The sequence below is a fragment of the Anaeromicrobium sediminis genome (assembly GCF_002270055.1).
Lineage (GTDB): Bacteria > Bacillota > Clostridia > Peptostreptococcales > Thermotaleaceae > Anaeromicrobium > Anaeromicrobium sediminis.
The window spans coordinates 415-58,085 of the sequence record NZ_NIBG01000024.1; the positions used below are offsets into that span (position 1 = coordinate 415).

The 57,671-nt window shown below is 32.3% G+C and carries 49 protein-coding genes and 1 riboswitch (1 of these 50 running past the window's edge); of the genes, 4 read left to right on the forward strand and 45 right to left on the reverse strand.

The annotated features are described in order from the left end of the window. Positions 1 to 180: 180 nt before the first annotated feature. From lysS to CCE28_RS18465, 39 genes are all read right to left on the reverse strand, one after another. The gene (lysS, locus tag CCE28_RS18270; protein ID WP_095135174.1) at positions 181 to 1,653 is read right to left on the reverse strand and encodes a lysine--tRNA ligase; all 1,473 of its coding nucleotides are present in this window, start codon (positions 1,651 to 1,653) and stop codon (positions 181 to 183) included. Between the two features lie 18 nt (positions 1,654 to 1,671). Beyond that, positions 1,672 to 2,151 (reverse strand): transcription elongation factor GreA, encoded by a 480-nt coding sequence (gene greA, locus CCE28_RS18275; protein WP_095135175.1) that lies wholly within the window; start codon positions 2,149 to 2,151, stop codon positions 1,672 to 1,674. 246 nt (positions 2,152 to 2,397) lie between these two features. Continuing rightward, positions 2,398 to 3,327, reverse strand: coding sequence for a tRNA dihydrouridine synthase DusB (dusB, locus tag CCE28_RS18280; protein ID WP_408607045.1), 930 nt, complete (start codon positions 3,325 to 3,327; stop codon positions 2,398 to 2,400). A 365-nt stretch (positions 3,328 to 3,692) separates the two neighbouring features. Next, positions 3,693 to 4,682, reverse strand: a complete 990-nt coding sequence (locus CCE28_RS18285; RefSeq protein ID WP_095135177.1) for a biotin--[acetyl-CoA-carboxylase] ligase — start codon at positions 4,680 to 4,682, stop codon at positions 3,693 to 3,695. A gap of 141 nt (positions 4,683 to 4,823) precedes the next feature. Then, a complete protein-coding gene (locus CCE28_RS18290) occupies positions 4,824 to 5,975 on the reverse strand; it encodes a sodium ion-translocating decarboxylase subunit beta (RefSeq protein WP_095135178.1) in 1,152 nt (383 codons plus the stop codon). Between the two features lie 37 nt (positions 5,976 to 6,012). Further along, positions 6,013 to 6,405, reverse strand: a complete 393-nt coding sequence (locus CCE28_RS18295; RefSeq protein WP_095135179.1) for a biotin/lipoyl-containing protein — start codon at positions 6,403 to 6,405, stop codon at positions 6,013 to 6,015. Positions 6,406 to 6,440: 35 nt separating this feature from the next. Further along, on the reverse strand, positions 6,441 to 6,845 hold the full coding sequence (locus tag CCE28_RS18300; RefSeq protein WP_095135180.1) for an OadG family protein: 405 nt from the start codon (positions 6,843 to 6,845) through the stop codon (positions 6,441 to 6,443). Positions 6,846 to 6,860: 15 nt separating this feature from the next. Further along, a complete protein-coding gene (locus CCE28_RS18305) occupies positions 6,861 to 8,408 on the reverse strand; it encodes a carboxyl transferase domain-containing protein (protein WP_095135181.1) in 1,548 nt (515 codons plus the stop codon). A gap of 58 nt (positions 8,409 to 8,466) precedes the next feature. After that, the gene (mce, locus tag CCE28_RS18310; RefSeq protein WP_095135182.1) at positions 8,467 to 8,868 is read right to left on the reverse strand and encodes a methylmalonyl-CoA epimerase; all 402 of its coding nucleotides are present in this window, start codon (positions 8,866 to 8,868) and stop codon (positions 8,467 to 8,469) included. Between the two features lie 25 nt (positions 8,869 to 8,893). Continuing rightward, on the reverse strand, positions 8,894 to 9,826 hold the full coding sequence (gene meaB / locus CCE28_RS18315) for a methylmalonyl Co-A mutase-associated GTPase MeaB (RefSeq protein WP_095135183.1): 933 nt from the start codon (positions 9,824 to 9,826) through the stop codon (positions 8,894 to 8,896). A gap of 77 nt (positions 9,827 to 9,903) precedes the next feature. Next, positions 9,904 to 10,299, reverse strand: a complete 396-nt coding sequence (locus tag CCE28_RS18320; RefSeq protein WP_095135184.1) for a cobalamin B12-binding domain-containing protein — start codon at positions 10,297 to 10,299, stop codon at positions 9,904 to 9,906. A 28-nt stretch (positions 10,300 to 10,327) separates the two neighbouring features. Then, positions 10,328 to 12,004, reverse strand: coding sequence for an acyl-CoA mutase large subunit family protein (locus CCE28_RS18325; protein ID WP_095135185.1), 1,677 nt, complete (start codon positions 12,002 to 12,004; stop codon positions 10,328 to 10,330). Positions 12,005 to 12,135: 131 nt separating this feature from the next. Next, positions 12,136 to 13,653 carry an acetyl-CoA hydrolase/transferase family protein gene (locus tag CCE28_RS18330; protein WP_095135186.1) on the reverse strand — a complete coding sequence of 506 codons (1,518 nt, stop codon included), beginning with the start codon at positions 13,651 to 13,653 and terminating at the stop codon, positions 12,136 to 12,138. Positions 13,654 to 13,844: 191 nt separating this feature from the next. Beyond that, positions 13,845 to 15,230: an aspartate-alanine antiporter-like transporter gene (locus CCE28_RS18335; protein ID WP_095135187.1), complete on the reverse strand. Its 1,386-nt coding sequence runs from the start codon at positions 15,228 to 15,230 to the stop codon at positions 13,845 to 13,847. Positions 15,231 to 15,510: 280 nt separating this feature from the next. Next, positions 15,511 to 16,845, reverse strand: a complete 1,335-nt coding sequence (locus CCE28_RS18345) for a sigma-54-dependent transcriptional regulator (RefSeq protein WP_095135189.1) — start codon at positions 16,843 to 16,845, stop codon at positions 15,511 to 15,513. A gap of 4 nt (positions 16,846 to 16,849) precedes the next feature. Continuing rightward, on the reverse strand, positions 16,850 to 19,039 hold the full coding sequence (locus CCE28_RS18350; RefSeq protein ID WP_095135190.1) for an ATP-binding protein: 2,190 nt from the start codon (positions 19,037 to 19,039) through the stop codon (positions 16,850 to 16,852). A 105-nt stretch (positions 19,040 to 19,144) separates the two neighbouring features. Then, positions 19,145 to 21,094, reverse strand: a complete 1,950-nt coding sequence (gene ftsH / locus CCE28_RS18355) for an ATP-dependent zinc metalloprotease FtsH (protein ID WP_095135191.1) — start codon at positions 21,092 to 21,094, stop codon at positions 19,145 to 19,147. A gap of 106 nt (positions 21,095 to 21,200) precedes the next feature. After that, entirely contained in the window at positions 21,201 to 22,580 is a 1,380-nt protein-coding gene (gene tilS, locus CCE28_RS18360; protein WP_095135192.1) for a tRNA lysidine(34) synthetase TilS, read from the reverse strand. 43 nt (positions 22,581 to 22,623) lie between these two features. Next, entirely contained in the window at positions 22,624 to 23,502 is an 879-nt protein-coding gene (locus CCE28_RS18365; RefSeq protein ID WP_095135193.1) for a protein kinase domain-containing protein, read from the reverse strand. A 95-nt stretch (positions 23,503 to 23,597) separates the two neighbouring features. After that, on the reverse strand, positions 23,598 to 24,317 hold the full coding sequence (locus CCE28_RS18370) for a vWA domain-containing protein (protein WP_095135194.1): 720 nt from the start codon (positions 24,315 to 24,317) through the stop codon (positions 23,598 to 23,600). A gap of 394 nt (positions 24,318 to 24,711) precedes the next feature. Beyond that, entirely contained in the window at positions 24,712 to 27,093 is a 2,382-nt protein-coding gene (spoIIE, locus tag CCE28_RS18375) for a stage II sporulation protein E (protein ID WP_095135195.1), read from the reverse strand. Between the two features lie 301 nt (positions 27,094 to 27,394). Further along, entirely contained in the window at positions 27,395 to 28,375 is a 981-nt protein-coding gene (locus tag CCE28_RS18380; RefSeq protein ID WP_095135196.1) for an asparaginase, read from the reverse strand. 300 nt (positions 28,376 to 28,675) lie between these two features. After that, entirely contained in the window at positions 28,676 to 29,599 is a 924-nt protein-coding gene (locus CCE28_RS18385; RefSeq protein ID WP_095135197.1) for a Ppx/GppA phosphatase family protein, read from the reverse strand. A gap of 100 nt (positions 29,600 to 29,699) precedes the next feature. Further along, positions 29,700 to 30,158, reverse strand: coding sequence for a S1 RNA-binding domain-containing protein (locus tag CCE28_RS18390; protein ID WP_095135198.1), 459 nt, complete (start codon positions 30,156 to 30,158; stop codon positions 29,700 to 29,702). An 86-nt stretch (positions 30,159 to 30,244) separates the two neighbouring features. Next, positions 30,245 to 30,541, reverse strand: coding sequence for an FtsB family cell division protein (locus tag CCE28_RS18395; RefSeq protein WP_095135199.1), 297 nt, complete (start codon positions 30,539 to 30,541; stop codon positions 30,245 to 30,247). A gap of 71 nt (positions 30,542 to 30,612) precedes the next feature. Further along, entirely contained in the window at positions 30,613 to 31,113 is a 501-nt protein-coding gene (yabQ, locus tag CCE28_RS18400; RefSeq protein ID WP_095135200.1) for a spore cortex biosynthesis protein YabQ, read from the reverse strand. Between the two features lie 92 nt (positions 31,114 to 31,205). Further along, positions 31,206 to 31,496: a sporulation protein YabP gene (yabP, locus tag CCE28_RS18405; RefSeq protein ID WP_095135201.1), complete on the reverse strand. Its 291-nt coding sequence runs from the start codon at positions 31,494 to 31,496 to the stop codon at positions 31,206 to 31,208. A gap of 273 nt (positions 31,497 to 31,769) precedes the next feature. Beyond that, positions 31,770 to 32,012, reverse strand: coding sequence for an RNA-binding S4 domain-containing protein (locus tag CCE28_RS18410; RefSeq protein ID WP_095135202.1), 243 nt, complete (start codon positions 32,010 to 32,012; stop codon positions 31,770 to 31,772). 120 nt (positions 32,013 to 32,132) lie between these two features. Beyond that, positions 32,133 to 32,411, reverse strand: coding sequence for an HU family DNA-binding protein (locus CCE28_RS18415; protein ID WP_095135203.1), 279 nt, complete (start codon positions 32,409 to 32,411; stop codon positions 32,133 to 32,135). Between the two features lie 98 nt (positions 32,412 to 32,509). Further along, a complete protein-coding gene (gene yabN, locus CCE28_RS18420; RefSeq protein WP_095135204.1) occupies positions 32,510 to 33,967 on the reverse strand; it encodes a bifunctional methyltransferase/pyrophosphohydrolase YabN in 1,458 nt (485 codons plus the stop codon). Positions 33,968 to 33,999: 32 nt separating this feature from the next. Beyond that, a complete protein-coding gene (locus CCE28_RS18425) occupies positions 34,000 to 35,607 on the reverse strand; it encodes a putative polysaccharide biosynthesis protein (RefSeq protein ID WP_095135205.1) in 1,608 nt (535 codons plus the stop codon). Between the two features lie 339 nt (positions 35,608 to 35,946). Next, entirely contained in the window at positions 35,947 to 36,498 is a 552-nt protein-coding gene (gene spoVT / locus CCE28_RS18430; protein WP_095135206.1) for a stage V sporulation protein T, read from the reverse strand. Between the two features lie 406 nt (positions 36,499 to 36,904). Next, on the reverse strand, positions 36,905 to 37,891 hold the full coding sequence (locus CCE28_RS22345) for a peptidylprolyl isomerase (RefSeq protein ID WP_095135207.1): 987 nt from the start codon (positions 37,889 to 37,891) through the stop codon (positions 36,905 to 36,907). A 95-nt stretch (positions 37,892 to 37,986) separates the two neighbouring features. Then, positions 37,987 to 41,490, reverse strand: a complete 3,504-nt coding sequence (gene mfd / locus CCE28_RS18440) for a transcription-repair coupling factor (RefSeq protein ID WP_095135208.1) — start codon at positions 41,488 to 41,490, stop codon at positions 37,987 to 37,989. Between the two features lie 65 nt (positions 41,491 to 41,555). After that, positions 41,556 to 42,113, reverse strand: a complete 558-nt coding sequence (pth, locus tag CCE28_RS18445; protein WP_095135209.1) for an aminoacyl-tRNA hydrolase — start codon at positions 42,111 to 42,113, stop codon at positions 41,556 to 41,558. 171 nt (positions 42,114 to 42,284) lie between these two features. After that, positions 42,285 to 43,232, reverse strand: a complete 948-nt coding sequence (locus CCE28_RS18450) for a ribose-phosphate diphosphokinase (RefSeq protein WP_095135210.1) — start codon at positions 43,230 to 43,232, stop codon at positions 42,285 to 42,287. A 17-nt stretch (positions 43,233 to 43,249) separates the two neighbouring features. Then, positions 43,250 to 44,626 carry a bifunctional UDP-N-acetylglucosamine diphosphorylase/glucosamine-1-phosphate N-acetyltransferase GlmU gene (glmU, locus tag CCE28_RS18455; protein WP_095135211.1) on the reverse strand — a complete coding sequence of 459 codons (1,377 nt, stop codon included), beginning with the start codon at positions 44,624 to 44,626 and terminating at the stop codon, positions 43,250 to 43,252. Positions 44,627 to 44,915: 289 nt separating this feature from the next. Then, a complete protein-coding gene (spoVG, locus tag CCE28_RS18460; RefSeq protein ID WP_095135212.1) occupies positions 44,916 to 45,185 on the reverse strand; it encodes a septation regulator SpoVG in 270 nt (89 codons plus the stop codon). A 390-nt stretch (positions 45,186 to 45,575) separates the two neighbouring features. Next, the gene (locus CCE28_RS18465; RefSeq protein ID WP_095135213.1) at positions 45,576 to 45,929 is read right to left on the reverse strand and encodes a winged helix-turn-helix transcriptional regulator; all 354 of its coding nucleotides are present in this window, start codon (positions 45,927 to 45,929) and stop codon (positions 45,576 to 45,578) included. A gap of 265 nt (positions 45,930 to 46,194) precedes the next feature. On the opposite strand from CCE28_RS18465, the gene CCE28_RS18470 reads away from it, so the two are divergent. Both CCE28_RS18470 and CCE28_RS18475 read left to right on the forward strand, forming a co-directional pair. Continuing rightward, positions 46,195 to 47,361, forward strand: a complete 1,167-nt coding sequence (locus CCE28_RS18470) for an iron-containing alcohol dehydrogenase (RefSeq protein WP_095135214.1) — start codon at positions 46,195 to 46,197, stop codon at positions 47,359 to 47,361. Positions 47,362 to 47,592: 231 nt separating this feature from the next. Continuing rightward, positions 47,593 to 48,531: an EamA family transporter gene (locus CCE28_RS18475; protein WP_242973026.1), complete on the forward strand. Its 939-nt coding sequence runs from the start codon at positions 47,593 to 47,595 to the stop codon at positions 48,529 to 48,531. A 67-nt stretch (positions 48,532 to 48,598) separates the two neighbouring features. On the opposite strand, the gene purR is transcribed toward CCE28_RS18475, so the two are convergent. Beyond that, complete coding sequence (gene purR / locus CCE28_RS18480) at positions 48,599 to 49,414, reverse strand: pur operon repressor (RefSeq protein WP_095135215.1); 816 nt, start codon at positions 49,412 to 49,414, stop codon at positions 48,599 to 48,601. A gap of 218 nt (positions 49,415 to 49,632) precedes the next feature. On the opposite strand from purR, the gene murC reads away from it, so the two are divergent. Beyond that, positions 49,633 to 51,024: a UDP-N-acetylmuramate--L-alanine ligase gene (murC, locus tag CCE28_RS18485; protein ID WP_095135216.1), complete on the forward strand. Its 1,392-nt coding sequence runs from the start codon at positions 49,633 to 49,635 to the stop codon at positions 51,022 to 51,024. A gap of 20 nt (positions 51,025 to 51,044) precedes the next feature. Here murC and CCE28_RS18490 read toward each other — a convergent pair whose 3' ends face one another. Both CCE28_RS18490 and CCE28_RS18495 read right to left on the reverse strand, forming a co-directional pair. Continuing rightward, entirely contained in the window at positions 51,045 to 52,187 is a 1,143-nt protein-coding gene (locus CCE28_RS18490) for a hypothetical protein (protein WP_095135217.1), read from the reverse strand. Between the two features lie 208 nt (positions 52,188 to 52,395). Then, complete coding sequence (locus CCE28_RS18495; protein ID WP_095135218.1) at positions 52,396 to 53,337, reverse strand: LCP family protein; 942 nt, start codon at positions 53,335 to 53,337, stop codon at positions 52,396 to 52,398. Positions 53,338 to 53,520: 183 nt separating this feature from the next. Between CCE28_RS18495 and CCE28_RS18500 the strand changes: the two genes are divergently transcribed. Then, complete coding sequence (locus tag CCE28_RS18500) at positions 53,521 to 54,252, forward strand: SIMPL domain-containing protein (protein ID WP_095135219.1); 732 nt, start codon at positions 53,521 to 53,523, stop codon at positions 54,250 to 54,252. A gap of 40 nt (positions 54,253 to 54,292) precedes the next feature. Here CCE28_RS18500 and CCE28_RS18505 read toward each other — a convergent pair whose 3' ends face one another. The 3 genes from CCE28_RS18505 to CCE28_RS18515 all read right to left on the reverse strand — a co-directional run bounded on the left by CCE28_RS18505 (position 54,293) and on the right by CCE28_RS18515 (position 57,407). Continuing rightward, the gene (locus CCE28_RS18505; RefSeq protein ID WP_095135220.1) at positions 54,293 to 55,141 is read right to left on the reverse strand and encodes a 3-hydroxybutyryl-CoA dehydrogenase; all 849 of its coding nucleotides are present in this window, start codon (positions 55,139 to 55,141) and stop codon (positions 54,293 to 54,295) included. An 18-nt stretch (positions 55,142 to 55,159) separates the two neighbouring features. Further along, a complete protein-coding gene (locus tag CCE28_RS18510; RefSeq protein WP_095135221.1) occupies positions 55,160 to 55,939 on the reverse strand; it encodes a short-chain-enoyl-CoA hydratase in 780 nt (259 codons plus the stop codon). A 262-nt stretch (positions 55,940 to 56,201) separates the two neighbouring features. After that, positions 56,202 to 57,407, reverse strand: coding sequence for an aspartate kinase (locus CCE28_RS18515; protein ID WP_095135222.1), 1,206 nt, complete (start codon positions 57,405 to 57,407; stop codon positions 56,202 to 56,204). Between the two features lie 161 nt (positions 57,408 to 57,568). Next, a riboswitch (Lysine riboswitch) is annotated at positions 57,569 to 57,671 on the reverse strand (it continues 88 nt past the right edge of the window).

The following is a 57,671-nucleotide window of genomic DNA, read 5'->3' on the forward strand; positions in this document are numbered from 1 at the left end:
CAACTGTGAACCTTCTACCCTAATCATAAGATTTGCACTATTTAGTCTGATAGTTACTTACCTTATAAACATTTTCATTTATATGACCGAAGTAAGTTTGTATACATTTTGTTTGAACATAGTTTGTGTATGGATAACAAAAGATGAAACGATAATTATCGTTTCATCTTCATATAAAAATTATTTAATTGGCTTCATTGTAGGGAAGAATAGTACGTCTCTTATAGATGGAGAGTCAGTAAGTAACATTACTAATCTATCTATACCAATACCGATTCCGCCTGTTGGAGGTAAACCAATTTCTAATGCATTTAAGAAATCTTCATCCATCATGGCAATCTCATCTTCACCTAAGTCTTTTCTTCTTACTTGTTCTTCAAATCTTTCTCTTTGATCGATTGGATCATTTAACTCAGAGAATGCATTTGCAATTTCCCAAGTGTTAGCAAAAGCCTCAAATCTATGAGTGTATGCAGGATTTTCTGGATCTTTCTTAGCAAAAGGAGATACTTCAACAGGGTGATGAGTTACAAAAGTAGGTTGGATTAAAGTATGCTCACAGAATTCTTCGAAGAATAGGTTTATAATATCACCCTTCTTAAAATCTTTTCTAACTTCTAATCCTTTTTCCTTAGCTATCTTAATAGCTTCTTCATCAGTTGCAACTTCTTCTAAATTTATTCCTGTCATCTCTGTTACTAAGTCTACCATTCTGATACGCTTCCAAGGAGGGGCTAAATCAATTTCCTTTCCTTGATATGTAAGTTTAGTAGTTCCAGCAGCAGCCATAGCCATTGCAGACACTACTTCTTCACACATTTGCATCATAACTTCATAATCTGCATAGGCCATATACCATTCTATAGTAGTAAACTCTGGGTTATGCTTTGGAGACATACCTTCGTTTCTAAATAGTCTTCCTATTTCATAAACTCTATCTATACCACCAACTACTAATCTCTTTAAGTGAAGTTCTGTAGCAATTCTCATGTACATGTCTATATCAAGAGCATTGTGATGAGTAATGAAAGGACTCGCATTAGCTCCAGATGCAACCGTATCTAGGATAGGCGTCTCCACCTCTAAGAAGTCCTTATCATCTAAATATTTTCTTAAAGCCTTAATAGCTCTAGTTCTCTTAATAAATGTATCTTTAACTTCAGGATTTACTATAAGGTCTACATATCTTTGTCTGTATCTTAATTCCTTATCTTTAAGACCATGCCACTTTTCAGGAAGAGGCTTTAAAGACTTTGATAATAAACTTACTTCACTGGCTCTAACTGATACTTCTCCATTCTTAGTTTTGAAAACAGTACCTTTAACTCCAATAATATCCCCAATATCATAAGTAAGAGTTATATCGTACTCTTCTTCTCCTATAGCATCCTTTCTTACATAAGATTGGATTCTACCTTGTTTGTCCTGCATGTCTAGGAAAGAAGCTTTCCCCATTCCTCTTTTGGCCATTATTCTTCCAGCCACAGAGACTTCTTTTCCTTCCATTTCTTCAAAGTTACCCTTAATGTCCCCACTAAAATGAGTTTGATCATACTTTTCTACCTTGTATGGATCTCTTCCCATTTTTCTTAAGGTATTTAACTTATCTCTTCTTACTTGCAGGACCTCACTTAATTGCATTTCCTCGCTCATCCTTAGTCACCTCACAATTTATCTTCTACTAATTTCTAAAACTTTATATTGCATTAATCCTTGAGGAGCGTGTACTTCTACAGTTTCCCCAACTTTACTTCCTATTAAAGCCATTCCAACAGGAGATTCATTTGAAATCTTTAATTCATATGGATCAGCCTCAGCAGATCCTACTATTGTATATTCTATTTCCTCATCGAATTCCACATCAAATACCTTTACAGTTGATCCTATATTAACCACATCTAAAGATATTTCATCTTCAGATATTATTCTTGCTTTTCTCAATGTTGCTTCAAGTTTTGCAATTCTTTCCTCTAATTTTGCTTGTTCATTTTTAGCTTCGTCATATTCAGAGTTTTCACTAATATCTCCAAAAGCTATAGCTTCCTTAATTCTTGCTGCCACCTCTTGTCTTTTAACCGTTTTTAAAAGCTCTAATTCTTCTTCAGTTTTCCTATGTCCTTCTACCGTCAAGAGAATCTCTTTCTCACTCATTATGCTCCCTCTCCTTTTTATTTTATTTTAAGTTCAATTATTAAATAATTATATTCTTTATGAACTAATTTATTCTTGTTAATAAGTGGTAAATCTTTTTGTCTACGACAATAAGCACTGCTTTTACAGTGCTTTTTTCCTATGTATTCACTTTTACTTTTCCACTATATGGATTTAATTATAGAGTACCTCCCATAGGGTTGTCAAGCGGCATATTTCCCATACACTTTAAGGCACATTATTCTTTTATTCACCATGTTGGTAGTAGCTCTCCATAAATCTATTTAGTATGTCTAATATCTCTTCTTTTGAATTTAAATTATTAGTTTCTCCCCTTAATTTGTTGGAGTTTCTCACGCCCTTAAAATACCAGGCAATATGCTTTCTAATTTCCCTTACCGCCACATACTCAGTCTTATTTTCTATAAGAAGGTCTAAATGTTTCTTTATGAGTTCCACCTTTTCTTCTATAGTAGGTTTCGGAATGATCTGTCCTGTTTTCAAGTAATGGGCTACCCTTTTGAATATCCAAGGATTCCCTTGGGCTCCCCTTGCAATCATAACACCATCACACCCTGTTAATTCTACCATATTTTTTGCATCTTCCACAGAAAAAACATCTCCATTGCCTATAACAGGAATACTTACAGCTTCTTTTACTTCTTTAATAATATTCCAATCAGCTTTACCCGTATAAAACTCTTCTCTAGTTCTTCCATGGACAGCAACTAAACTAGCTCCACTGTCTTCTATAATTTTAGCCATTTCTACCGCATTTATACTAGAATCATCCCAACCCTTCCTTATTTTCACAGTTACAGGTTTTATAGATTCCCTTACAACGGCTTTTATAACTTCTCCTGCTAATTTAGGGTTCTTCATTAAAGCTGATCCATCACCATTTTTTATTATCTTAGGTGTAGGACAACCCATATTAATATCTAATACTGCATTTTCTAAATTATTAAGCTTAGCAGCAGCTCTACCCATAAAATCCGGGTCAGAACCAAATATCTGAAGTGCCACAGGTTTTTCTACATCTTCTATCTTAGTAAGCATATGGGTCTTCTTATCCTCATAACAAAGGCCCTTTGCACTAACCATCTCCGTATAAACCATACCAGCACCGCATTCCTTACACAATATCCTAAAAGAAAGGTCTGTCACTCCAGCCATTGGTCCTAAAAATACATTATTATCTATATTAACATCTCCTATATATATGATACTCCTCTCCCTTCTTTTAAAAGTTCACGGTTAAGCTTTCATATATAAACATACCACTTCCAAATCCAATAAACTCTAGCTACTTACAAGGGAATATAACTGAAAAATTTTTAGAAGGTGGAACATCAGAACATCATATACTGCAAACAATTATGAATCTTCTACCGTAAGTATACTATTCACACTTTATAGTCTGATAGCGACTTACCTTATAAAATATTTTTCAGTTATATGACCGAAGTAAGTTCACATCCCTTTAGATTAGAAGCGGTTTATCAATATATACAAGTCCACTCAACCTTATTATTCACATTTTACACATACTCATACAATCCTCTTACAGAAACTTCTCCTGAAAAGACTTTCTCAACTCGTCCATCTTCATATTCTACTACAAGTTCCCCTTCTTCACTAAGGTCAATGGCACGAGCTTTAACTTCACTATCTCTACTTATAATCCTCACAGTATTATTTAATGTAGCAGAATATTGTCTGCATATATCTATACTCTTTTCTATGGACCTACTCTCTATAAAATCCATATAAAGCTTTTCAAACTCATATAGTATTTCCTTCACTATTTCTTTTCTAGAAATATCATCATCCATATATTTAGCCAATGATACAGCCTTATCTGCCACATCTTCAGGAAGTAGAGTCTCATCCATATTAGCATTAACTCCAATACCCACTATGACAAAGTTAACCTTATCAATCTCTGCACTCATCTCTGTTAAAATGCCACATACCTTCTTCTTATGGAGAACTATATCATTAGGCCACTTTATAAGTACATCATCCTTAGTAAACTTTCTTAAAGCTTCAGTTATGGCAGCTGCCACAATTTGAGTTATCTTCATGGCATGGGTAGGTATTATATCCGGTCTTAATATGATAGACATCCAGATACCTTGCCCCTTTGGAGATACCCAACTTCGCCCAAGTCTCCCACGACCCTTAGTCTGCTCTTCTGCTATTACTACAGTACCTTCTTCTGCACCTTCTAAGGCTATGGCCTTAGCATGATTACTTGTAGAATCTATACTATCAAAATGTATTATTTCTTTCCCTATCACTTTATTCTTCATGTCTATGGATAAAAGCTTAGAATCTAATTTATCCCCTTCTTTTATTAACATGTACCCTCGTTTAGGTACTGATTCTATCTTATATCCTTCTTCCTTTAACTTCTTTATATGTTTCCATACAGCAGTTCTGCTCACTCCTATGCTCTTGCTAAGCTCTTCTCCCGATATGAATTTATCCTTACTGTTTATTAGAACTTCTAATATTCTTTTTCTCATAATATATTCCCCCTAATACCTAGTGGAATTAACTAGATTCTTATAATAACCTATCAAATTAAAGTATATCAAAAGAATAAAAAAAGACAAAGAAAAAGATGTGAAAAAGGCTCCGTCCCTTTTCCACATCTTTATTATTCTTTAGCCAAATAGAGATAACATAACCCCTGCTGCTACGGCAGAACCTATAACTCCCGATACGTTAGGTCCCATAGCATGCATTAGTAGGAAGTTTGAAGGATTTTCCTTTTGTCCTACTACTTGAGATACTCTAGCTGCCATAGGTACGGCAGATACTCCTGCAGAACCTATAAGTGGGTTTATCTTTCCACCAGATAATTTGTTCATTATCTTAGCTAAGATAAGTCCTGCTGCAGTTCCCACTGCGAAAGCTAATACTCCTAAAACAATAATCTTAATTGTAGTTGCTCTTAAGAATTGCTCAGCAGTAGCTGTAGCTCCTACTGATAATCCTAGGAATATAGTTACTATATTCATTAAAGCATTTGTAGCTGTGTCAGTAAGTCTTCCCACAACTCCAGATTCTTTAAATAAGTTACCAAGCATAAGCATACCTACTAGAGTAGCTGCTGGTGGTAATATTAAAGATACTACCACTGTAACCGTTATAGGGAATATAATCTTTTCCACTTTAGTTACAGGTCTTAATTGATCCATCTTAATCATACGCTCTTCCTTAGTAGTTAAGGCCTTCATAATAGGTGGCTGAATGATTGGAACTAATGCCATATACGAGTAAGCCGCAACTGCTATAGGTCCTAAAAGATGTGGAGCTAACTTAGAAGTTAAGAATATAGCCGTTGGACCATCTGCTCCTCCAATTATTCCTATAGCTCCTGCTTCTTGTCCTGTAAATCCAAGAAGTATAGCTCCTAAGAAAGTGGTAAATATACCAAATTGTGCTGCTGCTCCTAAAAGTAGAGCTCTTGGATTAGCTATAAGTGGACCGAAGTCTGTCATAGCTCCAACTCCCATGAATATAATAGGAGGGAATATTCCAAGTTCATCTCCTTGGAAGAAGTAATATAGTAATCCACCTGGTTGTACATGATGACCTACCATTTCTGGAAGTGCCATCATTCCTGCCTTAGGTAAGTTAGTAAGTAACATACCAAAAGCAATAGGTACTAATAGTAATGGTTCGAATTCTTTCTTAATAGCTAAATATAACAATACGAAAGATATAAAAAGCATTAGTACATGGCCTAAGCTAATGCCATCAGGTCCAAAGAATGCAGTACTTTCTATAAATTTTACGATAGTCTGTCCCATAGTAAATCTCCTTTCTTATGAAATTAGGATTCCTAGACTATCCTAATGTAATTAATACGTCTCCAGCATTAACTGATGCACCCTTAGATGCACTTACAGATACTACTTTACCTGCTGCTGGTGCCATAATTTCATTTTCCATCTTCATAGCTTCTAGAATTAATAATACTTGACCTTGCTCTACAGTATCTCCTTCATTTACCTTAACGTCTAATACAGTTCCTGGCATTGGAGCTGATACAGTACTTCCTCCCGCTGGTGCTGGAGCTGCTGCCTTTGGAGCTGCTTTAGGTGCTGGAGCTGCTTTAGGTGCTGCTGGTCTTGGTGCAGCTGCTGGTCTTGCAACTGGTGCTGGAGCCTGAACTCCTCCAATTTCTTCTACTTCAACTTCATATGTATTTCCATTAACACTTATATTGAATTTTCTCATTTCGATAATCCTCCTTATGATACTTTAAGTTTTAACTATAATCTATTTCCTAATTGTTCTGCTCTTCCTGCTTGACCCCATGCTGGAGTTTCATCAATTACTCTTACAATGTTTCTAACTACTAAGTTATGAGTTGATGTATTTAAACTAGCTGCTATAGCTGCAGTTATAACAGCAACTAATTCCTCATCGTTTTCTTCATCACAAGCTGGTTCTAACACTGGCTGAGGTGCAGCTTGTGGTGCAACAGTAACTACTTCTTTCTTTTCTTCTTTAACTAGCATCTTAGTCATAGTTACTATAAGACCCCAAAGAAGCATTAGTACAGCAAAAGTGATCCCCATACCAAGTACAGTTACCATTAAGGAAGCAGTAAGCTTTTCTCCCATTGATAGAGTTTTAATCATCTCAGGGTTTGCAAATTTATCTAATAAAGTCATATTATCACCTTCCTTCTATAGAGGGATATTACCATGTTTTTTAGCTGGTCTTGTTTCTCTCTTAGACATTAACATATTAAACGCATCCACAAGTCTCGGTCTTGATGCATTTGGCTCAATCACGTCATCCACATAACCTCTCTCAGCTGCTTTGTATGGAGTAGCAAACTCTTCTGTGTACTCAGCAATCTTTTGAGCTCTAGTTTCTTGTGGGTTTTCAGAATTCTTAATATCATTTCTAAATATGATATTTGCAGCCCCTTGAGGTCCCATAACTGCAATCTCAGCACTTGGCCAAGCTAATACCATGTCAGCTCCTAATTCTTTACAGCACATTGCAATATAAGATCCACCATAAGCTTTTCTTACGATCATAGTTACTTTTGGTACAGTAGCTTCACTGTATGCATAAAGCATCTTAGCACCGTGTCTAATGATTCCACCATACTCTTGAGTAGTTCCTGGTAAGAAACCTGGTACGTCTACAATGTTTAAAAGTGGAATATTAAATGCATCACAAGTTCTTATGAATCTTGCAGCCTTGTCAGAAGCATTAATTTCTAAACATCCTGCTAAGAACTTAGGTTGGTTAGCTATAATACCAACACTTCTTCCGTTAATTCTAGCAAAACATGTGATAATATTCTTTGCAAAATGAGGAAGAACTTCGAAGTAGTCTCCATCATCTACAACATTTCTTATTATGTCAAACATATCATAGGCTTTATTTGGATTATCTGGTAATAATGTATCTAATTCAGGTATAATTTTGTTAATATCGTCTTCCGTTTCAAATACAGGAGCCGTCTCCATATTATTAGATGGTAAGTAGCTTAATAATCTTCTTACTTCAGCTATACACTCTTCGTCAGTAGCTGCCATTTGATGTGCAACACCACTTACAGAGTTATGAGTCATAGCTCCACCTAATTGTTCTGCAGAAACTTCTTCACCTGTAACCGTCTTGATTACTTGTGGTCCTGTAATAAACATTTTACTAGTTTGATCAACCATGAATATAAAGTCAGTGATACCTGGTGAATAAACTGCTCCACCTGCACAAGGTCCCATAATAACAGAAATTTGTGGGATTACTCCTGATGCTATAGTATTTCTATAGAAAATTTTTGCATATCCTGATAATGCATCTACTGCTTCTTGGATTCTAGCTCCACCAGAGTCATTAAGACCAACAACTGGCGCTCCAACCTTCATAGCATTATCTAATGTTTTGCAAATCTTAGCTGCATGCATTTCTCCTAAAGATCCACCAATTACAGTGAAATCTTGTGCAAATGCATAAACTATTCTTCCATCTACCATTCCATATCCAGTAACAACACCTTCACCTGGTGCTTCTGTCTTTTCCATTCCAAAGTTAGTGCATCTATGCTTAACGAATGCATCTATCTCAACAAATGTACCTTCATCGAACAGTAAGTTTATTCTCTCCCTAGCAGTTAACTTTCCTGATGCGTGTTGCTTATCTATTCTTTTAGCTCCCCCACCCATCATGATTGTTTCTTTTCTTTTACGCAGATCTTCTATCTTGTTTACTGCCATTTGTCTAAACCTCCTACTTTATAATTAGACTACACTAAGCCGTTACTTTTACGACTTATTATCTCTCACTTAGTTCAACTAATACACCGTTTGTACTCTTTGGATGACAGAATGCAATTTTTGCTCCACCTGCTCCATATCTTGGCGTTTCATCGATCATTCTAACACCCTTTGCTTTCATATCAGCAATGGCTTCTTCAATATTACTAACTCTAAAAGCTATATGTTGCATTCCTTCGCCTTTTTTCTCAATATATCTAGCGATAGGACCATCCTTATCAGTTGACTCTAGAAGTTCTACTTCAGTGTCTCCAACTGGTAAAAATGCTACTTTAACCTTTTGCTCTTCAACAACTTCTGTTCCTTCTAATTCTAATCCTAAAACTTCTTGATAGAACTTCAAAGTTGCCTCTAAGTCTTTTACAGCTATACCTATATGGTCTACTTTTAATGCCTTCATTTCATTACCCTCTTCCCTAAAAATATTATTTAATATTGTTTAGTATTTCTTCTGCAGACGTGTATGGGTCCACCTCTCTATTTGCCACCTTCTTTGAAAGTTCATCTACTAGTTTTTCTTTACTTGACTTATCTAGGATCATTCCCATTAGATTATCCTTTACTAAATCAATAATTTCAAGTTTTGAGTTTTGAACTCTTCTTTCTTCATAAAGACCACTTTCCTTTAAGAATTCCAGATGTTTTTTAATATCATTTAACAAATCATCTATACCTTCATTTTTAATAGCTATTGCCATATTAACTGGTGGTCTCCACTTAGCTTCCTTGTTAAAATCTAGCATCATTTCAATTTCAGTAGCAGTTCTTTTAGCCCCATCCCTATCTGCTTTATTTATTGCAAATACATCTCCAATTTCCATGATTCCCGCCTTAATAGCTTGAATATCATCTCCAAGACCTGGAACCATAACCATTAGAGTTGTATCTGCATTTTTAGCTATATCTACTTCTGATTGGCCAACACCTACAGTTTCAATAAATATATAATCTACACCATAGATGTCAAGAACCTTAACAGCAGCACGAGTAGCTTTTGATAATCCTCCTAGGTGACCACGAGCTCCCATACTCCTGATAAAAACACCAGGGTCAGTATTTAATTCACTCATTCTTACCCTATCACCTAGTATAGATCCACCTGTAAAAGGACTTGTCGGGTCAACTGCAATTACACCAACCGTTTTCCCTTCTCTTCTCAATGCCTTCACAAGTTTGTCTGTCAATGTACTCTTTCCTGCTCCTGGTGGTCCTGTAATACCTATCACATGAGCATTTCCAGTTTTATTATACAACTTTTTCAGAATTTTAAAAGCCTCTTTTTCACCATTTTCGGCTAAAGTTATCAGTCTAGCTACAGCTCTTTTTTCTTTATTCAATATTCTTTGTTCTAAATCCATGGGCTGCACCACCTAAATACATAGATTTCGAATGCAGGCCCCACCAAAAGACCCACATTCGAATTATAAGTTTTATATTATCTCTTTAAGTTGTTTTTTATAAATTCAATAGTTGTAGATGTAGGAGTTCCTGGAGTAAATACTTCAACAATTCCCTTTTCCTTTAAGAAAGGTATATCCTCATCAGGAATTACACCACCACCAACAACTAATATGTCGTCAGCGTTTTCAGCATTTAAAAGTTCAACTACCTTTGGAAGTAATGTGTTATGTGCACCTGATAATATACTAAGTGCAACTACATCAACATCTTCCTGAATAGCTGCATTAACTATTTGCTCAGGAGTTTGTCTAAGTCCTGTATATATAACTTCCATTCCAGCATCTCTTAATGCTCTTGAAATAACCTTTGCTCCTCTATCATGTCCATCAAGTCCTGGTTTTGCCACTAGTACTCTAATAGGTCTATCCATTTTTACTTCCTCCTTCTTTTACTCTTATCTATAATTGTACACTTTGTTGATATTCACCAAATACTTCTCTCATTACACCGCAGATTTCTCCTAATGTACCATATGCTCTAACAGCATCTAAGATATATGGCATTAAGTTTTCATCAGTTGAGCAAGCTTTTCTTAAAGCTTCTAGAGTTTCTTCAACCTTAGCGTTATCTCTCTTAGACTTTAAGTCAGCAATTTGACCCTTTTGCTTTTCTCCAACTGAAGGGTCAACTCTTAATAATCCCTTAGGAGCTTCTTCTTCAATTTGGAACTTATTCATACCAACGATAATACGCTTTCCAGTTTCAATATCCTTTTGGTAGTTATAAGCAGCATCCATGATTTCTTGTTGGATGTATCCAGCATCGATTGCTCTTGGAGCTCCACCAATTTCATCAATCTTCTTAATGTATTCCATAGCCTTTTCTTCAATATCTTTAGTCTTAGCTTCCATGAAGTAAGAACCAGCAAATGGATCGATAGTATCAGCAGCACCACTTTCGTATGCTACGATTTGTTGAGTTCTTAAAGCAACACGTACAGAATCTTCTGTAGGTAATGCTAATGCCTCATCCTTAGAGTTAGTGTGTAATGATTGAGTTCCACCAAGTACAGCTGCTAATGTTTGAATAGCAACACGTACAATGTTGTTTTCTGGTTGTTGCGCAGTTAATGTAGATCCACCTGTTTGAGTATGGAACTTAAGCTTCATAGATTTTTCATTCTTAGCTCCAAATCTATCCTTCATAATTCTTGCCCATAATCTTCTAGCAGCTCTATACTTAGCAACTTCTTCTAAAATATCATTGTGTGCATTAAAGAAGAAAGAAAGTCTTGGTGCAAAAGTATCTACGTCAAGACCAGCTTCTATAGCAGCATTAACGTAAGCAATACCATCAGCAATAGTGAATCCTACTTCTTGAGCAGCAGTAGATCCAGCTTCTCTTATATGGTATCCAGAGATACTTATTGTGTTCCATAGTGGAACTTCTTTAGAACAGTATTCAAAGATATTAGTTATAAGTCTCATAGATGGCTCAGTTGGGAATATGTATGTTCCACGAGCAATGTACTCTTTTAAGATGTCATTTTGAATAGTTCCTCTTAATTTATCAGCAGATACACCTTGCTTTTCAGCAACTGCTATATACATAGCTAATAATACAGATGCAGGTGCATTGATTGTCATAGATGTAGAAACCTTATCTAGTGGAATTCCATCAAATAATTTTTCCATATCAGCAAGAGAGTCAATAGCAACTCCAACTTTTCCAACTTCACCTTCAGATAAAGCATGGTCTGAGTCATATCCAATTTGAGTTGGTAAGTCAAATGCAACTGATAATCCCATAGAACCTTGCTCTATAAGATACTTATATCTCTTGTTTGATTCTTCTGCAGTAGCGAAACCTGCATACATTCTCATTGTCCAAAGCTTTCCACGGTACATAGTGTTTTGAACACCTCTAGTAAACGGATAGCTTCCTGGCATTCCTAAATCTTCCTCATAATCAAAACCTTTAATATCTAGAGGAGTATATAATCTATTTACTACTTCCCCTGACCCACTTTCAAATATATCTTTTCTCTCAGGTCTTTTTTCTAGTGTCTTATTAACACCAGCTTGGAATTTTTCAAAGCTTTGTCCTATTTTGTCTAGTTTTTCATCCTTAAACATAGTTTTTCCTCCTTGTCTATTTTCATTTAAAACAATATAACCACACTAATATTTCTACATGTCTTTTTAAAATCCTTTTAAAAATTTTAAATGGTTGACATTTTTTGACACGGTTCATTCATCTGAATTTTCTAACAACAACTCTTCGCCTCTAAGTTCTTCATAGAACCTGTTTTTAAGAACGTTTCATGCCACGATAATGCTTCACCAATGTTATGCGGCTCATGGTTTAAACCCTTCTCTAGAGCTCTATCTAGATAATCATTTAACTGATCTCTATAATCTGGATGAGCACAATTATTAATTATTAATCTTGCTCGCTCCACAGGAGATGTTCCTCTTAAATCTGCAAGACCTTGTTCAGTTACTACTACCATAACATCATGTTCTGTATGATCCACATGGGATACCATAGGAACTATAGAAGATATATCTCCACCTTTAGCTGTAGATACAGTAGTATAAATTGATAAATAAGCATTTCTAGTAAAGTCTCCAGACCCACCAAGACCATTCATCATTCTAGATCCCATTATATTTGTAGAATTAACGTGACCATACATATCGATTTCGATAGCTGTATTCATGGATATAACACCAAGTCTTCTTGCCACTTCTGGATTATTACTAATTTCTTGTGGTCTCAATACAATATGATTAGCATATCTCTCTATATTATCAAGGAATCTTTCAAGTCCTGATTCTGATGGAGTTACAGCTGTAGTAGATATTACACTGGCTTTACCAGAGTCAATTAAGTCAAGCATTGAATCTTGAAGCACTTCTGTATAACAAGTTAAATTCTCAAATGGAGATTCAACTAGCCCTCCTAGAACCGCATTAGCCACTGAACCTACTCCAGATTGAAGCGGTAATAAGTTCTCTGGAAGCCTTCCTGCCTCAACTTCTTTCTTTAAGAATTCTATAATATGTCTAGAAATTGCCTTTGAATTTTCATCAATAGCACCAAGAGGTCTAACCTTATCTGTAATGTCTGTAACAACAATTGCAGCAATCTTATCCATATCACAAGGAATATATGTAGTTCCTATTCTGTCCCCTGCCTTTTCAATAGGAATAGGTTTTCTAAAAGGAGGTTTTTCTGGCAGGTATATATCATGCATACCTTCTAATGCCAATGGTTGAGAAGTATTAACCTCTATGATTACTTTTTTAGCTAACTTTACAGCATTTGATGCTATACCTACAGACGTAGAAGGTACTATTCCCCCTTCTTCAGTTATAGCTACAGCTTCCACTATAGCCACATCTATATCACCATACACTCCAGCTTCCATATATTGTGGAAGATGACTTAGATGCATATCTTGGTATGCGATCGACCCTCCATTAATACCATTTCTAATATCCTTGTGAGTTTGATATGGGAATCTTCTCTTTATAACTCCAGCTCTACCTAAAGCTCCATCTAATTCATCACCAACAGAAGCTCCAGTTAGTAGAGTAATTCCTATTTCTTCTCCTGCCTCTGCTCTTTTAGCTAAAGCTAGTGGCACAGCCTTTGGATATCCAGATGGTGTAAAGCCACTAGTGGCAACTACCATTCCATCCTCAATAAGTTTAGCTGCTTCCTCAGCCGATACTACCTTACTCTTTAGATCTTCTCTTCTAATTCTTTTTTCTAGCATTATATCACTCCCTAGTTTTTTTTAATGATTTATGCTAAAGCAACCTTGACTTAAAATATCTACTCGGCTACTTTATTATGCAATTTACATGCCATAATTATACATTTTTTGACTTTTAAATGTTTTTTTGGTTTTATACGTGTTTAATCAATTAATTCCACATAGGTTTAACCTATGTGGAATTAATTATATTACATCGGTAAGTTGTGTAAAATGATAGTGAATATAACCATTCCTAACAGAGCAAATGGATACGTTGCTCCATATCCTGCTGCTGGATCATCACTTCCAACTGCATCTATGGCAGCTCCAAGACCTGGAGTAGAAGTCATACCACCACAAATAGCTCCTGATAACATAACCCAGTTAATCTTAAATATATATCTTCCTATGAAGAAACCAATACACATAGCCACAACACCTACAACTAAAGATACTGCTGCTAAGAATGCTCCACCATGAGTAAGGGCATAGAATACTTTAAATCCATATCTAAGTCCTACTATAGCTAGGAAGAATGCAAGAGCCACTTGTCTTACAACACCTAATATTTTATTGTTCATTCTAAAGTTGATAAATCCGATTTTTCCAATATGTCCTAACACTAAGGCACCTACTAGTACTCCACCAGTTGAACCTAGAGAGAACCATCCTAACGGTCCTAAGAACACTTTTATTTTACCTATTGTATATCCCACAAAGCAAGCTAGAGCAAAACCGATTAAATCAAAAGGTACTTCCTCAACCTCTTTACCAGAAGCAACCTCAGCCTTTGCCTTTGCAAATTCTTCTCTAAGTTGTTTTTGTTCTTCATTCACATTAATACCAAAGATCTTAGGGAAGAAGTTAACTGCTAATATAACTATGATAACACCAAATGGATATCCAATGGCATGACCAACACCTATACCTGCTTCTGCACTAGTTATAAACTGTTCTGTTAATTCAGGTGTTAATGCTGGAGTGTTTTGTGCATTTAATTCTCCAGATGGGTCTATAATTTTTAACACCTTATCTTTTTCTGCATCTGAAAGTTCTGAGTATATTTCTGCCTTATGAGTTGCATGTCCCTTAGCCGTTTCTATAGCTGCGGCTAAACCTGGTGATGAAGTTAATGCACCAGTGTATACTCCAGATATTTCATATGGAGTTGAACTAGAACCTAAGCTCGATCCTACTAAAGTCATTCCATAAGTTGCAGCTGCACCTAATAGAGTAATTATAAATCCTAACATAACGAACTTAGCACCATATTTCTTAAGAACTGTACCCATGTCCTTAGCAGCTAAAAGTCCTACTGCCGCAACGAATAAAATTAAGAATAAAAAGAAGAAATCCTTACTTACAACACCAGCTTTAATAAGCTTTTGAGCCGCTTTAAAACCTGCTTCTCCTTCACCTATATTCTTAGCATAACCAAGGGCCCATGACCCTATTAAAAGACCTGAAAATAATGTTCCTGAAACTCCAAAATTAAATTTTCCAAACTTGATTTTACCAAACATTAATCCAGTAAATACTGATATAAACATCAGGATAAATGGATTTGTTAACCAGGCAATTACATCAAATTTCATTATGACTTCCCCCTTTAATTTTTGTTAAATATTTGTTAATCACTTTCCAGCACTCTTACATAAATATGTAAATGCAAGTTCCATTCCAAAACTTGCACAGTTTTAACCCTATTTTTAACTATTTTTATGAAATATATGGTAAAAAGCGCTATTAAAGGATGGTGAATATATTTTTTATATTCACCATCCTTCGTTAATATTATAACAGCCTCTTTTGAGATTGTCAAAAATGTATCATTATTTACCACTTACCAGTGGTAACTGGTAAATAATTTACCACCTATTTTGTTATACTATACTTTTCTATTTTCCTCCTTAAAGTTATTCTAGATATGCCTAAGGCTTGCGCCGTCTTGGTTATATTCCATTTATTTTCCCTCAACACCCTACTTATAGTTTCCATTTCCACATGTTCTAAATTCATTTCCTTAATAGCAGGGGTATTTTGAACACTATAATGACTTATCACATTTTGTGGCAAGTCGTCCACTTCTACGAAGTCATTTTCCTGAAAAATCATAATTCTCTCAATAAAATTCTTTAATTCACGTACATTTCCTTTCCATTCATAGTTTATACATATATCTAAAGCTTCTGGACACATGCCTAATACATTTTTATCCAGTTTATTATTATAACTTTCTATAAAATACTCTATTAAATCTTTTACATCTTCTTTTCTTTCCCTAAGGGGTTTTAAATTTATAGGAATAATATTTAATCTATAATATAAATCTTCCCTGAAGTTTCCCTTTTCAATTTCCTCTAATAAATTTTTATTAGTTGCAGCTATAATATTAGCTGCAAAGCATTTTTCTTTAGTACTACCCAATCTCCTAAACTTCTTTTCTTGTAATACTCTTAAAAGCTTAGCTTGTAATAATATATCCATATCTCCAATTTCATCTAAGAATAGAGTTCCACCATTAGATTCCTCTATAAGTCCACTTTTATGGACCTTAGCATCAGAAAAGGCACCTTTTTCATAACCAAATAATTCACTTTCTTGAAGACTTTTAGGTATTGCCGCACAATTTAAAGCAATATATGGCTTGTCCTTTCTAATTCCATTAAAATGAATAGATTTAGCCACCACCTCTTTTCCCGTACCACTTTCTCCTTGTATTAATATGAAAGTGTCGTGGGGAATATTAGATACCTTTTTAATCACTTCCTTAACCTTTAAGGTATACTTACTGTTTCCCACTAGATTTATCTTATTTTTATTATCCCCCTTGGATAACTCACGGGATTTTTTTATATATTTTATATTATCTTCTATAGTTTTCTTTATTTCTTGAATGTTAAATGGCTTTGTAAAATAATCATTAGCACCTAATTTCATAGCTTCTACTGCTAATTTCACTTCACTTATATAGGTAATCATTATTATGATACATTTTTTGTTTTTACTTCTGACTTTTTCCAGGACTTTCAATCCACTTATACCACCTAAGTTTATATCCACTATTAATATATCCGGTTTATGCTTTTCAAATAGCTTTATACCTTCTTCCCCAGATGAAGCTGTATACATTTTATCTGTGAAGGTTTTTAACCCAAGGCTTAGGGATAATCTAATACTTTTCTCATCATCAATTATTAATATTTTCATGAACTTACTCCCCTTTAAAATTAAGTACAAACTCCGTATATTTTCCTTCTTCACTATTTACAGTTATACTTCCTCCGTTTTCTATGACTATATTGTGAACCACATATAACCCTAGCCCGTTCCCTTCTTCTTTAGTGGTAAACAGAGGGTTAAATATTTTATCTATCATTTCTTTTTTTATGCCATTTCCATTGTCTCTTATTCTTATCTCCACATGGTTATTTTCTGTAGGACCTACCTTCACATGGATAATTCCATATTCACCTACTGCCTGTATACTATTTTTTAGTATATTTACAATAACTTGTCTCATTCCCATAGGATCTATTCTTATAGTAGGAATATTAGGTGATATTTCCTCTATTATGCGTATCATTTTATATTTAATTTGAGAGTTTAATATACTAAGGGCACTATTTATAATATGATATACATTAGCATCTACCCTCTCAGTTTTACTAAGTCTAGTAAAATCCAAAAAGTTAATAACCATATTATTTAAAACATCAACTTCATCATTTAAGGCACTAATTATATCTTCCCTCACATTTTCTTCCTCTATATTATCCTTTAAAACCTCTAATAAATTGGTCATTCCAGCTAAAGGATTTCCTATCTCATGAATTATGGCAGAGGATAATTGCCCCATAGTCTCTAATCTATCTTTTATTTTAAGTTCCTTTTCTAACAGTTTTATTCTAGTTAAATCTCTTAATATACATACTATACTTACAATTTCCTTATCCTCATCTAACACAGGAGATATGACTATATCCACAGGAATTTCTTTATTTTGTATATTATTTATTACAAACTCCCCTTCTATGGACTTTTTATTTTTTAAGCTTATCATTCCCTCAGATAATCCCAATAATTTTAACAACTGATCACTAGACTTGTTCACTATTTCTTTACTTTTTATACCCGTAATATTTTGAGCAGCCTTATTAAAAATAGCAACCTTTCCATGATAGTTTATAACAATCACTCCACTCCCTGCACTTTTTAATATGTTATCTAAATATTTTCTCAAGTTTTTTTCCCTTTTGTGCATAAGCTTAAAGGCTACTATTTTCTTATAGAGTTCAATAGCCATATTCCTAAAAGATATTTCTAGTTCTCTTATTTCACTATTATTATTCAATTTAATATCCTTAGTGTTAAGAACATCTTTATCTATATTATCACTAATTTTTCTAGTATAATTTACAAGATCTTTTATGGGCCTTACAATGCTATTAGCAAGAGAAATACTAAGGATTAATATTAAGCTTAAAATAATTAATAAATAGGAGAGAAATTTACTTTTAATAACATTTATTTCATCCAATATGGACTTTTCATCCTTTTCAACTATAATCATTCCATCGTAATTTTTTATTTTATTAAAGGATATATATACATTACTAAAATCTTTTTTATAGTCTCCCGTGCCTCGTTCATAGGTTTGAGCCAATTCCTTTAAATCCATAGTTTTTCCATCTATATTTACATTTCTCTTTAAATACATTTTTTCATATACATTATCGTGGGGACTTACTAGAGCCTTAGTGTTCGTATCTATTACATATATATCTCCATCATATATTTCATAAGCCTTATTAACAATTTTTTTAATAGCCCTTAAGGGTACTCCCCCTCCTATTATTCCTTCCACCTCATTAGTTATAGGATCAATTATAGGTACAGCTATCATAATATGGGGTTGCTTTACGATGCTACCTACAAACACTTTACTTATATAACTACTTTTTTCTTTCATTACATAATTATAATAATCCCTATCTAAATAACTTCTTTCATAAATTATATCGTTATGAGGCTTACTGTATACAATCTTCCCTTCTGGAGACATGAAAAATACCACATCAATCCAATGATACCCTATATAGGCCTTATCTATTTCTCTTTTTACCTTGTCCATATCCTTAACATTTATATTCCTAGCCAAATACTCTATAACACCCTTTGCATCAGATAAATACTGAGATACCTGATCAGATGTGGTATTACTTATGGTTTCATTTTTATCTATTATTTGCTGTCTAATCTTCTTCGTAAACAAATCATAAGATACAAAAGCCGTTAGTAATATGGATATTAATGCTAAAATTATTATTATTGCTGGTATCTTTACCTTTAAACTTCTAATAAAAACCACATCCCCTCCACATACTATTTTACACCACTTCATCACTATATTCTATATAATCACATTATATAGAATTTTCAATCCTTTATTGACCCATTTTTTCCTAGTAAGTAAAAAGGTCTCCTTTTAAAAGGAGACCTTAATTACTTATTGTTCTTCACTGTTTTTATCTTCGTCTATCATTTTCATTTCATCAATTTTTATTTCATCATCAATCTTAATCTCTTCAACGTCTAATTTCATTTCATCTGCCACTACTTCTCTGTCTACTTTTTGCAAACTTATTTTATTGTCATCAAAAAGTTTATCAAACTCTTCAGCATTTAACGTTTCAACTTCAAGTAAAGTTTCTGCTATTAAATACAGTTTATCCATATTGTCAGTTAAAATTTGTTCAGCTCTTTCATATCCCTTATCTATAATGTTTCTTATTTCAGCATCAATCTTAGAAGCCACTTCTTCAGAGTAATTGCTCTTTGAAGAAAAATCTCGTCCTAAGAACACTTCTTCATCACTACTGTAACTAATTGGGCCTAGTGCATCACTCATACCATACTTAGTTACCATGGCTCTAGCTATAGAAGTAGCCCTTTCTATATCATTGCTAGCTCCCGTACTGATATCATCTAAGACTAATTTTTCAGCCATTCTACCACCAAGCAAACTTACAATTCTTTCTTCCATCTCACTCTTAGTAGTATAAGATTTTTCTTCCTTAGGTAGGTACATGGTAAATCCGCCAGCTCTACCTCTTGGAATTATAGTTACTTGATGTACTGGATCAGAATTCGGAAGCATCTTAGATACTACAGCATGACCTGCTTCATGGAATGCTGTAAGCTTCTTATCCTTTTCCGTAATAACTTTACTCTTTTTCTCTGGTCCTGCAATAACCTTAGTTATAGCTTCTTCCACAATAGGCATTTCAATTGTCTTTTTATTAGCTCTAGCAGATAAAAGAGCCGCTTCATTCATTAGATTTTCTATATCTGCTGGAGTAAATCCAGGAGTTCTTTTCGCTAATACTTTTAAATCCACATCATCTGCAAGAGGTTTGTTTCTAGCATGAACTTTTAGTATAGCCTCTCTACCTTTAACATCAGGTACTCCAACCATTACTTGACGGTCAAATCTACCTGGTCTTAAAAGTGCTGGGTCTAATATGTCTGGTCTATTTGTAGCCGCAATTATTATTATTCCCTCGTTTACACCAAATCCATCCATTTCTACTAGTAATTGATTTAATGTTTGCTCCCTTTCATCGTGTCCACCGCCAAGACCGGCTCCCCTTTTTCTACCTACAGCATCTATCTCATCAATAAATACTATACAAGGAGATTCTTTTTTAGCTTGTTCAAATAAATCTCTAACACGAGAAGCACCAACACCTACAAACATTTCAACGAAATCAGAACCACTTATACTGAAAAATGGAACTCCAGCTTCTCCTGCCGTTGCACGAGAAAGATAAGTTTTCCCAGTTCCTGGAGGTCCAACCATAAGGATACCCTTTGGTATTCTAGCTCCTAGTTCTATATATTTTCTTGGATTCTTAAGAAAATCTACAACTTCTTGTAATTCTTCCTTTTCTTCTTCTAAACCTGCCACATCATCAAACGTAACTTTCTTATGTTCATCTTCCTTGTGCAGTTTTGCACGACTTTTACCAAATGACATAACACGACTTCCGCCCCCTTGGGACTGTTGCATAAATATGAACCAGAATGCCCCGAATATTAAAATCATAAATATGGTCGGAAGTATTTCAAAGAACCATGGAGTTTTTGCTGGAGGTTGTGCAGTCACCTTTAGCTTTCCTGCTTTTATTTGAGGAAATATATATTCTTGCACCAATGCTTCTGATTTTATTACAGAAGGTATATATGTTTCAAAAGGCTTATTACCTTTTAGTGTTCCAGTTACCTTATTTTCCACAATATCTATCTCAGATATATTTCCCTTTTGAAGCTCTACTATAAAGTCTGATATCCCTATTTCTAATCTTTCTTGTGTTGGCTGACCATAAAACTGCACAATCAAGATTATTACTACGAATATTAGTATGTAAAAGCTAGCTCCCCTAAAAAACTTCTTCAACAGAAGCCCTCCCTTCTATTATTTCACTATACATCTTTTAATTTTATCATATTTTTAAATTTTTAAAAAGGATTCCTTTAGTAAACATGAATTATATGCAATTCTATTATTCCTGTATATAACTCACCCTCAAAATTCTTTCAGAATTTTTTTTCACTTTACCCAAACTACTTCTTCTATAACCTACTACCCATAATATTTCATCATCACTTACTAATATGGGTATTTCACTTCTTTCATCCTTTGGAATTTTTTCATCTATGAAATAATCCTTTAACTTTTTCGTACCATTAAGACCTAATGGTTTGAATTTATCTCCATTACGCCTATTTCTAATAAACAATTCTTTAGTTTCATTAAAATCAAAGTACATATTATATTTACCATTATTAGAAGAATTATATTCATCCATACTTACAATTTCTCCATAAATATATCCATTTAATTCTTCTATATAGATTTTCTTTCCTATTTCCACAGGATATAAGAAATCTTTATTCTTTGAATTTTCTCTTTTTTTAATAACTACTTTTTCATACTTTACTAGGGATATGAGATTTTTAGGTAAATCTATAGTACTTCCACTCCTAGCCATTCCTATAAACTTTATTAGTTCTTCCACATGTTTTTTTTCTATATTTTTCAAATCACTACATATGTATAATATACATTCCCTTATTATTCTTCTCTGAATTGCTTTATGACATTTATTAAATTCTAGTCTATCTATTATTACTTTGCCCACTTCTTCTTTTATTACCCTATTATAAGATTCTTTCACACATTCATCTAAAAATTTTTTGTCTTCTCTTATTAATTCTGATGTTCTAAAGAGTGTTTCTTTTATATTTCTATTAAAATGCTCACTTATATAGGGAATTAATTCTAGTCTTATTCTATTTCTTGTGTATATGGACTCTAAATTAGTTTTATCTATTCGTGGGTTCAAACCATGTCTTTCACAGTATTTTTCTATTTCTTTTCTTCTAATATTTAAAATTGGTCTAATTATTTCATCTCTTTTATAATCCATAGCACAAAGACCTTCTATTCCACTACCACGCATAAATCTCATAAGCATAGTCTCTGCTTGGTCATCCAGATTCTGTGCTACAGCAATTTTCTTTGCCCCTACTTTTCTTAAAACCTCATAAAAATATTTGTATCTTAACTCTCTGCCTCCCTCTTCAAAACTTCTACCCTTCTTTTTACTATATTCCTCTACATTTTCACTATATACATAGCAGGGAATTTTTAATTTAGTACAAAATTCATGAACATATTGAGCATCTTCATCTGCTTCCTTTCCTCTATATTTGTGATTTAAATGAACTCCATATATTTGAATATTATACTTTTCTTTAATTGTAAAAAGTAAGTGTAACAAAGAAATAGAGTCAGGACCTCCTGATACTCCAACTACTATTTTTTCATTAACTTCTATTAAATTATATTCTTCAATGGTTTGCAAAAACTTCTCTAGCATATTTTTAGCCTCACTCTGTATATATTGTAGTACTTCTATACAATTAGTCCAAAATCCTCTTTAAATTCAGGATTAATACACTTAAAAAAAATACGATACTAGATACTAACATATAATTAGCCACCTTGTCTATTTTAAATTTTATTTTTGCCATTCTTATGATTTCATGGCTTTTTTCTAAGGATTTTACTCTCCTCAAAAAACCTTTAAGAGTAATATTTCCATTTAATCCATCCTTTAATAATTTCAATTCTCTAAAATCCATACCAAAGTCTTGGCATTTTCTAATTAAGAGATCTGCATTTCCCTTTCCCTTTATGAAATCATTTTTTAAAATCATATTAATAACTAGCATGGTCAAGCTAAATAGATCATAACTTTCCTCAGCCCGCCTAATTCCTTTGTTAAATTTACTTCTGTCGTACAAGAGGGTAAACTCTCTTAAACTTTCCCCTTTTTTACTCACACCGCCCATATCTATAATCTTTATTTCATTATCATTCATAAGCATTACATTTTCAGCTTTTAAATCTCCATATATATATGCTTTCTTATGGATATACTCAAGAAAAGAACCTATTTCTCCAGCTATTTTCCATATATCCACTTGGTTCAATTCATTTTCTTTTATATATCTCCCTATATTTTTACCATTAAAAAAATCCATTACTATGAAATAATAAACCTTACCTCCCATTTGAAAATCATCCATGTCATAAACATTTGGAGTATAAGAACTTTTTAATTCATTTAAAAACTTATGTTCCCTAGTTATTGAATTTATATCATCCGCCATCTTTAAGGCTTTTATGTTTTTATTATTGTCCATAACCTTATAAACAGCTCCAATTCCTCCTTGGCCTATTTTTTCTATTATTTCATATGTATTTTTATTCCACTTTCCTCTTATAACTTTAATCATAATTTCACCTACATAAAAACTAAACTCTCAATTGATAATTTGAGAGTTTAAATATTTTAGTCTATTGAATATATAAAATGTATTTTTCAGATTACCTACACTATGTTATCTCGAAGGAAACCTTCTTCCAATATTTCTTCCTTTTCATTCTCTATAAGTCTTACTGCACCTTTTATAGCCATGGCCGTAGGAGTAGTTCCTCCGCATTTTAATTCATTTACTTTCACTTTTATTAAATCTAAATCATTAGTAAAATCACATATAACTTTATAATATTCCTCCTCATGAGGAAATCCTATTAGAGCAACTTGACTTTCTCCAACTCTACCTATTAGACTATCTATCAAATCTATGATACTTTCCTTTGCCTTATCCATTCTGTGGACCATACTTGAACTACAATCCATTAAAATACAGCATTTCAAGGATATATTCTCAGATAATTTATCTACATACTCTACAATTTTACTTCTATCCTTAGGACTTATGCCATTCATATTAGTCCCTAATAGTTCTTGTAACTCCTCGTTAACCACATTATGTATAGTCATATTCACAGTCTTTTGAGTCATAACACACATGGTTTGCCCTAATTTTTCCATAGTAGATTTTTCCCACACGCCACCACCTGCATTGGCTATGTTCTCAATCTCCAATAGACACTTCTCATTAGATTCATTTTCCTTTACTATTCCAATAGCATTAACCACTATTCCCTTTTCCTTAGCCAACTTAGATTCATACACAGGATCTCCACCTATATTAGACTTCCCATCCGTAGCTATTATAATTTGTTTTATCCATGTATCATTCATAAATACACCTCCCCTTTATCATAAGTATTTTCCATTTTTTTCATATATTATACTCCCAATTAAGCATCTCATACTTATCTGTCCATATATGAAAAAATATGACCTCTAAAGGTGAGTAGTTTTATTTGATTCACCTACTCTTTTAAAAACCAACAAACTACCGCTATCTACAAGTTTCTATAAATGAAAAATTTTTATAAGATGGAACATCAGTATACATTCCGCTGCAAACAATTATGAACTTTCTACAGTAACTATAATATTTACACTCCATAATCTGATAGTGACTTACCTTATAAAGTATTTTTCATTTATATAAACGCCGTAGATTCACACAAATCTAATTTAAACAAAACAAAACCTTTAGATTAAAAATCTAAAGGTTTTACATACACTATGCACATTGATTAGGAGACCACATTTTAGATACTAAAACGGTCATATCATCCTTTACTTCATTATCATACTTAACTATAGCCTCATCTAATAATTTATCAGCTATATCTTGAGGATTTCTGCTCTTATTGTTTTTCAAGAAGTCTAATACCCACTCCTCTTTATCCGCATCACTAATACCATCTGACATCATGATTACAAAATCACCCTCATCAAGTTTGTATCCAAAGGTTTCTATATCCACATTATTCAAGATTCCAATTGGTAATGAAGTTGATTTTATAGGCTCCACATCTCCATTTTTTCTTTTAATATAGCTAGATGCTGCCCCTATCTTTACAAATTCCACTTTACCTGTGTATAAATCCACCATGGACAAATCCATAGTAGAGAATATCTCGTCAGAGGATTTTAATACTAATATGGAATTTATGGTCTTTATAGCCAAGTCCTTCTCAAAACCCGCTCCCATAAGTTGTTCTAATATATTTATAGTTACTTTACTCTCTTTATTAGCTTTCTCACCAGAACCCATACCATCACTAAGGGCTATCATATGCTTACCCTCTTCTAAATCTAAGAAGGAATAATTATCTCCACAGATCCACCTATTATCCTTAGCAACCCTAGCTACACCTGTTGCTATTCTATACTTATGAGCTTCTTCTAAAACAAATACACACTTATCATCACCTACACTACACATACGCTTTTTACACACCAAGTCCTTTCCTACAACGTCAGACACTAAACCAATTATTTTCTCCTCACACTGTCCTCTGCCATAACATGTCCTTTTTTGTATTTCTATTTCAAACTTATTTTCTTTCTCTAAAACATTTATTTTATCCACTTGAATTTGTGCTTTATCAAAGGCCACGTATAAAGCATCTTCCACATGGGTTAAAAAGTTTACATTATTGTTCATATCCTCAGCTAAATTATTAAATATTTCAGATATGCCTTCAAATTGTTCTCCTACCAGCCTTCTATTTTCTAGAATTTTTTTCTCCCAATGATAATTTAATTTCCAAATTTCAAATCGATCTCGTATAGATTGGGTTAATAGATCTACCTTAATACATCTTTTCTTTAATATTTTAGGAACTTTACTATTTTTCAATGCCCCTTCAGTTTCTAATAGGGAAATACTCTCCACCACTCCATTGTACATGGAATAGAAATTATTTTGCCAACAACTTCTGCACATACCACAATCAGAACATACTTTGCCAGCTACCTCATCAACCATCCTAGAAACTTCTTCGTTATCTATTTTCCTCTCTTTATCTGCTATATTCTTATATGTGGATGCCAAATCTAAAAATGCACTGGAATACTCTTTTAATTTTTTCACACCTATATTCTTTATCTTTTCACTGTATAGACCATCCTCTGTAGTATTGGACCCCACAAAATTCTTTGTATAATCTAATACGGATTTAGGCATAAATAAAAACATTATAAAAGCAATTATCATTTCCTCATGTTGTATAAATACTTCTGTAGTACCATTAACATAAAATGTAAGTATTATATTTCCAAGGAGCATACCCACTATGGATGCCCATTTACCTAGATCCTTAAAAATACCAGAAAGTAGTCCACAAAATCCATATATGCCAACTATATACGGAGCATCAATACTAGACATACTAGTGATAATACCTATAGTTATACCCGTACTAGCTCCAATACTAGCTCCCCCATTATATGCAAATAATATGACTATTAATATTCCAAACATATTTTTAATTTGATAACTTCCAATAAATAAATCCGAAAGACCAGAAATAACAATAGATACAAAAATCCCCATACACACTACTTCTTCATTAGACAATACACTTCTATTAGACCTTTTTAAAAACACAGGTACTGAATAGTAGAGTATGTAAGTAAATACAAAGACTACTAAAGCCTCAAATAGTAACATTAACAGGTCATATAGATATAATCCATTTAAATAAATATATATACTTCCTGATATTAAAATACTTACAGAAGATATGATTCCTATAACATGGGGCTTATAATTTATCTTTTTCATATAATAAAAAACAGAATAAGCTATTATCATTCCAAACATATACTTTCCCATATTGAAATCCATTCCAGTACTAGCTATTCCCCCTAAAACGGATACTGACAAATATACATTTTTTCTATTTTGGCTAACTAAAAAACCAAATAGTGCAATCCCAAAGGGAGCTAGTCCACCTAATATATGAGCTCGTCCCAATAAAAAAGCTCCTATTATGAAAATCACCACATCTTTACTATAAAAATTTTTTAATATATCTGAATTTCCATACTTGAAAACCGAATCTGTAGGGTCTGCATATTGACCGTCATATGAAAATGCATTGTATTTTTCCATTTAATCACCGCCTTCGATTTGTTAGTGCAAATTATATCACGTAGAAATTTAAATTTTTTGTCAACTTAAGGGGGTAATATACAAAGAAATTTTAGACATATGACGATTTTATATAACAGAAATTTACCATTTTACTTTGTTTTTAGATAAAAAATAAAACTATGCTCCATTTTGAGCATAGTTTTTATTGTCATTCTTTGACTATATTAAAATTTTTATGGAATATTTTTTTTAATTTGTCAAATAATATATATTATTTTCTTGAAAAAAGCCTTTTCCCATTACTTAATATAATATTTTTTTACTTATAACGATCCTTTTCAAATACTTCTTTTATATTTTCTTTAGATGCAAGGGCAAGCATAAGTTTAATTCTAGCCTTTTGTCCAGGAAGGCTTCCTCCAAATATAACACCAGCTTGGCGCAATTCTCTACCAGCTCCCTTATACCCATAAGTATCTAATACTCTTCCCATATGACATCTTGAAACCATTACTACTACTGTACCCTTTTCTATGGCATATTTAACTCCATCTACCATTAGAGGTGGGATGTTTCCCCTTCCCATTGCTTCTAGTACAATACCCTTAGCACCTGTATCAACACAATATTTTATTAATCTTGAATCCATTCCTACTGCTGTTTTTATTAAATCTACTCTACTTTCAACAGAATCCGTTTCTATATAAGTATGTTTAGTAATATCTCTATAGAATATTACTTCATCGTTATCAACTATTCCCAAAGGTCCGAATTCTAGTGATTTAAAAGTATCTAATGTTAAAGTATGAGTTTTAGTCACTTCATTTGCTGCATTAACTTCATTATTCATAACCACTAAAACACCTTTATTTTTTGCTTCTTCACTAATAACCGTACATATGGCTGCTGAAATATTACTAGCCCCATCGTAACCTAACTCTGAGTTACTTCTCATAGCTCCTACAACAATGACTGGCTTGTACGTGTTAATAGATAAATCTAGAAAATAGGCCGTTTCTTCTAAAGAGTCTGTCCCATGAGTTACTACCACTCCAGTTATATCGTCCCTTGCTACCAATCTCTTTATTAACTTTGATAATTCAAGCATCTTTTCAGGAGACATATGGGGTCCAGGGATTCTAGCAAGCTCTATCGGTTCTATATCTGCATACTTATCTATATCCGCTACCATGGACATGATTTGTTCTCCAGATAAAGCAGGAATTGCCGCTGATATTTTAGGGTCTATTTTCATAGATATGGTTCCACCAGTAAATACAATAGCTACTTTTTTTCTCATTAATATCCTCCTCTATATACTTTTAAAGTGTCTACCCTTATTTTACTATATAATCAGTTTATTTTTATTAATTTGTCCCAGTTCTTTAATTTGTTAAGTGATTAGTATTTAATTCTTAATTATTTTAATTTTAAGTGAAACTAATTTTAAATATTAACATAATATATTAATTAGGGTGTGAATAAATCAAGAAAAAAATTACTACCTATTCATTTAAAGTTAAATTCTTAAATCGTTCCTGTTTAACTTATACTTTAGGATTTTCCATATGTACTTAACATAAACAAAAAGAGTGAGGTTTTAAATAACCTCACTCTTTTTTTGTTCATATACTAATCCTTCTAAATTATCATATTCACTTATAAGTATTTTATCTTTTCCAATTCTGTCTAATATCCTTTTTAGAATTACAGCCCCTGTATATATAATATCAGCCCTTTTAGGTTGTAATCCTGCCATATGCTTTCTTTCCTCTAAAGTCATTTTCTTTAATTGACCTATAATCATTTCTATATTTTTTATTTCTAACTTAGTATTATGAACCTCATCTTCATCGTAAATCATCATTTTTTTATCCATAGATGCCATAGTTGTAGCTGTACCACCTATACCCACAACCCAATCTATAGGTTTATCCTTCATATTACCTATTATATCTTTTATACTTTCATCTATATAATCTATAAGTTTTTCTTCTTCTCCCTTTGTAACCAATTCATTTTTAATGAATTTTTCTGTTAATCTAACGGCTCCTATATCTATACTTTCCAATAGTTTAATATTTTTTCTATCTCCATAAATAAACTCTGTACTTCCGCCACCAATATCTATTATGAGAATATTCCCCACTTCATCTAGGCCCATTATAACACCTAAGTATCCTAATCTAGCCTCTTCTTTACCTTCTATTACATGGACTTTTTTACCTGTTCTACAAAGTACAGCATCTACAAATTCATTTCTATTTTTAGCATCCCTAACAGCACTAGTAGCTATTATTGGAATGTTTTTAATCCCTTTATTCTCTGCCATGGATACAAATTCTTCTATAGCATCCACACTAATTTTTATTCCTTCTTGAGACAAACGTCCTGTATGATCAACCTTCTGTCCAATTCGAGTACTATTTAATGTTTTTTTTCTATATATTTTACCCTCTTTTTCTTCCCATAGGAGAAGCCTTATGGAATTAGTTCCCACATCTATAGCTCCATATTTATCCATGTTAAACACCTCTTAGTATTTGGATTAAGGATAGTTACTCCATATAACTAACCGTTCCTTTACATTATAAAACCGAGACAAAATGTCTCGGTATTATTATTTAGATACTTCTCTTTGCTCCATGTCCATTTGAACGTCTAGAAGCCTTCATAGATTTCTTTGAATGTTGTTGTCTTTCATCACTATCTTTTAAGAATTGAGAAAGCTTATCCTCAAAACTCAAACCTCTCTCTTGTGGTTTCTTTTTCCATTGAGGACCATCCTGTTTCTTAAATCTCTTTGGCCTATTACCACTAGCGGCATTGGCATTAGCATTATTAGTTTTAGGCATAGCCTTTCTAATAGATAAACTTATTTTCCCCTTTTCATCTAAACCAATGATTTTAACCTTAACCTTTTGGTTTTCCTGTAAATGAGAAGCTATATCCTTTACATATCCATCTGCCACCTCTGAGATATGGCATAAACCTGTCTTTCCTTCTGATAGTTGAATAAAAGCACCAAAGCTAGTTATACTTGTAACAGTGCCCTCTACAACTTTACCTATTTCAACGGGCATAAGTAAAATCTTCCTCCTTTTAAATAATAAACAATTGCTGATACAATTATATGTCATATTTATAATAGTGTCAATATAAGTAAGTTCTAAGGTTTTATGGATTTATTTGCATCTATGTATATAATTTCATTTTTCTTAACCATTTTTAGTTCTTCCCTAGCAACCCTTTCCACATACTCTATACTATTACTGTTTTCATACTCATATTCTAAGGATTTCTTAGTCTCCTTTAAACCTTCTAATCTTTCCTCTAGAATTATTTTTTCTTGCTCTAATCTATGTATTTTTACTTTGCAATATGCAAATGTTCCTCCTACATATAATAACAATAATGCCAAAATTATATGCAAAACTTTAATTTTTTTTCTTTTTCTCTTTTGCATACTTTAACCACTCCTAGCATTTTATACATCTATTTACTAGAACAATTCTATATACACAAAAAAAATCCTCTTTATTTTTTATCTTTAATGTACTTTAGGTATTTTTTCGTATCTTTCATTACCCTATTTGGTATCCTTTTTATTCTCTTTAATTTTCTCACATGGGGCTTTGTGATTTTTTTTACCTTCCTAATAGGAATTTTACCTATTTGGAATAGTTTTTTTATAGGATTAACTACTAATTTTATAATAATCTTTTTTAGCTTAATCAAAAATTTTACTATACAGGTAATTATGATCTTACTCAAAAGCAAATTATAAGACAGGGCCCCTACTAAAAAGCCTGCTATAGTATAAAATCTTATTTGACCTTCATTTCCAAATACTAATACTAGCGTGGCTATTATAGATATAAGTATCCAAAATATAAAATCCTCTACCATAGTAGCTATCTTCTTAGGTGAGAATATGAGCCTAAATATACGATATAGATCATATATAAATCCAATAATTATTCCACCATATAAAGTCACTAAAAACACGTAGGTCTGCTCAGATACATATGTCAACATACAATCACCTCTTAAAAAAAATAACCGCTAGGCGGTCATCTGTTATTTTTTAAATTTCTCATGTTAACTCTATGATTTCATGAGTCTATCTATTATTTAAACATCTTACCTAAGAAACCTACTCCTTTGCTTCCTAATGAATCCTTATCTGTATATACCATAGAATCTACAGTTCCCTTAACAACCACATTTCCATCTTCTAGATTTAATTTATTCATATCTAACTCACTACCTCTTATAGTTAAAACCCCTCTAATAGTCTCTAGTATTACAGTATTTTCATCAAAGCTATGAACATGTTCAACTCCGGACACACTTATTTTTTCTCTATCTTCAAGAATAATATTTTGACTTCTTCCCTTTATACTTCTTCTTTCTTCCATATTATCACCCTTCTTAAAGCCTTCTTCTTAATTAAAGTTATGAAAAAATATGGACTTTTATTACAAAAAATCATACTTTGTATGATTCGTTATGGAACCCTATGGTTCCCGTAGGCGTACACTAAAGTTGCTGAACACCCTCCTTCAAAGAGGAAGTGGAATTCTTCCTCCACATCCCTTGTTTTTTTGCTTTTGGAAAGTTTATGAAAATTTATTATTTCTTTGTAAGTAGAAATAAAAAGAAACCTAACATTAGATTTCTAAGTTAGGTTTCTACTTAATTACTTCATACATGGTCTTAGAGGTTTCCTTAGTTACATGTTCTAATAATTCTAAAACCTTTATAACAGATTCTCTTTCACCATATGTAATACTTATATTATCATTTATATTCACTTCCGAAGAAGGTTTGGCCAATTTATCGTTTATTTTTACTCTTCCTTGTTCACAGGCTTCCTTTGCTACAGTTCGCCTCTTAATCAATCTAGAATTTTTAAGAAATTTATCTAGTCTCATTATTTCCTCCTATATGACAAAAAGCCTTCCTCTAGAAAAACTCTCAAGGCTGACTTTTTTAATAATATCTTATATATTACAATAAAAAAGCAGGCTAGCTGCTTTTTTTATTATAATCTATTAAGCATTTACCATATCTTTTAATGCTTTTCCTGCTTTGAATACAGGTGCCTTAGAAGCTGGGATTTCAATTACTTGTTCTGGATTTCTTGGGTTTCTTCCTTGTCTAGCTTTTCTTTCTCTAACATCGAAAGTTCCAAATCCAACTAATTGAACCTTTCCTCCGTCAACTAATGCTTCTTCAACGCTTTTCATAAATGCATTTAATGCCGCCTCAGCATCCTTCTTAGTTAAACCAGCCTTGTCAGCCATGCTTGCTACTAATTCCGCTTTATTCACAGTAATTTCCTCCTCTTATTTAGAATACGTATATGCATATTCTATCTTTTATTTGAAAATCCTTCTTTTAACTAGTATTTTTTATGTTTTTTATGTTTTTATGTATGTTTTTCTGATTTTTTTGCTTCATCCCATAGTTTGTCCATTTCTTGCAAAGACATGTCCTTAAGGTCTTTCTCTTGTATTTTAGCACATTCTTCAATAAATGCAAACCTTTCTATAAACTTTTTTGTAGTTCTATTTAAGGCAATTTCCGGGTCTACCTTTAAAAATCTTGCCACATTTACAACAGCAAATATTAAATCTCCTAGTTCTTCTTCTATTCTTTCCTTTTTCTGTGATTTGTAAATTTCTAGTAATTCACCTAATTCTTCATGAACTTTTCCTATGGCATCTTCCACTTTATCCCAGTCGAAACCTACACCAGCAGCCTTCTTTTGTACCTTATAACTTTTAATCAATGCAGGCAAACTCTTTGGAATTCTCTTTAAACCTTCCGTATAACTTTCCTCTTTTTTCTCCTCACGTTTAATCTCTTCCCAGGTTGTTATTACTTCATCTGAATTTTGAAGATTTAAATCTTTAAATACATGAGGATGTCTAGATACTAGTTTTTCACTAATTCCTTTAATTATGTCATTTAAAGTAAACTCATAATTTTCACGGGCTATTTGAGCATGAAATACCACTTGTAAAAGTAAATCTCCAAGTTCTTCTTCAAGTAACATGGAATCTTTCTCTTCTATGGCTTCCACTACTTCATAAGCTTCTTCAATTACGTAAGGCTTTAAACTTTCATGACTTTGCTCTCTATCCCAAGGACAACCATCTTCACTTCTTAGTAATTTCATTATATCCACTAAATCACTAATATTTCTAGGGTTTTTTATATTATTTTCGATTTTTGGTACATATATACTAGTCAAATAGTCATAATCATCTAAATGATCCATTTCATATAGCTTTACATGATGTATTTTTTCTATACCTTCAATTCCAGCTCCCCTTATAACTATGATTTCATGGTCATCATTATAATATTCCATCATTTTAAGTTTTACATTAGAAGCTGTAATTTTATCATATACTTGAGTTACTATAACATTAGTTCTAGTATTAGGTATTTGATAATCTAATCTTAAGGCATCTACTATAGTTAATCCTTCCACAGGATCCTTTTTAAGGACATAAAGCATAGCCTCTATAAAACTGCTAGATTCTATATAATCTATATCTATACCCTTTTCATCTAAAAGGGTCACAGTAGATTCAGCTACAAAGGGGCTACCTGGCACTGCGTAAGTTATTTCATCCTCTTTAAGTAAATTTAATATGGTATCTACTATACTTTCATATACCCTATTAAAATCTTCTGTTTCTTCGTAAATATGGTCAAAAGTTTCATATTTTATTCCTATTTCATCTAAATATTTAACTACAGGATGTTTTTTAGTTCTTAAATATACTTTTTTTGATTCTTTTAGTTTATCTAAGGCCCCTATAGTCAAGTAATTTTTGCTTCCTGGCCCTAATCCTACAACAGTTAATTTATTCAAAAAATCACCTTCTCATTTTCTTCTAGGTTGTTTTATTTCTTTAGTAGTCCTATTTTATTTAATATTTTACTTATTTTACTTCCTCCTGGAACCATCTGAAAATCTTCACTTGTTACAGCTCCTAAACATAGTAACATGAATATATATATAACTCCACCTGTTGCCACACCACCTAATGTGGCTATTTTGTTTCCTACAAAGTTTATTATTGTATTATATATAAACATTACAGAAATAGCCATAGCTCCTACAGCCACTACAGGTTTTATAACAAAATTCACAAGACTAAATTTAGTTTTAGTATATTTCTTCACATATATGAAGTTTAATATACTTGCCACTAAATAGGCTGCCACAGTTCCTGCAGCTGCTCCTTTAACATTAATAGCAGGTATAGCTGTTAAAGTATATGTGAAAGCTATCTTAAAAATAGCACCTATAAACAAGTTAATCACAGGTATTATTGGTTTTCCTAATCCTTGAAGTATGGCTGTAAATGTTTGAACTAAAGTTAAAAATATTACTCCCCAGCCTAGAACTTTAAGAACTTCTGCTGCACTAGCTGCACTATCCATTTGAAGTGGGTATAAAAGCAACATTATAGGCTTAGCTAAAATCACTAGTCCAATGGCTGCTGGCAATCCTATTAGAAGTGCTACCCTAGTACCTGCTAACACAGTCTCTTCTAATCCCTTATGATCATTTTTCTTATAAAAATGAGATATGGCTGGTACTAAACTCATGGCTAGAGCTACAGTTAAAACTTGTGGTAAGTTTATAAGTGGCGCTGCCATACCAGTGAACTGTCCATATAAGCTATTTGCCACATCTTGAGTATATCCTATGGCAGTTAATCTTCTCATTACTAATGCTGCATCTATAGTGTTCATTACAGGAAGTATAGCGGCTCCTATAGTTATAGGTATGGCTATAGCTAAAATTTTCTTAATTATGTAAGATGCACTCTCTTCCTTGCCTTTAATTCCATTTTGTATTCCTATTAGTATTTTCCCTTTTCTCTTATAATATATAACCATTACTATTAAAGTTCCAGTTATGGCTCCTGATGCGGCCCCAAATGAAGCTCCTGCTGCTGCCACTTCTATTCCCTTTGGAAGTAAAAACATGGCTAGAGCTATTCCTATTACAACCCTACCAAACTGTTCAAATATCTGAGATATGGCCGTTGGAAACATATCTTGAAGACCTTGAAAATAACCTCTAAAAGCTGCCATAACAGGCACAAATAAAAGTGCTGGTGATACAGCCAACATGGAATAATATGCCTTATCATTTTTAATAAAACCAACTAATGTTTTAGCTCCAAAGAACATTATGGAAAATGTTACTATTCCCACTATTAATAATAGCCTAAATGATACTTTAAATATTCTATGAGCTCCATATCTATCTCCAACAGCATTTTTTTCTGCCACAAGTTTAGATATGGCGGTAGGAATTCCTGCAGTGGATACAGTAAGCAATAATACATATATAGGATAAGATGCCTGATAATACCCCATACCTTCTGATCCTATTATATTTCCAAGTGGAATCCTAAAAAATGCTCCCATTATCTTTACTATTATCCCCGCTGCCCCTAGTATGGCAGCTCCCTTTAAAAACGATTTATTACTCATCAAAAATCCTCCATATTTCATATTTAACAAATATATTATATCAGATTGTAGCACAAATAAAAAAGCCATACTTCGTATAGATATGCTACTTCTAATTTAAACATACATAGCCTCTTACCTATGAAGTGAAATAAATCAAAAATTCTTGAAAGTGTGGAACATCACAACATCTTATGATGTAAACAATTGCGAACCTTCCACCGAGTGTATAAGATTCATACTGCATAATGTGATAGTGACTTCACTTGAAAGAATTTTTGATTTATTTCACTGAAATGGGTTCACATGAGCATCTACTAAAAAAGTAGTAGCCAAGGAGGCTACTACTTTTATTATGTATTATTGTTCCATTTGTTTTCCTAAAAAACTAGCTGCTGTTTCAGCAGTTTTTAATTCAATCTCTCCTAGTTCTTTGTCTTCGTCCTTAGACATGAGTACTACTGCACCGATGGCGTCTCCTTGAGTAATTATAGGAGCTATAATTTGGGAAGAATATTTTTGTTCATCACTAAAATCCGACGTTAATGGATAAACCTTTTCTTTTCCTACTGATAATGTAGGCTTTCTATCCTCCATTATTCTTTCAAAGGCTTTACTTACTCTTTTTTCTAAGAACTCTTTTTTAGAACCTCCAGCTATGGATATAATCGTATCCCTATCAGCTACCATTGCCATACACCCTAAAGAATCACTTAAGGCTTCTGCGTATTCTGTAGCAAACTCGCTTAATTCTCCTATAGGTGAATATTTCTTTAAAATAACTTCTCCATCTCTATCAGTAAATATTTCTAAAGGATCCCCTTCTCTTATTCTCAAAGTTCTTCTTATTTCCTTTGGAATTACCACTCTTCCTAAATCATCAATTCTTCTAACAATACCTGTTGCTTTCACAATAACTTCCCTCCTAGTACTGTAATTAACTTTTATTATTCCATCATCTTATAGGTATATTATTTTACTCTTATACTTTTTTTATACATGGTTGGAAATCTTTTATTATTAAAAAGTTTATTTCAAAAAAACTTACTTTTTTCCATGAATCATGTGAAATTTTTCCTCATATTACAATTATAATTTTATATTTTTAAACATAAAAAAGGCATACTTTGTATGCTTCGCTATGGAACCCTATGGTTCCCTTCGACGCAATCGAAGTTGCTGAGCCCCCGCCTTCAAAGAGGCAGAGGAATCCTTCCTCTACAACCCCTTAATTTTTTATTTATATACAGTTTTAAAAAATTATAATTTCCTAATAAATAAAAAATAGCCTATATATAGGCTATTTATCTTGTTCTTTTTATTCCTTTTTATCTTCTTCTTTATTTTCCTCTGCTTTTAATTCATATTTTTCTACTTTATATTCTTTCTTTAATGATTCTAATTTATTCACTATGCTTTCATCTGTTAGTTTACTTTTTATTTCTTCTTTAACATCTTCAAACTTTATTACTTCATTTTTTTTCTCTTCAACTTTAATTATATGATATCCGAATTGAGTTTTAACTAAATCACTAATTTCACCTGGCTTTAATGAAAATGCTGTTTGTTCAAACTCAGGAACCATAACTCCCTTAGGGAAGAATCCTAAATCTCCACCCTTTGTAGCTGAACCTGGATCTTTAGAAAATTCTGTTGCAAGGGCTGCAAAATCTTCTCCAGCCTTTAACTTTTCAAGTATTTCTTTAGCTTTATCTTCTTCACTTACAAGTATATGTCTTGCTCTAACTTGTTCTATATTATATGTGGCACTATTTTCATCATAATATTTCTTTAATTTTTCATCGTCTAAACTTGTATCAGCAATTACCTTCTCTTGGAATTTTTTAGCATAAAGACCACTTCTAATTACCTGTTCTTTAACAAATTCTTCATCCATATCATTTTCCTTTAAGAACTCATTAAAGTCTTGATCTTTTCCTATACTTTCTTTATATTGTTCATATTCCTTTTGTACTTCTTCATCTGTTATTTGAATTTTTTCCTTTTCCATATATCTTTTGATAACTTCATCATTAATCATTTTTTCTAATACATTTTCTTCAACTGCCTCAAGGAATGTTTTTCCCCCTATGTCCACAGTCCAAATCTTGTCTCCGTACATTTGCTCATATCTCTTTTTAAATATGGAAAGTTGTCTCTCGTATAAATCTTTCTTTATATAAGTATCTCCTACTTTTGCCACAGCATCAGCTGGTGGTTTTTGAGTACACGCTACTGAGAATACCAATGCCAATATTAAAGTTAATATGAGCATTGACTTCTTTTTTAATTTCTTAAAATTCAATTTAATCGCTCCTTTGTCATTAGTGATTATTAGTTAAAGTCTATATTAAAAGCATTACTCCTTTAACATACTTATACTAGGTATTATATATTAATTTACTTTTTCTGCAAACTATCTATTTTATCTAATAGTTGCTTTAAGTCACTATATTTTCTAGCATCATTATAGTATTTTAGCCTAATATAAGGTTCTTTTCCCCCATTTATCTCTATTCTATTTTTATAAAAACTTATTAACTCTGCTAAAATCATAGGATTCATATATTTTGCATCCTTGAATATTAACTTAGCATGAGTTTTAGTTTCAGATATATTTATAATGCCCAGTTTCTGAGCTATGGCCTTCATATAAGCTATATCAATCAAGTTCGAAACTGCCTTTGGCAGAGTACCAAATCTATCTAAAACTTCTTCTTCAACTTCTTCTGCATCATCTTTAGACCTTATGGTTGCAATCCTTTTATATATTTCTAGTTTATGCTTTTCATCTTGTATATATCTACCTGGTATGAAAGCATTTATATTTATTTCTACACTTGTTTCTATCTCATCTTCTACTTCTTCACCCTTTAATTCTTTTACTGTTTCTTCTAAAAGCTTACAGTATAAGTCATAACCTATAGCCGACATATGACCATGTTGCTCTCCACCTAGTAAGTTTCCAGCACCTCTAATTTCTAGGTCTCTCATGGCTATTTTAAAACCAGATCCAAATTCTGTAAACTCCCTTATGGCTCTAAGTCTCTTTTGCGCTATTTCCGTTAATATCTTATCTTTTTCGTAAGTTAGGTATGCATAGGCCCTTCTATTAGTTCTACCAACTCTACCTCTTAACTGATAAAGCTGAGATAGTCCCATTTTGTCAGCATCATATATAATAACTGTATTCACATTAGATATATCTAATCCCGTTTCAATTATAGTGGTACATACTAACACATCATATTCTTTTTCCATAAAATCTAACATTACATTTTCTAATTCCTTTTCACCCATTTGTCCATGGGCTACACCTACTTTAACTTCTGGTAATAGATTCATTAGATCTAATGCTATTTTTTCTATTCCCCTTACCCTATTGAATACAAAATATACTTGACCACCTCTGTTTACCTCTCTTAATATGGCCTCCTTTATCATATCTTCATTATATTCCATAACATAAGTTTGTACTGGATGTCTATCCTCTGGAGGATCTTCAATTACACTCATATCCCTAAGACCAATTAAAGACATATGAAGGGTTCTAGGAATAGGTGTGGCCGTTAAAGTAAGTACATCAACATTCTTTCTAAGCTGCTTTAGTGCCTCTTTGTGTTGCACCCCAAATCTTTGTTCTTCATCTATTATTAATAATCCTATATCTTTAAAATGTAAATCCTTAGATAGGATTCTATGGGTTCCTATTATCACATCCACATTTCCTACCTTTAATTCTTTTATGGTCTTTTGTTGTTGTTTAGCTGTTCTAAATCTACTTAAGACTTCCACATTTACAGGGAACTTTTTAAATCTTTCACTTAAAGTATTGTAATGTTGTTGCGCTAATATGGTAGTAGGAACTAAAAAAGCCACCTGTTTTCCATCCATAACAGCTTTAAATATGGCCCTTATGGCAACTTCCGTTTTTCCATATCCCACATCACCACATAAAAGCCTATCCATTGGCATTTCTCTCTCCATGTCTCCTTTTATTTCTTCTATACATCTCAATTGGTCTTGAGTTTCTTCATAGGGAAACATGTCTTCAAACTGCCTTTGCCATGTGGTATCCTTATCAAATTTATGTCCCTTAGCAGTTTTTCTTATGGCACTTAATCTAAGAAGTTCATTGGCCATATCTACTATGGCTCCCCTAACTTTCGCCTTAGTTTTTTTCCATTCAGAACCGCCTAATTTATTTAACCTAGGTTTAACTGCATCTGAACCTATATATTTTTGAACCATATCCATTTGTTCTATGGGAACATATAATATATCTTCACCTAAGTACTTTACCTTTAAATAGTCCTTTTTAGCTCCTTGAACACTTAATTGTTCTACCCCAATATATTTTCCTATACCGTGGTTTTCATGGACCACATAGTCTCCTACCTTTAAATCAGTAAAAGATTTAATGGGCTTGCCATTTTTTTTCTTTTTACTTCTTCTCTTCTTCTTTACAGCACCATATATTTCCTTCTCCGTAAGAAGTAATATTTTATTTTTTACATATTCAAATCCACTACTTAAGCTACCCTCTAGAATAATTATTTGTCCTGGTTGAATAGAAACATTAAAATCTTTAAAATATGTGGACTCTAAGTGTGCTTCTTCTAAGGACTCTTTAATTGCTTGTACCCTATCTAAAGTAGATGCCAATAGAATAATTTTGTATCCATCATATTTAAAATTTTTAATTTCCTTAGAGAGTAATTCCCTTTTTCCATTTAATACAGGTGCCATTTTAGACAATAGATTAATCTTTTTTAAAGGGACTAGTTTATCGTCTTTTTTAGGCAAATTATTGAATATGAAAATCTTCTTTTTTTCTATACTCTCTACCACATCATCATAAGTTACCATTATATTTGCTTGATTTGGTAATACTTCACCCTTTTCTAACAAAACCTTAAAGGACTCTCTAAATTCTTCATTTATAAATTTAGCCCTTTCTTCCACACGGGAAGGTTCATCTATAAATATGAAACTATCATCACTCATATAATCTGTTACTAAATTAGTTTCTTCATAAAAATAATTCAAATAATTTTGTATACCTTGTGGAAGAATCCCATTTTCTAGTTGTTCTATTAGGCCTCTTATCTTACTTCTTAGATTATCCTTCGGACCCTTTTTTAATTTCTTTAGATGATTTTTCATCTCACTTTCAAGCTTATCTATAGAGTCTTTATAGTCCATATCTATTAAAACTTCATTAGCTGGCTCTACACTTATCTTTTTTAATTTTTCTTTAGATAATTGGGAGTTTATATCAAAAACTCTTATAGAATCTACTTCATCATCAAACAATTCAATCCTGTAGGGCAATTTACTATGAAAAGAATATATATCTATAATTCCACCTCGTACACTAAATTGTCCCTTACCTTCTACCATAGATGCTTGTTCATAACCTAATCTTAAAAGCTTTTTAATAATCTCATTTCTCTCTATTATCTGACCATACTCTAATGAAAATATACTTTTATTAAATTCTTCCCTAGGAATAAGTCTATATAATAGACCTTCAATAGAGGAAACTAATATGGAAGGTTTCTCTCCATTGATACTAATTAACCCCTGTAGCCTTTCTTCTAGATTTTCATGGCTATGGGCATCATAATTGTAAAATAAAATTTCCTTGTTAGGAATCAGGTTAACGTTTTCATCTATAAAAAACTTTAAATCTTCAACTATTTGTTTTGCCTTTATCTGGCTATGAGTAATTATTAAACACTTTTTCTTGTTAAGTTTATATAAAGAAGATACTATATGAGAAATCTGAGAATCTATGGTACCACCTATTTGTATTGGACTCTCTAGCATATTTACTGAATCTTGTATCTCTTCATAAGCATCTATTTTTCTTATCTCATTAATAAAAACATTGTCTTTCAATAAAACCATCACCTCACAAAGTCAAATAGACCTAGCCCAAATTTTTCATATTTGGGCTAAATCCTTTAACCATTATATCTATTCATTGCTAAATCAATTCCATCTTTTATTATGAATTCTACAGAATCTGCTGCCTTATCTATAATTTCCTCTATTAGTGGTTGTTGTTCTTTTGAAAATTTTCCTAAAACAAAATCTGCAAGTTTTCCATATTCAGGCTTTCCTATGCCTATTCTTATTCTTGGGAATTTATCCGATACTAATTCATATATTATGGATTTCATACCATTGTGGGTTCCAGCACTTCCTTTCATTCTTATTCTCATTTTCCCCACTTCCGTATCTATATCATCATATATTACAATTATTTTAGATATATCCACTTTGTAATAATCTACTATTTCTTTTAAGCTACGTCCACTTAAGTTCATGTATGTAATAGGTTTTACTAGCATAACCTTTTCATTGTTTATTCTTCCCTGTCCTATTACAGCTTTATGTTTTACTTTATTAATATCTATATTATTATTTTCTGCAATTTTGTCTATAACATCAAACCCAACATTGTGTCTAGTCTTATTATATTCTTTTCCTGGGTTTCCAAGACCAACTATTACGTACACTCTTATCACTCTCCTAAATATTCAACTCTTTAATTATATCATAGTTAGGTAATAATCCTAAAATAGTTTAACCTTATTAAGTCACCTATATTTACTATGACACTATTACAGTAGTATTATATTTATCTTTTTAAAAAAACAAAAGTGGAAGAACAAGTCTTCCACTTTTTATTAATCAAATAACTTACTTACAGATAAGTTTTCATATATTCTCTTTATAGCCTCAGCAAATATTCCTGCCACTGATAGACAGTTTATATTTTTTATTTTCTTATCATCATCAAGTTCAATAGTATCAAGTAATACTAATTCATCAATTTCAGAATTGTTAATTCTCTCTATTGCTGGTCCTGATAATACAGGATGAGTACAGCATGCATAAACATCTTTAGCTCCAAATTCCTTTAAAGCACTAGCCGCATTAGTAATAGTTCCTGCTGTATCTATCATATCATCTATTAATATTACATTTTTACCTTCTATATCGCCTATAATATTCATTACTTCTGATACATTAGCCTTAGGTCTTCTCTTATCAATTATAGCTATAGGTGCATCTAAGTATCCCGCAAAGTTTCTAGCTCTAGTTACACTTCCTAAGTCTGGAGATACTACTACTAAATCTTCAATGTTTCTTTCTCTGAAGTGCTTAGCTAATATTGGTACACCTAAAAGGTGATCTACTGGAATTTCAAAATATCCTTGGATTTGTGCAGCATGTAAATCCATAGTAAGTACTCTGTCTGCTCCTGCTGCCGTAATTAAATCTGCTACTAATTTTGCTGTGATTGGATCTCTAGCTTTTGCTTTTCTATCTTGTCTTGCATATCCATAATAAGGAATAACTGCATTGATTCTTCCTGCAGAAGCTCTCTTTAATGCATCTATCATTATTAAAAGCTCCATTAAATTATTATTTACAGGTTCACAAGTTGATTGAATTACAAATACATCTGCACCTCTTACAGTTTCATTTATATTTACTGAAATCTCGCCGTCACTAAAAGTTCCAACGTGAGCATCTCCTAATTCAATTTCTAACTCCTTGCAAATTTTAGAAGCCAATTCTTTAGATGCATTTCCTGCAAATACTTTGATCTTTTGTCTATTAGTATTCATTTAATATCCTCCTTAGGCTATTTGTTTTTTAGAAGTCCTTTTCTTTCTACCCATCCTTCTATATTTCTTTGCTTTTGCCTAGCTACTGATAAAGCTCCCTCTGGAACTTCTTTAGTTATAGTAGAACCTGTAGCAATATAAGCACTTTCTTTTATAGTTACTGGAGCTACTAAGTTACAATTACTTCCCACAAAAGCATTGTCCTCAACTATGGTTTTATGCTTATTCTTCCCGTCATAGTTAACAAATACTACTCCACAACCTATATTAACACCTGAGCCAACTTCCGCATCTCCTATATATGCTAAATGGGATGCCTTAGAATTATCTCCTATAGTTGCATTTTTAACTTCAACAAAGTCTCCTATTTTAGCTTTTTTACCTATTTTACTATTAGGTCTTAAATATGCATATGGTCCTACAGTAGTTTCTTCATCTACAAAACTGTCTATTATAGTAGAGCTTTGAATTTCCACATTATCCTTAATAATAGAGTTTTCAATTCTAGTATTATGTCCTATAGAGCATTCATTCCCAATAATAGTATTACCCTTTATTATTGCACCTGGATAAATTATAGTGTCTTGCCCAATTTCCACTTGAGCATCTATATATGTATTATTAGGGTCTATCAATGTAACTCCACTTTCCATTAGTTTGTTTAATGTTCTGTCTCTCATTATCTTCTCAGCTGCGGCCAACTGAACTCTTGAGTTTACTCCTAAGATTTCTTCCATATCCTCTAATACATAAGAACCTACTTTATGTCCTTTGTCATTTAGTATTCCTACTACATCTGTTATATAATATTCCTTTTGACTATTATTATTATTTAATAAGTCTAAGGATTCTTTTAAAAGCTTTGCATCATATAAATACATTCCAGAATTTATTTCAGTAATCTTAAGTTCCTCTTCATTTGCATCCTTGTGTTCAACGATTTTTTCCACATACCCTGCTGTATCCTTTACAATTCTTCCATATCCATAAGGATTATCCACATGAGCTGTCAAAACTGTAGCTGATAATTTATTTTCCTTATGATAGTCTATCATTTCTCTTAGTGTGTCTGCTTTAATCAAAGGAGTATCCCCATATAATAAAAGAACATAACCTTCATCTTTAATATATTCTTTTGCTTGCAAAACAGCATGACCAGTGCCTAATTGTTCCCTTTGCAGAACAAAATGTACATCATCTTTAACCGTTTCTTTTACCTTGTCTGCACCATGGCCTATTACCACTACTGTTTCTTCACAATCCGAACATTTAGCCACATGTATAACATGTTCTACCATAGATTTTCCACATACCTTATGCACTACCTTTGGAAACTTAGATTTCATTCTAGTTCCTGCACCAGCTGCTAATATAATTGCTGTAGTCTTTTCCATTTATAATCACTCCCTATTATACATCATTTATATATACTATAGAACACAAAACTTTATTTTTCGACAAGTTCTATGTCCTTATTTTTTCCTTTTTTTCGATAAATAGTATATCACTTTTCATACCATATAACCAACAATAAACTTAATATTTAAAAATTTTTTAAGACAAATGTTAAGTATTCATCATTTAAACCCAGATTATATGCAATAAAAAAAACCTTATTGATGAGAACTATAATAAGTATTTCCATCATAAAGGTTTTTAATTTAAAAATATCAGGCTTGTACATTACTCATCTTGGCTTAATTTTGCCTTTTCATAAGCATCAAATATTTTGTCTTGTAATCTAGATCTAGTTTCTGAGTTAATAGGATGAGCTATATCTCTAAAATCACCTTCTCCTATTTTTCTACTAGGCATAGCAATAAATAATCCATTTAGTCCTTCTATTATTTTAATATCATGTACAACAAATTCATTATCGAAAGTAACTGACACTATCCCTTTCATTTTTCCTTCATCCTGGATTTTCCTTACACGAACATCTGTAACTTGCATCCCTTTTACCTCCTTCCTGGTCTCATACAAAATAAGCTATTTAACATGTTCTCCAAATATTTTTTATTTCCTTCTTTATTTTCAAAAATATTTAAAAAATTTTAACTTTTTGAATAAAAAAAATTATATTTTTAAATATTCTTTATTTTCAAAACAATGTTTTGTAATTATTGTTAATTCTCTTATATATCATTTCCCTTGATAAAAAAGGCATGCTTCATATGCTTCGTTATGGAACCCTATGGTTCCCGCAGGCGTCTGCTATCGCGATCTGAACACCTTCCTTTAAAGAGGCAGGGAATGTTCCCCCACCCCCTTGATTTTTTACTTATCCATAGTTTTGAAAATTTATAATTTCCTAGTAAGTAAAAAAACTAAGCTAAATACTGCTTAGTCTTTTCTGTAATTAGATATATAATTTTTACCCCATTTATCCATTTGTTCTAATATAGGCATTAATTTTTGACCTTCTTCGGATAAGGAGTATTCTACCATGGGAGGAATTTGATTATAAATTTTTCTATTTATTAATCCATCTTCTTCTAAAGTTCTTAATTGTTGTGTTAACATTTTTTGTGTGATTTTCGGAATGATTCTTCTAAATTCATTAAATCTTATAACTTCATGATTTCCTAGGTTCCACAATATAAGGCCTTTCCATTTTCCACTTATTAATTCTAAAGTTACTTCTATTTCACATCTATAATTACTACAACTCACTTTATTAGTTCTATCTTTAGGCATATTTTATTATATTCACCATCCTTTGAAAATTTTTTTTAGGAATTTGTCCAGTGTAATAACAATAGGCAACCCCTATTATATCAGTATTTTAATAAATTATAGTTTTTCCATTAGTTTCCTTTTTGAAACTATCCTACTAAAAAGTGCCCTCTTCGCACAGGTTTATTATATTTGTATAATGAATCATGTGCTGAGGCACAGAAAGTTATATTTAATAAAAAAACAACTAAAAAAATTATATCATAAAATGAATGGAGGAATGAACATGGCAAGATTCACAATACCAAGAGATGTTTATTTTGGAGAAGGAGCAATAGAAGAATTAAAGAATTTAAAAGGGAAAAGGGCTGCCATAGTAATTGGTGGTGGTTCAATAAAGAGAAGTGGAGCATTAGATAAAATAGAAGGATATTTAAAAGAAGCTGGAATGGAAACTACACTTATAGAAGGGGTAGAATCAGATCCATCAGTTGATACCGTAATGAATGGCGTAAAAATAATGCAGAAATTTGAACCAGATTGGATAGTTGGAGTAGGTGGAGGTTCACCTATAGATGCGGCAAAAGCTATGTGGATATTTTACGAATACCCACAATTTACATTTGAAGAAGCTGCAAAACCATTCTCCCTACCAGAGTTAAGAACAAAAGCGAAATTTGCAGCAGTAACAACAACTAGTGGAACTGGTACAGAAGTTACATCATTCTCAGTGATAACAGATAATAAAACTGGAGTAAAATATCCAATAGCTGATTACAATATAACACCAGACATAGCAATAGTAGATACTGATTTAGCTCAAACAATGTCACCAAAATTAGTAGCACACACAGGAATGGATGCATTAACTCATGCTTTTGAAGCATACGTGTCAACAGTAAGAACAGTATTTACAGATGCACTAGCAATGAAATCTATTGAAATGATGAAAGAGAACTTAGTAAAGTCATTTGAAGGAGATACAAAAGCAAGAAGTGAAATGCACTTAGCACAATGCCTTGCAGGAATGTCATTCTCAAATGCAATCCTGGGAATAGTTCATAGTATGGCACATAAAACAGGAAAGATATTTAGTATTCCTCATGGATGTGCAAATGCAATATACTTGCCATATGTAATTCAATTTAACCAAAAAATTGCTGGTAAAGCTTATGCTGACATAGCAAGAAGATTAGGCCTAGCAGGAAATAATGAAGAGGAATTAGTGAATTCATTAGTAGAAATGGTAATAGATTTTAATAAAAAAATGAATATTCCACTTACATTAAGAGAATTTGGAGTAAGTGAAAAAGACTTTAATGACAAACTTGAAGAAATTGCAGATACTGCAGTAGCAGATCCATGTACAGGTACAAATCCAAGAGAGATATCGGTAGAAGAAATGAAAAAACTATTTATTTGTGCTTACAATGGTGAAAAAGTAGAATTTTAATAACAAATTATGAATATAAGACTAAAGGCTCTACTGAGTGCTTAGTCTTTTTCAAAAACATTAGTTAAAACTAGTATAAGAAGTTGATTTTTATTTAGAAATAATAGGAATTTATTAATACATGTAGAATAAAAGTAATATTAGAAAGCTTTTTCAAGTTGTTTATCTATAATAAGATTTTGTTAATAAAGGACATGATTTTAATTACTTAATTATAGAAAGGAGATGGAAATGATTATAAATGAAAAAATGAATAGAAAAGATATTGGACTTGCCTTGCTTGTAGTGACGGTTTGGGGAGCTAATTTCACTGTGATTAAATTGGGTCTTGCTGGAGTACCTTCCATGCTATTAGCTGTTTTGCGCTATGTGTTAACCGCATTTCCCGCTGTTTTCTTTGTAAAGCGTCCTGCCATAGAATGGAGATATTGTATTGCCTATGGATTGGCAGTGGGTGTCGGCCAATTTGGTTGCTTGTTTTATGCCATGGATATAGGTATGCCAGCGGGTATTGCTTCTGTGGTTCTTCAATCTCAAGCATTCTTTACAATTTTATTTGCAGCAGTGCTTTTAAAAGAACCACTAAAGGTAAGACAACTGATAGGCCTTGTAGTTGCTTCACTGGGTCTTTACCTCATAGGTACAAATGGAGGTGCTAACGGAACCTTATCCATTCCTCTTGGAGCATTTTTATTAAGTCTTTTAGCCGCCGCTTGTTGGAGTGGCTCCAATATAGTAATAAGATATGCTGTCAATCATGCAGCTTCTAGGGGAGAAAAATTAGACATGCTTAGCCTTGTTGTCTGGTCAAGTCTTGTACCTCCTATTCCTCTTATGATACTTGCGCTCATGTTTGACACGCCTGAAACATTATTACACGCAATTACTAATTTGAATGGAGTATCTATTTTTGCTGTCTTTTATCTTGCTTTTTTCGCAACATTAGTTGGATATGGCACATGGAGCGGATTAATTGCTAAGTATTCTGCAGGCCGAGTAGCCCCACTCTCTTTACTCGTTCCTGTCACTGGACTTATTACCGCTCGTCTTGTTCTTGGAGAACAGCTTTCCTCCCTACAGTGGGCCGGAGGTTTGGTTATAGTTCTTGGCATACTCATATCAAATTTTGGCCTAGCACCAATGAAATTCTTACTTAAGGCTAAAGATTAAAAGCTGTACTTAAAGCACAGCCTTAAAAAACCAACTAAAACAAAAAAGGTTAGCCTATGCTAACCTTTTAAACTAACTCTTCATTAGGATATATTATTACATTTTGTTCCCTATCATCTATGTGATCTAATACAAGTAATGGAATATAATCTTTTACAACCTTAGCTTCTGGTTCCTTAGTACTTATTAAGACTCCTATTCCTACCACATTTGCATCAAATTCACGCATCATATCTACCATTCCCTTAGCCGTTCCTCCAGCCTTCATAAAATCGTCTATTATGATTACATTAGACCCAGGTTTAATAGCGCGCTTTGATATGGACATGGTTTGAATTTTACCAGTAGACCCAGATAAATAATTAATACTAACAGTAGACCCTTCCGTAACTTTACTATCTCTTCTTAAGATTATAAGTGGTACATTTAGTGCATTTGCCGTCATCATAGCTATAGGAATACCTTTAGTTTCTACTGTGATTACGTAATCGATTTCCTTGTCCATAAATTGAGTGGCAAAGATGTTCCCAACCTTTCTCATAGTAGCAGGGTTATATATTATATCTGCCATATATAAAAATGGACCTGGTATAATTCTTTTAGGATCTTTAAGTTTGTTACAGACTTCATCTAATATTTCCTTAGTTTCTTCTTTAGTTAAGACAGGTATATATTTTACCCCTCCAGCAGCTCCTGGCACAGTTTCTATCTTGCCCAGTTCTAAATCTTCCATCAGTTTCTTTGCTATGACAATATCTTCACTGATACTAGATTTGGCTGCATTGAATTTATCCGTAAAATAACTAAGATTAAATAAATGATTTGGATTATCAGTCAATATTTTAACTAATGCTCCGATTCGTTCATTTCTCTTTATTTTCATTCTTTTCCATTCTCCATTCAATTTTTTCGTTTAATATTATATTATTGCTTTTTACACAATTATTCAATACATTTATCTTCCAACAAATATTTTTATGTTATAATTTTCTAAGAAAACTTTTTGTTCATATTTATCATTTCACATTCTTTTTATAAATATATATAAATATGGCTATAATTAACAATAAATTTTATTAAGTTTTATTGGAGGATTTTATAATGTTTGATTTTGATTTAGATAAACATAGTATAAACCATATACATTTTATCGGAATAGGTGGAATAAGTATGAGTGCTTTAGCACAAATTCTTATTAACTTCGATTATAAGGTTTCTGGATCTGATATGAATGATTCAGAAATCACTAAAAAACTTTCATCACAAGGGGCCACTATACATATAGGCCATAATAAGAATAACATATCTAGTCCAGATTTAGTAGTATATACTGCTGCAGTGAAAGAAACTAATCCAGAATTAATGGAAGCTAGGACTAAACAAATTCCTATCCTATCTAGGGCAGAAATGTTAGGACTTCTTATGAAAAAATTTAAAAACAACATAGCCGTGGCAGGTACCCATGGAAAAACTACCACCACATCTATGATCTCTGTAATTTTAGACTACAATAAATACTCTCCTACCATATTAGTTGGTGGTCAACTAGATAACATAGGAGGTAATGTTAAAGTCGGGTCTAGAGATTACTTTATTACAGAAGCATGTGAATATGTGGGAAGCTTCTTAAAATTCTTCCCTACAGTTGGAATTATTTTAAACATTGAAGAAGACCACTTAGATTATTTTAAGGACTTAAATCATATTAAAAATACCTTTAGAGAATTCATAGATTTAATCCCAAATGATGGCCTTTTAATAGCTTATGGTGATGATCCTAATGTACAAAATATAATAGACCATGTAAATTGTAACTTAATCACTTATGGTCAAGATAATAATTCAGATTACTATCCTATAAATATTTCTTTCAATGACCTTGGATATCCTTCTTTTAACTTGTATAAAAAGGATAAATTACTAGGAAAAATAAATTTGAGAGTTCCAGGCGAACACAATCTATACAATTCCATAGCATCAATTGCATGCTGTCATCATTTTGGAATAGATATTGACCATATAAATGAGGCTCTAAATACCTTTGGTGGTACCCATAGAAGATTTGATTTACTCGGTAATATTAATAATATAAGAGTAGTAGATGACTATGCTCACCACCCAACAGAAATAGAAGCCACATTAAAAGCCGTATCCAATATAGATCATAGTAACCTATGGTGTGTTTTTCAGCCCCATACCTTTACTAGAACCATATCCCTTTTAGATGAGTTCTCAGAGGCCTTTGATGGAGTAGATAATCTCATTATCACAGACATTTATGCAGCTCGAGAAAAGGACACAGGACAAATTCACTCTAAGGATTTAGTTGAAAAAATCAAAATGCGTAATGATAAAGTGACATATATGAAAGAATTTGATTCCATAGTAGATTACATTTATGAAAATGCTAAACCAAATGACTTGGTAATTACTATGGGAGCTGGAAATGTAAATAGAATTGGAGAAAAATTAGTAAATAAATTAAAAGGCTAGGATTTTATCCTAGCCTTAAACTATATACTCATACTACTTTTGATTATTTCACCTATATTTTCACTATAATATGTCTTGTTTTTATAAGTAATACTATTTTCATATATCTTAACCTCAAACTCTTCTCCTGTCACATTAAAGGTTAAGGTATATTTCAATTCTGATTCATCAGGAGTCACCATTGTTTCTGACTTTTGTGAGTGGATTAGCATTCTAGCTAACTCCCTTGGATAAAACACTTCATCTTCTAAGTCAAATATATTATCCTTATCATCTATTACTATCTTTGTACTATTTAATAAATACTCTATTGAATCCCTATCAAAAACCTTATCTATTTTATATTTATCCATTAAATAATTCCAAAGTTCTCCATCATATTCATAAAACTCCTTAGAATCATAGGAATCAATTAATATTGTCTTTTCATTTAAAAGCTTTATATTATATACCATATCCCCTATGCCCACTTCTATATGATAATTTGGGAATATGGCACTTAAATTCATATTTTCTTCCATAACTATTGGCTTTTTCAAAGTAATATTTTCTAAAAAATCTTGAATTTCTTCATTATTGAGAGTCCACACACGAGATACATCTTTAGCTAAAATACTTATTTTATCCACATCATTAAATCTCAAGTGTTTAGAGTATCCATATACATATATGATTCCCAATTCATCTATAATCCTTTGTATTTCTTCTACATTACCTTCATACACATTACTTCCACCTGTAGGATTGTCTACTATAATATACTTGTCATTTAATTTTATTTTAATATTTTCGCTTTTTACATGGAGAGTATATAGATTCTCACTATACTTTTCCTTGTCTTCTTTAGATGACATTACTAAATTAAGGTCCATTCCCTTTAAAAGAGCTACAATTTTATCCGATTTATCCTCTTCCACCTCTATTACATTATCAGGAGAAGATTTACATTCTATATATAATTCATTAATATTTTCAACAACTTCTTTAAAAGGGTCCTTCTCTTGTACTGCTGGTATTTCCTCTTTAACTTCTTCAACTGCCACAGTACTTTTTTCCTTTACTTCTTTCTTCTTATCCAAAATAAAGAAAGTAATAGATCCACTTACACTTCCAAGTACTAAAAACAGTATTACTAATCTTACTATTACTTTCGTGTTTTTCACTGTTTATCACTCCTAAGTTAATCATAAAACATTTATCTATAAAATAGCCCATTCTTATGTTTTTATACATCCTTCATTTTTATACATATTCTGCATATGCATTAAAAGTCCTTCCTACCCCTATAATTATATTAATTTTATTTAAAAATTCCTATAGGCAAATAAGACTTAACTGCAAAAAAATAAGGGTGCAAATTTGCATCCCTATTTATCTTGAATATATTTCTTTTATTATATCTTCTACTCCAGATTTATCATGTATAAAGTATGATAATCTATTTCTCATTACAGTGTCTCCAGGAATAGAATATGTCTTTAAACTATCACTATCCATACCAATGGCATCTGTAGCAAGTTTCACCGCATCTACTACAGACATGTCCGTTTCAATATATTTCATAACGGTATTGGCAACTACTGGTAATCTAAAACCTAATGCCTTTTTTAAAGCAGCCTTTATAAACTGTTGCTGAGTTTTAGTACGACCTAGATCTCCATTTGGATAACCCGTTCCATCGTTGCCCTTTCTAAATCTTAAAAACTGAATAGCTTTTTTACCATTTAACACTTGTGTACCCTTTTTTAAATCTATGTGAAGAGGTGGACTGTCATAAGGGTCATCATATTTCATATCCATAGGAATAGTCACCTTTACTCCCCCTAAGGAATCTACTACACTCTCTACACCTTCATATCTAACTTTCACATAATAGTCTATAGGAACATTACAAAGAACTTGGCTAATAGCTACCTTAGTTCCCGTTACACCTTCATCTCCATGAACTGCATTTATTTTTTTCTTATCTGGAGAATGATTTTTATTTCTCTCGTAGTAAGTATCTCTAGGTACAGATACTAAGTCTATATTATTAGTATCTGGGTCAAAACTTGCAAACATTATAGTGTCCGTTCTAGGCCCTTCCATACCTAGTAATAAAAAATTAATTCTCTCGCTTTTCTCTATTAAAATCTCCAACTCGCTCTTTGGTTCTTCCTTTGGCACTTCTTTTTCCTTTTCTTCTTCCTGTGGTTGCTCTACTACAACTTCCTCTGGAGGATTATAAAACTTTGTAAAGGCCCATACTCCAGCTCCAATTACCATTGTAAAACATAGAAATGCTATGAAAAATACCTTCATAAATGTCTTCATATTTATCTTCCTTTCAAATACATATCCATATATATTGTAACATATGTTAAAAACATAATAGTTAAAAATATATTACAAATAATAACATGAAATCTTTTCCACTCTTTTTTGTAATTTTTTGTTAACTATTTTTTCCCTAAAATAAATTACAATATATGTATTAATAATAAAGGGGTGAAGTATATGAATAACAAAAATCCATTAATAATTGTGGCCTTAATATTAACCTTAGGAGTTATAGTCTCCTCTGTTATAGTGACAAAAGGTTTTGTTCAAGTAAAGGCTAATAAAAATTCATTAACCGTTAAGGGTAGTGCTAAGAAGCAGATTAAATCAGACTTCGTTGTATGGAATGGAAGCTTTTCTGTTCAATCTAGTGATTTATCCTCTGCCTATTCAAAAATTAAAGAGGATGAATTGAAGGTAAAGAATTATTTAATTAATGCTGGTATTAAGGAAGATGACATAGTTCTATCCTCCATTTCAACTAGTACATATAATAAAATATTACCAAATGGCACTTATACCAATGAAATAGAAAGTTACAAACTCTACCAAACTGTTGAAATCAGATCTAGTGACGTAGATAAAATTACTAATATATCAAGGGAAGCTACAGACCTTATAAACAGTGGGGTAGAATTTAGCTCTAACGGACCTCAATACTTCTATACTAAATTAGCTGATCTAAAGATTGAGATGATAGAATTAGCAACTAAGGATGCTAAATTAAGGGCAGAAAAGCTTCTTCAAATTTCTAATAATACTCCAGGTCAACTATTATCTGCTAGAGTTGGTGTATTTCAAATAACACCCCTTTACTCTAATGAAATCTCAGATTATGGAATCAACGATACATCTTCATTGGAAAAGGAAATTACAGCTGTAGTATCCTGTGAATTTGAAGTGAAATAGATGAAAATAAAAAAATGCTGCGTGAGCAGCATTTTTATTTTTATCTATTATAGTTATAGAAACCTTCTTTAGTCTTTCTTCCTAATAGATTAGCTCTAACCATTTTTCTTAATAATGGATGTGGTCTATACTTAGAATCACCAAATTCATTATATAATACTTCCATAATAGCTAGGCATACATCAAGACCAACTAAATCTCCTAAAGCTAAAGGTCCAATTGGATGATTAGCACCAAGCTTCATAGCTTCATCTATGTCTTCCTTAGTAGCTACACCATCAGCTAATATTCCTACAGCTTCGTTTATCATAGGAATTAATACTCTGTTTACAACAAATCCAGGAGCTTCTTCTACTTCTACTGGAGTTTTTCCTATTTCCTTAGTTAATCCTACTATTACTTCCTTAGTTTCATCAGAAGTAGCAATTCCCTTAATAATTTCTACTAACTTCATTACTGGAACTGGATTGAAGAAATGCATACCAATAACCTTATCTGGTCTATTAGTAGCTGATGCTATTTCAGTTATAGATAAAGAAGAAGTGTTTGTAGCTATAATAGTATCTTCTTTACATATTTCATCTAATTGAGCAAATAATTCTTTTTTAGCTTCCATATTTTCAGTGGCAGCTTCTACTATTAGGTCGCACTCTTTCATTATGCTAATATCTGTAGACGTATGTATTCTACCCATTATTTCAGTTTTTTGCTCTTCAGTTAATCTTTCTTTTTTGATTAATCTGTCTAAGTTTTTAGATACTGTAGCTAATCCTCTTTCAATAGAAGAATCTCTTCTAGCTCTAACGCAAACTTCATAACCCTTTTGAGCAAAAACTTGGATAATTCCAGCTCCCATTGTACCTGTTCCTAAAACACCTATTTTTTTCATATAATGTTCCCCCCTAAATTATTTAGTTTCAAAATTTGCTTCACGCTTCTCAACAAAAGCAGTCATACCTTCTTTTTGATCCTTTGTTGCAAAACACAAACCAAATAAATTTGCTTCTACTTCAATTCCTGTATCAATATCACCTTGCATTCCTCTATCGATTGCCATCTTAGAGTATCTTACAGCTAATTGACCATTTTTAATTATACTTTGAGCCATACTAATGGCTTCATCAAGTAAGCTTTCCTTATCCACAACCTTGTTTACTAACCCAATGCTTTGAGCTTCTTCAGCTTTAATTATCTTTCCTGTAAATATTAACTCCTTTGCTTTAGCTACACCAACAAGTCTTGGTAATCTTTGAGTACCTGAAAAGCCTGGTGTAATACCTAATCCTACTTCTGGTTGACCAAATTTGGCCCTTTCACTTGCGATTCTTAAATCACAACTCATAGCAAGCTCACAGCCTCCACCTAAAGCAAAACCGTTAATAGCGGCTATAGATGGCTTTTCTAGCGTCTCAATTTTTCTAAAGACCCTTTGGCCTAGGATCCCAAATTTTCTTCCTTCTTCTGCATTTAAATCCTTCATTTGGGAAATATCAGCTCCAGCAACAAAGGCCTTTCCTTCTCCAGTTACTATAAGTACATCTACAGAATCATCTTCTTTTATATTATCAATAGCTTTATCTAATTCCAATAGTATTTGAGAATTTAACGCATTTAATGCATTTGGTCTATTTAACTTTAAAATAGCCATTCTATCTTTTTTTTCTAGAATTAACATTTCATAGTTCATATTTTTCCCCCCCAATTATAGCCTACAAAGAAATTATACATCTTCTAAGTAAAAATACCAACATCTATTTTTTCCTGTTTTCCATAAATACAGCCTGTCTAATGTTATATTCGTTAAATATATAACAATTCCTCCTATTTTCTTTTCTAATTATTCTGAAAACATATTATAGGTAAGGTCAACACTTTATTACTTTATGTTCAACCTTACCTATTTAGAACTTTTTTTTATATTAAAATATATTTAAATTAAAGTTTTTTACCTATAGATTAAATTCATTAGCTACAGCTTCTAAAGCCCTTTGTCTGTCCTTTGTATCTATAGTATAAGAAATTCGTATTTCGGAAGTAGTTACCTGCTTAAATTGGATATTGTTTCTAGCTAATATATCAAAGACCTTCGCAGCAACCCCTGATTGACTTCTCATACCTATTCCTACGACAGATAACTTTGTTATATCTTTCTCTATTTCTACGTTTATATTTCCTATTTTTTTCTCTACATTTTCTAATATATCAAGTATGATTTTTTCATCTGTCTTAGGAGCTGTAAAAGATAGGCTCACATGTCCTCCTGCTGGAGCTGTTTGACTTATCATATCTATATTAATATCCTTACTTGCTAGCTCATTAAAAATATAGCTTATATTTTGTATATCATATCTAACATTGTCTATAGTAACCATTAAATCCTTATCACTTAAAGATAATCCTGTTATTGCTTTACTTTCCATAGTATTGTCACTCTCCTTTATATAAGTTCCTTCCCACTCCCCTGTGTTTAATGCCACATAAACCTTTACTCCATACTTTTGTGCAATTTCAACAGATCTAGTTTCCATAACCCCTGCACCTAAACTTGCCATTTCAAGCATTTCCTCATAGCATATACTCTTTAATTTTCTAGCTGTAGGAAATAAGCGTGGATCTACCGTATATATTCCATCCACATCCGTGTATATTTCACAATCACAATCTAGTTTAGCTGCTAAGGCCACTGCCGTAGTATCACTTCCACCACGACCTAAAGTAGTTATATCTCCATTATTATTTACACCTTGGAAACCTGCCACAACTACCACTTTATCTTCACTTAAATGATTTTTTAAATTAGTCAAATCTATATCTTCAATCCTAGCCTTTGAATGAAACCCCTTAGTTTGTATACCTGCTTGCATGCCTGTCAAGGATACGGATTCACATCCTTCATTTTGAAGAGCCATACTCATTAATGATATGGATACTTGCTCTCCAGTGGATATGAGCATATCTAATTCCCTCTTATCAGGATTGGTATTTAAAGAGTTGGCCATATTTATCAAGCTATCTGTTGTATCACCCATAGCGGATACAACAACTACCACTTTATCTCCCTTTTCCCTTCTTTTTGATATTTTACTTGCTACTGCTTTTATTTTTTCTAAGGTAGCAACTGAACTTCCACCATATTTTTGTACTACTACGGCCATATGATTTACCTCCCCTATTCTCCTATATAAATATTTATTAAAGCTTTTATCTTATATTCTCCTATATAATCATTTATTAAAGCTTTTATATGGTTTTTTTACAATAAAAAAACAGCCAAAGCGTAAAAAGGCCATTGACTGTTATTTCTCCTTTTCACCCTTTGTGCATCAGCTCCTTATTGATAAAGTGGTGAATTTATCAATAACAGTCATATACCTATTAAGTATATGCCCAACATATAAATTTAGAGACAATTTACATAT

Excerpts from the sequence above, each read along its gene's own strand:
- CCE28_RS18385 (WP_095135197.1), bottom strand. The coding sequence starts at position 29,599 with ATGGATAAATATGGAGCTATAGATGTGGGAACTAATTCCATAAGGCTT.
- CCE28_RS18500 (WP_095135219.1), top strand. The coding sequence starts at position 53,521 with ATGAATAACAAAAATCCATTAATAATTGTGGCCTTAATATTAACCTTA.
- CCE28_RS18325 (WP_095135185.1), bottom strand. The coding sequence starts at position 12,004 with ATGTTTAAGGATGAAAAACTAGACAAAATAGGACAAAGCTTTGAAAAA.
- CCE28_RS18295 (WP_095135179.1), bottom strand. The coding sequence starts at position 6,405 with ATGAGAAAATTCAATATAAGTGTTAATGGAAATACATATGAAGTTGAA.
- CCE28_RS18515 (WP_095135222.1), bottom strand. The coding sequence starts at position 57,407 with ATGGCCGTAGTAGTACAAAAATATGGTGGAAGTTCAGTTGCTACCTTA.
- purR (WP_095135215.1), bottom strand. The coding sequence starts at position 49,414 with ATGAAAATAAAGAGAAATGAACGAATCGGAGCATTAGTTAAAATATTG.
- CCE28_RS18290 (WP_095135178.1), bottom strand. The coding sequence starts at position 5,975 with ATGGGACAGACTATCGTAAAATTTATAGAAAGTACTGCATTCTTTGGA.
- CCE28_RS18285 (WP_095135177.1), bottom strand. The coding sequence starts at position 4,682 with ATGAGAAAAAGAATATTAGAAGTTCTAATAAACAGTAAGGATAAATTC.
- CCE28_RS18505 (WP_095135220.1), bottom strand. The coding sequence starts at position 55,141 with ATGAAAAAAATAGGTGTTTTAGGAACAGGTACAATGGGAGCTGGAATT.
- CCE28_RS18345 (WP_095135189.1), bottom strand. The coding sequence starts at position 16,845 with ATGAAAATATTAATAATTGATGATGAGAAAAGTATTAGATTATCCCTA.
- lysS (WP_095135174.1), bottom strand. The coding sequence starts at position 1,653 with ATGAGCGAGGAAATGCAATTAAGTGAGGTCCTGCAAGTAAGAAGAGAT.
- CCE28_RS18395 (WP_095135199.1), bottom strand. The coding sequence starts at position 30,541 with ATGCAAAAGAGAAAAAGAAAAAAAATTAAAGTTTTGCATATAATTTTG.
- CCE28_RS18495 (WP_095135218.1), bottom strand. The coding sequence starts at position 53,337 with ATGAAGACATTTATGAAGGTATTTTTCATAGCATTTCTATGTTTTACA.
- meaB (WP_095135183.1), bottom strand. The coding sequence starts at position 9,826 with ATGGATTTAGAACAAAGAATATTGAATAAAGAAAAAAGAGCTGTAGCT.
- CCE28_RS18365 (WP_095135193.1), bottom strand. The coding sequence starts at position 23,502 with ATGATTAAAGTTATAAGAGGAAAGTGGAATAAAAATACATATGAAATA.
- CCE28_RS18470 (WP_095135214.1), top strand. The coding sequence starts at position 46,195 with ATGGCAAGATTCACAATACCAAGAGATGTTTATTTTGGAGAAGGAGCA.
- CCE28_RS18300 (WP_095135180.1), bottom strand. The coding sequence starts at position 6,845 with ATGACTTTATTAGATAAATTTGCAAACCCTGAGATGATTAAAACTCTA.
- CCE28_RS18350 (WP_095135190.1), bottom strand. The coding sequence starts at position 19,039 with ATGAAGTGGTGTAAAATAGTATGTGGAGGGGATGTGGTTTTTATTAGA.
- CCE28_RS18335 (WP_095135187.1), bottom strand. The coding sequence starts at position 15,230 with ATGAAATTTGATGTAATTGCCTGGTTAACAAATCCATTTATCCTGATG.
- spoIIE (WP_095135195.1), bottom strand. The coding sequence starts at position 27,093 with ATGGAAAAATACAATGCATTTTCATATGACGGTCAATATGCAGACCCT.
- CCE28_RS18305 (WP_095135181.1), bottom strand. The coding sequence starts at position 8,408 with ATGGCAGTAAACAAGATAGAAGATCTGCGTAAAAGAAAAGAAACAATC.
- murC (WP_095135216.1), top strand. The coding sequence starts at position 49,633 with ATGTTTGATTTTGATTTAGATAAACATAGTATAAACCATATACATTTT.
- tilS (WP_095135192.1), bottom strand. The coding sequence starts at position 22,580 with ATGCTAGAGAAGTTTTTGCAAACCATTGAAGAATATAATTTAATAGAA.
- CCE28_RS18410 (WP_095135202.1), bottom strand. The coding sequence starts at position 32,012 with ATGAGACTAGATAAATTTCTTAAAAATTCTAGATTGATTAAGAGGCGA.
- greA (WP_095135175.1), bottom strand. The coding sequence starts at position 2,151 with ATGAGTGAGAAAGAGATTCTCTTGACGGTAGAAGGACATAGGAAAACT.
- CCE28_RS18380 (WP_095135196.1), bottom strand. The coding sequence starts at position 28,375 with ATGAGAAAAAAAGTAGCTATTGTATTTACTGGTGGAACCATATCTATG.
- spoVG (WP_095135212.1), bottom strand. The coding sequence starts at position 45,185 with ATGCAAGTTACAGATGTTCGTGTAAGGAAAATCCAGGATGAAGGAAAA.
- CCE28_RS18510 (WP_095135221.1), bottom strand. The coding sequence starts at position 55,939 with ATGAACTATGAAATGTTAATTCTAGAAAAAAAAGATAGAATGGCTATT.
- CCE28_RS18425 (WP_095135205.1), bottom strand. The coding sequence starts at position 35,607 with ATGAGTAATAAATCGTTTTTAAAGGGAGCTGCCATACTAGGGGCAGCG.
- CCE28_RS18475 (WP_242973026.1), top strand. The coding sequence starts at position 47,593 with ATGATTATAAATGAAAAAATGAATAGAAAAGATATTGGACTTGCCTTG.
- CCE28_RS18320 (WP_095135184.1), bottom strand. The coding sequence starts at position 10,299 with ATGGATAGACCTATTAGAGTACTAGTGGCAAAACCAGGACTTGATGGA.
- yabQ (WP_095135200.1), bottom strand. The coding sequence starts at position 31,113 with ATGTTGACATATGTATCTGAGCAGACCTACGTGTTTTTAGTGACTTTA.
- CCE28_RS18450 (WP_095135210.1), bottom strand. The coding sequence starts at position 43,232 with ATGAATACTAATAGACAAAAGATCAAAGTATTTGCAGGAAATGCATCT.
- dusB (WP_408607045.1), bottom strand. The coding sequence starts at position 3,327 with ATGGCTGGAGTGACAGACCTTTCTTTTAGGATATTGTGTAAGGAATGC.
- CCE28_RS18390 (WP_095135198.1), bottom strand. The coding sequence starts at position 30,158 with ATGCCCGTTGAAATAGGTAAAGTTGTAGAGGGCACTGTTACAAGTATA.
- mce (WP_095135182.1), bottom strand. The coding sequence starts at position 8,868 with ATGAAGGCATTAAAAGTAGACCATATAGGTATAGCTGTAAAAGACTTA.
- CCE28_RS18465 (WP_095135213.1), bottom strand. The coding sequence starts at position 45,929 with ATGCCTAAAGATAGAACTAATAAAGTGAGTTGTAGTAATTATAGATGT.
- yabP (WP_095135201.1), bottom strand. The coding sequence starts at position 31,496 with ATGGAAGAAAGAAGAAGTATAAAGGGAAGAAGTCAAAATATTATTCTT.
- CCE28_RS18330 (WP_095135186.1), bottom strand. The coding sequence starts at position 13,653 with ATGCTAGAAAAAAGAATTAGAAGAGAAGATCTAAAGAGTAAGGTAGTA.
- CCE28_RS18370 (WP_095135194.1), bottom strand. The coding sequence starts at position 24,317 with ATGAATGATACATGGATAAAACAAATTATAATAGCTACGGATGGGAAG.
- glmU (WP_095135211.1), bottom strand. The coding sequence starts at position 44,626 with ATGGAAAAGACTACAGCAATTATATTAGCAGCTGGTGCAGGAACTAGA.